This window comes from Nitrospirillum guaranorum (genome assembly GCF_034653275.1).
Taxonomy (GTDB): Bacteria; Pseudomonadota; Alphaproteobacteria; order Azospirillales; family Azospirillaceae; genus Nitrospirillum.
Genome location: NZ_JAYEES010000003.1, coordinates 1373602 through 1428974 on the forward strand (window position 1 = coordinate 1373602; position 55373 = coordinate 1428974).

Annotated in this window: 56 protein-coding genes, 1 other RNA gene and 2 pseudogenes (1 of these 59 running past the window's edge); 39 read left to right on the forward strand and 20 right to left on the reverse strand. The window is 68.7% G+C overall.

Going from position 1 to position 55373, the window contains the following annotated elements:
• Positions 1 to 21: 21 nt before the first annotated feature.
• Positions 22 to 498 (reverse strand): Hsp20 family protein, encoded by a 477-nt coding sequence (locus tag UAJ10_RS15240; RefSeq protein WP_322916121.1) that lies wholly within the window; start codon positions 496 to 498, stop codon positions 22 to 24.
• Positions 499 to 902: 404 nt separating this feature from the next.
• On the opposite strand from UAJ10_RS15240, the gene UAJ10_RS15245 reads away from it, so the two are divergent.
• Positions 903 to 1304 (forward strand): DUF1465 family protein, encoded by a 402-nt coding sequence (locus tag UAJ10_RS15245; RefSeq protein WP_322916122.1) that lies wholly within the window; start codon positions 903 to 905, stop codon positions 1302 to 1304.
• A gap of 234 nt (positions 1305 to 1538) precedes the next feature.
• Here the strand turns inward: UAJ10_RS15245 and rpmE are convergent, their stop codons facing one another.
• Complete coding sequence (rpmE, locus tag UAJ10_RS15250) at positions 1539 to 1760, reverse strand: 50S ribosomal protein L31 (RefSeq protein WP_040848326.1); 222 nt, start codon at positions 1758 to 1760, stop codon at positions 1539 to 1541.
• A 285-nt stretch (positions 1761 to 2045) separates the two neighbouring features.
• On the opposite strand from rpmE, the gene UAJ10_RS15255 reads away from it, so the two are divergent.
• The 4 genes from UAJ10_RS15255 to UAJ10_RS15270 are packed head-to-tail and all read left to right on the forward strand — an operon-like array spanning position 2046 to position 4948.
• On the forward strand, positions 2046 to 3884 hold the full coding sequence (locus UAJ10_RS15255) for an ABC transporter transmembrane domain-containing protein (RefSeq protein ID WP_322916123.1): 1839 nt from the start codon (positions 2046 to 2048) through the stop codon (positions 3882 to 3884).
• Between the two features lie 5 nt (positions 3885 to 3889).
• Positions 3890 to 4324, forward strand: coding sequence for a hypothetical protein (locus UAJ10_RS15260; protein ID WP_322916124.1), 435 nt, complete (start codon positions 3890 to 3892; stop codon positions 4322 to 4324).
• Between the two features lie 32 nt (positions 4325 to 4356).
• Positions 4357 to 4629, forward strand: a complete 273-nt coding sequence (locus UAJ10_RS15265) for a BrnT family toxin (protein ID WP_322916125.1) — start codon at positions 4357 to 4359, stop codon at positions 4627 to 4629.
• Entirely contained in the window at positions 4595 to 4948 is a 354-nt protein-coding gene (locus UAJ10_RS15270; RefSeq protein ID WP_145729575.1) for a helix-turn-helix domain-containing protein, read from the forward strand. Before UAJ10_RS15265 ends, UAJ10_RS15270 begins: the two co-directional genes overlap by 35 nt.
• Before the next feature lie 2 nt (positions 4949 to 4950).
• Here the strand turns inward: UAJ10_RS15270 and UAJ10_RS15275 are convergent.
• The 6 genes and pseudogenes from UAJ10_RS15275 to UAJ10_RS15300 form a co-directional block, all read right to left on the reverse strand.
• A pseudogene (locus tag UAJ10_RS15275) lies at positions 4951 to 5663 on the reverse strand (ABC transporter ATP-binding protein).
• Positions 5664 to 5674: 11 nt separating this feature from the next.
• Positions 5675 to 6517 carry a high-affinity branched-chain amino acid ABC transporter ATP-binding protein LivG gene (gene livG, locus UAJ10_RS15280; protein ID WP_322916126.1) on the reverse strand — a complete coding sequence of 281 codons (843 nt, stop codon included), beginning with the start codon at positions 6515 to 6517 and terminating at the stop codon, positions 5675 to 5677.
• Position 6518: 1 nt separating this feature from the next.
• Positions 6519 to 7832, reverse strand: a complete 1314-nt coding sequence (gene livM, locus UAJ10_RS15285) for a high-affinity branched-chain amino acid ABC transporter permease LivM (RefSeq protein ID WP_322916127.1) — start codon at positions 7830 to 7832, stop codon at positions 6519 to 6521.
• 4 nt (positions 7833 to 7836) lie between these two features.
• Positions 7837 to 8769: an ABC transporter permease subunit gene (locus UAJ10_RS15290; RefSeq protein ID WP_004273582.1), complete on the reverse strand. Its 933-nt coding sequence runs from the start codon at positions 8767 to 8769 to the stop codon at positions 7837 to 7839.
• A gap of 227 nt (positions 8770 to 8996) precedes the next feature.
• Positions 8997 to 9521 carry a GNAT family N-acetyltransferase gene (locus UAJ10_RS15295; protein WP_322916128.1) on the reverse strand — a complete coding sequence of 175 codons (525 nt, stop codon included), beginning with the start codon at positions 9519 to 9521 and terminating at the stop codon, positions 8997 to 8999.
• Between the two features lie 21 nt (positions 9522 to 9542).
• Complete coding sequence (locus tag UAJ10_RS15300; RefSeq protein ID WP_322916129.1) at positions 9543 to 10112, reverse strand: helix-turn-helix domain-containing protein; 570 nt, start codon at positions 10110 to 10112, stop codon at positions 9543 to 9545.
• Between the two features lie 147 nt (positions 10113 to 10259).
• Between UAJ10_RS15300 and ggt the strand changes: the two genes are divergently transcribed.
• From ggt to UAJ10_RS15325, 5 genes are all read left to right on the forward strand, one after another.
• On the forward strand, positions 10260 to 12002 hold the full coding sequence (ggt, locus tag UAJ10_RS15305; RefSeq protein WP_322916130.1) for a gamma-glutamyltransferase: 1743 nt from the start codon (positions 10260 to 10262) through the stop codon (positions 12000 to 12002).
• 187 nt (positions 12003 to 12189) lie between these two features.
• Positions 12190 to 12504 (forward strand): hypothetical protein, encoded by a 315-nt coding sequence (locus tag UAJ10_RS15310; RefSeq protein ID WP_186457279.1) that lies wholly within the window; start codon positions 12190 to 12192, stop codon positions 12502 to 12504.
• Between the two features lie 119 nt (positions 12505 to 12623).
• On the forward strand, positions 12624 to 12836 hold the full coding sequence (locus UAJ10_RS15315) for a hypothetical protein (protein ID WP_145729569.1): 213 nt from the start codon (positions 12624 to 12626) through the stop codon (positions 12834 to 12836).
• Positions 12837 to 13106: 270 nt separating this feature from the next.
• Positions 13107 to 13676 carry an elongation factor P gene (gene efp, locus UAJ10_RS15320; RefSeq protein ID WP_322916131.1) on the forward strand — a complete coding sequence of 190 codons (570 nt, stop codon included), beginning with the start codon at positions 13107 to 13109 and terminating at the stop codon, positions 13674 to 13676.
• A gap of 140 nt (positions 13677 to 13816) precedes the next feature.
• Positions 13817 to 14629 (forward strand): inositol monophosphatase family protein, encoded by an 813-nt coding sequence (locus tag UAJ10_RS15325; protein ID WP_322916132.1) that lies wholly within the window; start codon positions 13817 to 13819, stop codon positions 14627 to 14629.
• Positions 14630 to 14694: 65 nt separating this feature from the next.
• On the opposite strand, the gene UAJ10_RS15330 is transcribed toward UAJ10_RS15325, so the two are convergent.
• Together UAJ10_RS15330 and UAJ10_RS15335 are read right to left on the reverse strand one after the other, a co-directional pair.
• Entirely contained in the window at positions 14695 to 16071 is a 1377-nt protein-coding gene (locus tag UAJ10_RS15330) for an ATP-binding protein (RefSeq protein ID WP_322916133.1), read from the reverse strand.
• On the reverse strand, positions 16068 to 16814 hold the full coding sequence (locus tag UAJ10_RS15335) for a response regulator (protein ID WP_322916134.1): 747 nt from the start codon (positions 16812 to 16814) through the stop codon (positions 16068 to 16070). The genes UAJ10_RS15330 and UAJ10_RS15335 overlap by 4 nt, the downstream gene beginning before the upstream one ends.
• A 210-nt stretch (positions 16815 to 17024) precedes the next feature.
• Between UAJ10_RS15335 and UAJ10_RS15340 the strand changes: the two genes are divergently transcribed.
• Positions 17025 to 17843 carry a MipA/OmpV family protein gene (locus UAJ10_RS15340; protein ID WP_322916135.1) on the forward strand — a complete coding sequence of 273 codons (819 nt, stop codon included), beginning with the start codon at positions 17025 to 17027 and terminating at the stop codon, positions 17841 to 17843.
• A 59-nt stretch (positions 17844 to 17902) separates the two neighbouring features.
• On the opposite strand, the gene UAJ10_RS15345 is transcribed toward UAJ10_RS15340, so the two are convergent.
• Complete coding sequence (locus UAJ10_RS15345; protein WP_322916136.1) at positions 17903 to 18409, reverse strand: glutathione peroxidase; 507 nt, start codon at positions 18407 to 18409, stop codon at positions 17903 to 17905.
• Between the two features lie 295 nt (positions 18410 to 18704).
• Between UAJ10_RS15345 and UAJ10_RS15350 the strand changes: the two genes are divergently transcribed.
• The 3 genes from UAJ10_RS15350 to UAJ10_RS15360 all read left to right on the forward strand — a co-directional run bounded on the left by UAJ10_RS15350 (position 18705) and on the right by UAJ10_RS15360 (position 21800).
• Entirely contained in the window at positions 18705 to 19505 is an 801-nt protein-coding gene (locus UAJ10_RS15350; protein ID WP_322916137.1) for an OmpA family protein, read from the forward strand.
• A 69-nt stretch (positions 19506 to 19574) separates the two neighbouring features.
• Positions 19575 to 20747, forward strand: coding sequence for a flagellar motor protein MotA (locus UAJ10_RS15355; protein WP_322916138.1), 1173 nt, complete (start codon positions 19575 to 19577; stop codon positions 20745 to 20747).
• A gap of 3 nt (positions 20748 to 20750) precedes the next feature.
• Positions 20751 to 21800, forward strand: coding sequence for a peptidoglycan -binding protein (locus tag UAJ10_RS15360; RefSeq protein ID WP_322916139.1), 1050 nt, complete (start codon positions 20751 to 20753; stop codon positions 21798 to 21800).
• A 37-nt stretch (positions 21801 to 21837) separates the two neighbouring features.
• Here UAJ10_RS15360 and UAJ10_RS15365 read toward each other — a convergent pair whose 3' ends face one another.
• On the reverse strand, positions 21838 to 22824 hold the full coding sequence (locus tag UAJ10_RS15365) for a lipid II:glycine glycyltransferase FemX (RefSeq protein ID WP_322916140.1): 987 nt from the start codon (positions 22822 to 22824) through the stop codon (positions 21838 to 21840).
• A 128-nt stretch (positions 22825 to 22952) separates the two neighbouring features.
• On the opposite strand from UAJ10_RS15365, the gene epmA reads away from it, so the two are divergent.
• From epmA to UAJ10_RS15380, 3 genes are all read left to right on the forward strand, one after another.
• On the forward strand, positions 22953 to 24008 hold the full coding sequence (epmA, locus tag UAJ10_RS15370) for an EF-P lysine aminoacylase EpmA (RefSeq protein WP_322916141.1): 1056 nt from the start codon (positions 22953 to 22955) through the stop codon (positions 24006 to 24008).
• A 75-nt stretch (positions 24009 to 24083) separates the two neighbouring features.
• Positions 24084 to 24392, forward strand: a complete 309-nt coding sequence (locus tag UAJ10_RS15375; RefSeq protein ID WP_322916142.1) for a hypothetical protein — start codon at positions 24084 to 24086, stop codon at positions 24390 to 24392.
• Complete coding sequence (locus UAJ10_RS15380; RefSeq protein WP_322916143.1) at positions 24389 to 24778, forward strand: type II toxin-antitoxin system VapC family toxin; 390 nt, start codon at positions 24389 to 24391, stop codon at positions 24776 to 24778. The genes UAJ10_RS15375 and UAJ10_RS15380 overlap by 4 nt, the downstream gene beginning before the upstream one ends.
• 30 nt (positions 24779 to 24808) lie before the next feature.
• Here the strand turns inward: UAJ10_RS15380 and thiE are convergent, their stop codons facing one another.
• The 6 genes from thiE to tkt form a co-directional block, all read right to left on the reverse strand.
• Positions 24809 to 25438, reverse strand: a complete 630-nt coding sequence (gene thiE / locus UAJ10_RS15385) for a thiamine phosphate synthase (RefSeq protein WP_322916144.1) — start codon at positions 25436 to 25438, stop codon at positions 24809 to 24811.
• A 4-nt stretch (positions 25439 to 25442) separates the two neighbouring features.
• Positions 25443 to 26372, reverse strand: coding sequence for a class I fructose-bisphosphate aldolase (locus tag UAJ10_RS15390; RefSeq protein WP_004271867.1), 930 nt, complete (start codon positions 26370 to 26372; stop codon positions 25443 to 25445).
• Between the two features lie 175 nt (positions 26373 to 26547).
• Positions 26548 to 29628 carry a ligand-binding sensor domain-containing diguanylate cyclase gene (locus UAJ10_RS15395; RefSeq protein ID WP_322916145.1) on the reverse strand — a complete coding sequence of 1027 codons (3081 nt, stop codon included), beginning with the start codon at positions 29626 to 29628 and terminating at the stop codon, positions 26548 to 26550.
• Positions 29629 to 29857: 229 nt separating this feature from the next.
• A complete protein-coding gene (locus UAJ10_RS15400) occupies positions 29858 to 30259 on the reverse strand; it encodes a hypothetical protein (protein WP_322916146.1) in 402 nt (133 codons plus the stop codon).
• A 77-nt stretch (positions 30260 to 30336) separates the two neighbouring features.
• Entirely contained in the window at positions 30337 to 31344 is a 1008-nt protein-coding gene (gap, locus tag UAJ10_RS15405; protein ID WP_322916147.1) for a type I glyceraldehyde-3-phosphate dehydrogenase, read from the reverse strand.
• Positions 31345 to 31718: 374 nt separating this feature from the next.
• Positions 31719 to 33746, reverse strand: a complete 2028-nt coding sequence (tkt, locus tag UAJ10_RS15410; RefSeq protein WP_322916148.1) for a transketolase — start codon at positions 33744 to 33746, stop codon at positions 31719 to 31721.
• A 485-nt stretch (positions 33747 to 34231) separates the two neighbouring features.
• Here tkt and UAJ10_RS15415 point away from each other — a divergent pair, with 485 nt between their 5' ends.
• From UAJ10_RS15415 to thiD, 21 genes are all read left to right on the forward strand, one after another.
• Complete coding sequence (locus UAJ10_RS15415) at positions 34232 to 34489, forward strand: hypothetical protein (protein ID WP_322916149.1); 258 nt, start codon at positions 34232 to 34234, stop codon at positions 34487 to 34489.
• Positions 34490 to 34496: 7 nt separating this feature from the next.
• Complete coding sequence (locus UAJ10_RS15420; RefSeq protein ID WP_004273341.1) at positions 34497 to 34847, forward strand: cell division protein ZapA; 351 nt, start codon at positions 34497 to 34499, stop codon at positions 34845 to 34847.
• A gap of 14 nt (positions 34848 to 34861) precedes the next feature.
• A non-coding RNA gene (gene ssrS / locus UAJ10_RS15425) (6S RNA) lies at positions 34862 to 35021 on the forward strand.
• A gap of 68 nt (positions 35022 to 35089) precedes the next feature.
• Positions 35090 to 35797: a 5-formyltetrahydrofolate cyclo-ligase gene (locus UAJ10_RS15430; protein ID WP_322916150.1), complete on the forward strand. Its 708-nt coding sequence runs from the start codon at positions 35090 to 35092 to the stop codon at positions 35795 to 35797.
• A 23-nt stretch (positions 35798 to 35820) separates the two neighbouring features.
• A complete protein-coding gene (locus tag UAJ10_RS15435) occupies positions 35821 to 36651 on the forward strand; it encodes a TIGR00282 family metallophosphoesterase (RefSeq protein ID WP_322916151.1) in 831 nt (276 codons plus the stop codon).
• 242 nt (positions 36652 to 36893) lie between these two features.
• The gene (locus UAJ10_RS15440; RefSeq protein ID WP_040846141.1) at positions 36894 to 37643 is read left to right on the forward strand and encodes a YebC/PmpR family DNA-binding transcriptional regulator; all 750 of its coding nucleotides are present in this window, start codon (positions 36894 to 36896) and stop codon (positions 37641 to 37643) included.
• Between the two features lie 26 nt (positions 37644 to 37669).
• A complete protein-coding gene (gene ruvC, locus UAJ10_RS15445) occupies positions 37670 to 38194 on the forward strand; it encodes a crossover junction endodeoxyribonuclease RuvC (RefSeq protein ID WP_088871799.1) in 525 nt (174 codons plus the stop codon).
• Positions 38191 to 38817: a Holliday junction branch migration protein RuvA gene (gene ruvA / locus UAJ10_RS15450; protein ID WP_145611628.1), complete on the forward strand. Its 627-nt coding sequence runs from the start codon at positions 38191 to 38193 to the stop codon at positions 38815 to 38817. Before ruvC ends, ruvA begins: the two co-directional genes overlap by 4 nt.
• Positions 38814 to 39902: a Holliday junction branch migration DNA helicase RuvB gene (ruvB, locus tag UAJ10_RS15455; RefSeq protein ID WP_322916152.1), complete on the forward strand. Its 1089-nt coding sequence runs from the start codon at positions 38814 to 38816 to the stop codon at positions 39900 to 39902. The genes ruvA and ruvB overlap by 4 nt, the downstream gene beginning before the upstream one ends.
• Entirely contained in the window at positions 39895 to 40500 is a 606-nt protein-coding gene (locus tag UAJ10_RS15460; RefSeq protein ID WP_322916153.1) for a YbgC/FadM family acyl-CoA thioesterase, read from the forward strand. The genes ruvB and UAJ10_RS15460 overlap by 8 nt, the downstream gene beginning before the upstream one ends.
• 8 nt (positions 40501 to 40508) lie before the next feature.
• Entirely contained in the window at positions 40509 to 41237 is a 729-nt protein-coding gene (gene tolQ / locus UAJ10_RS15465; RefSeq protein ID WP_050898128.1) for a protein TolQ, read from the forward strand.
• A gap of 1 nt (position 41238) precedes the next feature.
• Complete coding sequence (gene tolR, locus UAJ10_RS15470; protein ID WP_322916154.1) at positions 41239 to 41688, forward strand: protein TolR; 450 nt, start codon at positions 41239 to 41241, stop codon at positions 41686 to 41688.
• Between the two features lie 20 nt (positions 41689 to 41708).
• A complete protein-coding gene (locus UAJ10_RS15475) occupies positions 41709 to 42665 on the forward strand; it encodes a hypothetical protein (protein WP_322916155.1) in 957 nt (318 codons plus the stop codon).
• Positions 42665 to 43999: a Tol-Pal system beta propeller repeat protein TolB gene (gene tolB / locus UAJ10_RS15480; protein WP_322916156.1), complete on the forward strand. Its 1335-nt coding sequence runs from the start codon at positions 42665 to 42667 to the stop codon at positions 43997 to 43999. The genes UAJ10_RS15475 and tolB overlap by 1 nt, the downstream gene beginning before the upstream one ends.
• A 174-nt stretch (positions 44000 to 44173) precedes the next feature.
• Positions 44174 to 44677, forward strand: coding sequence for a peptidoglycan-associated lipoprotein Pal (gene pal / locus UAJ10_RS15485; protein ID WP_322916157.1), 504 nt, complete (start codon positions 44174 to 44176; stop codon positions 44675 to 44677).
• A 255-nt stretch (positions 44678 to 44932) separates the two neighbouring features.
• Positions 44933 to 45955, forward strand: coding sequence for a tol-pal system protein YbgF (gene ybgF / locus UAJ10_RS15490; protein WP_322916158.1), 1023 nt, complete (start codon positions 44933 to 44935; stop codon positions 45953 to 45955).
• Positions 45956 to 45973: 18 nt separating this feature from the next.
• The gene (gene tilS / locus UAJ10_RS15495; protein ID WP_322916159.1) at positions 45974 to 47431 is read left to right on the forward strand and encodes a tRNA lysidine(34) synthetase TilS; all 1458 of its coding nucleotides are present in this window, start codon (positions 45974 to 45976) and stop codon (positions 47429 to 47431) included.
• A 131-nt stretch (positions 47432 to 47562) separates the two neighbouring features.
• On the forward strand, positions 47563 to 49503 hold the full coding sequence (ftsH, locus tag UAJ10_RS15500) for an ATP-dependent zinc metalloprotease FtsH (protein WP_322916160.1): 1941 nt from the start codon (positions 47563 to 47565) through the stop codon (positions 49501 to 49503).
• A gap of 157 nt (positions 49504 to 49660) precedes the next feature.
• A complete protein-coding gene (gene folP / locus UAJ10_RS15505) occupies positions 49661 to 50767 on the forward strand; it encodes a dihydropteroate synthase (RefSeq protein WP_322916161.1) in 1107 nt (368 codons plus the stop codon).
• Positions 50768 to 50926: 159 nt separating this feature from the next.
• On the forward strand, positions 50927 to 52306 hold the full coding sequence (glmM, locus tag UAJ10_RS15510) for a phosphoglucosamine mutase (RefSeq protein ID WP_322916162.1): 1380 nt from the start codon (positions 50927 to 50929) through the stop codon (positions 52304 to 52306).
• Positions 52307 to 52310: 4 nt separating this feature from the next.
• The gene (gene thiD / locus UAJ10_RS15515; RefSeq protein ID WP_322916163.1) at positions 52311 to 53123 is read left to right on the forward strand and encodes a bifunctional hydroxymethylpyrimidine kinase/phosphomethylpyrimidine kinase; all 813 of its coding nucleotides are present in this window, start codon (positions 52311 to 52313) and stop codon (positions 53121 to 53123) included.
• Here thiD and UAJ10_RS15520 read toward each other — a convergent pair.
• Together UAJ10_RS15520 and UAJ10_RS29900 are read right to left on the reverse strand one after the other, a co-directional pair.
• Complete coding sequence (locus UAJ10_RS15520) at positions 53120 to 54259, reverse strand: aminotransferase-like domain-containing protein (RefSeq protein ID WP_322916164.1); 1140 nt, start codon at positions 54257 to 54259, stop codon at positions 53120 to 53122. The genes thiD and UAJ10_RS15520 overlap by 4 nt on opposite strands.
• Positions 54260 to 54282: 23 nt before the next feature.
• A pseudogene (locus tag UAJ10_RS29900) lies at positions 54283 to 54582 on the reverse strand (GntR family transcriptional regulator); the annotation flags it as partial.
• A 43-nt stretch (positions 54583 to 54625) separates the two neighbouring features.
• Between UAJ10_RS29900 and UAJ10_RS15525 the strand changes: the two are divergent.
• Positions 54626 to 55373: the 5' portion of a PhzF family phenazine biosynthesis protein gene (locus tag UAJ10_RS15525; RefSeq protein ID WP_322916165.1), read on the forward strand. The gene runs 59 nt beyond the window's last position; only the first 748 of its 807 coding nucleotides appear in the window; its start codon is at positions 54626 to 54628; its stop codon lies off the right edge, out of view.

A 55373-nucleotide genomic window follows, 5' to 3' on the forward strand; every position in this document is an offset into this window, starting at 1 on the left:
CCTTACCGGCCTTGCGAAAGCTTAGTTGGCCGCCTGCCCGGTGGGCAGGGCGGTCGAGCTCTGGCCCAGGTTGGCGATCGGGATGTGGCGCGGCTTGGCCGTCTCCGGCACCTCCCGCACCAGGTCGATGTGCAACAGGCCGTTTTCCAGCGCCGCGCCCGTCACCCGGATGTGCTCGGCCAGCTGGAAGCGCCGCTCGAAGGCCCGGCCGGCGATGCCCCGGTGCAGGTACTGCGTCTGCGGGGTGGCCTGATCATCCTTGCGGGACTTGCCGATGATCGTCAGCGTGTTCTCCTGCGTCACGATGTCGATTTCTTCCTGGCTGAAGCCCGCGACCGCCATGGTGATGCGATAGTCGTCGTCCCCGCGCTTCTCGATGTTGTAGGGCGGATAGGCGTTGCCCTGGTCCTCGGTCTTCAGCGCCGACTCCATCAGGCGGGTCAGGCGGTCGAAACCGACGGTGGAACGGAACAGCGGGGACAGGTCGTAACTGCGCATGATAATCCTCCGGTAGAGCGATCACCCCGCCCCCTTGGGCGCCATCCTGGCCGTCCCGTTGGGTGGGGTTTCATGCCGGCTCTAGGAACCCCTCCTGGGCATTCCCGCCGACGCAGTTTCATCTGTGAACGCCCTTCCCCGTTTTCAATAGGGGGCTGAGTCCGAAAAATGCGGGGACGAAGCGGCCAGAAAATCGGCCGCGCTATTTCCAAAGATTTAAGTCTTTCGCGGCACCCTGAAGCGTCATCGCCTGTGATCAGAAGGTGACCCCTAGCCGCCGCATATTGCGGGCTTGGGCATTTCGATCCTAAAGTTGTCGTCCGTGCCCGGGTTACCCCCGCCTGAGTTACGCCCCTGGGGCCATCCCATGCGGCATCGGGACCAGCCCGGAGAAAGGTTCCTCGTTGCTCGAGTCCAATGCCTTTTTCGACCGGACATACGAGGAGACGATGGCCCTCCTGGTTGAGGCGCGCAACTACGTGGCCTTCCAGGAGGCCAAGGACCAGCGGGGGCTGCCACCCCAGGTCCGATTGCAGATCAGCTACGAATCGCTGCGTGTCACCAGCCGGCTGACCCAGGTCATGGCCTGGCTTCTGGCCTTGAAGGCCGTGCATGCCCATGAGCTGACGGCCGACCAGGTGCTGGGCGATCAGTTCGCCCTGTCCGGTGGCACCATCTGCAGCGACCCATCCGGCCCCGACAATGGTGAGCTGCCGTCCGGCTTGCGCTCCCTGCTGCAACGCAGCCACAGCCTGTACATGCGCGCCGAACGCCTGGAAGACCAGTATCGCCGCAGCGTGGCCTGACGCATTCGCCTCAAGCGCTGGCAGGCGCCCCCGCGCCTTTGGCTGTCCTCGATTTCCAGTCCGCCTTCGGTTCCTCAGAAATCTCCGGGGCCTGCGGTCGCGGGCCTGGGCATCTGTCATCGGGCGGCGCAAGGCCGTGGCCCCTGGCATGATGCAGGCAGCAAAAAAGAGCGCCCCGGATGGGACGCCCTTTCTTGAAAGCGTGAGCGGCGTGCGGCGTGGGCCGCCCGCGGCTTACTTCAGGCCCAGGCCCGAGAAGCGGCGGTTGAACTTGGCGATCTGGCCGCCGGTGTCGACCAGCTTCTGCACGCCCGTCCAGGCCGGGTGCGACTTCGGGTCGATGTCCAGGCGCAGCGTGTCGCCGGCCTTGCCCATGGTGCTCCGGGTCTTGAACGAGGTGCCGTCGGTCATGACGACGGTGATCTCATGGTAGTCCGGGTGAATGTCAGCTTTCATGATCGCCCAAGTCCCAAAACAAAAATCTCGAAATGCGAAGCCGGGCTTATAGCCAAAACCGTCCCCGGGATCAACACCCGATCGTGCGCGTCCCGTGCGCACGACACCACAACCACGCATGGCTGACGCCCCGTGGCGATGAAGGAAAGGGTTGGCGATGGTTGCCCCACGGCCTTGGACGCATTACCTAAGCCATCACGCGCGTGGGGCCAAGCTGATTGTTCGGGGACGCTTGAATAATGGGACGGTTCCGCGCCCCGTTCAGACAGATTGGGAACATCGCCGGTGACCGACGCCACCCTGACACCCACCCCGGGCACGCCAGCCCCGGGGCGTAAGTCCCTGCGGCCCTTGGCCTTTCTGCTGCCGTTCGTGCGGCCTTACATCTGGCACTCGGTGGGGGCGGGCGTCGCGCTGCTGCTGGCGGCGGCCACCACCATCGGCATGGGTCGCGGCCTTCAGGCGGTGGTGGACCAGGGCTTCGTCACCAGCAATCCGCAGCTGCTGGACCACGCGCTGCTGGTCATGCTGGGCGTTATCCTGGTGCTGGCCGGGTCCACCTATGTGCGATTCTCCCTGGTCTCCTGGGTGGGCGAGCGGGTGGTGGCCGACATCCGCCGGGCGGTTTTCGACCATCTGGTGACCTTGTCGCCCGGATTCTTCGAATCGACCCGCACGGGTGAGGTGCTGTCGCGCCTGACCACCGACACGACCCTGCTGCAGACGGTGGTGGGCTCCACCGTTTCCATCGCCTTGCGCAATTCGCTGATGCTGATGGGCGGCCTGATCATGCTGGCCATCACCAGCGCCAAGCTGACGGGCCTGGTGCTGATCGTCGTGCCCCTGGTGGTGCTGCCCATCGTCATCCTGGGCCGTAGCTTGCGCAAGCTCAGCAAGGCCAGCCAGGACCGCGTGGCCGACGTGGGCGCCCAGGTGGATGAGACGCTGGGCGGCATCCGCATCGTCCAGGCCTTCGGGCACGAGGCGATCGAGACGGCACGCTTCGGTGACCGGGTGGAGGATGCCTTCACCACCGCCGTGCGCCGCATCCGCGTGCGGGCATTGATGGCCATGATCATCATATCGCTGGTCATGGGGGCCATCGGCGTCATCCTGTGGATCGGCGGGCACGACGTGCTGGCCGGCCGCATCTCCGCCGGCCAACTCTCCGCCTTCATCTTCTATTCCGTGCTGGTGGCCGGCGCCGTTGGCGCCATCTCCGAAGTCACCGGCGAACTGCAGCGCGCGGCCGGCGCCATGGAGCGGCTGGTGGACCTGCTGGAAACCAAGCCTGACATCGTCGCCCCGCCCAACCCGGTGGCGCTGCCCACCCCCGCCATCGGCACCGTGGCGTTCGAGGGCGTGCGCTTCCACTACCCGGCGCGGCCCGACCATGCCGCGCTGGAAGGCCTGGACCTGACGGTGGCGCCAGGCGAGACCGTGGCCATCGTCGGCCCCAGCGGCGCCGGCAAGACCACCCTGTTCCAGCTGCTGCTGCGCTTCTACGACCCGCGGGAGGGCCGCGTGCTGGTGGATGGCGTGGACGTGCGCACGGCCACCCCGGCCGACGTGCGCGCCCGCCTGGGCATCGTCCCGCAGGAGGCGGTGATCTTCTCCACCAACGCGTGGGAGAACATCCGCTATGGCCGCCCCGACGCCACGGATGAGGAGGTGCGCGCCGCCGCCCGCGCCGCCCACGCGCTGGACTTCCTGGAGGCCCTGCCCGAAGGCCTGGGCACCTATTTGGGGGAAAAGGGCGTGCGCCTCTCCGGCGGCCAGCGCCAGCGCATCGCCATCGCCCGCGCCATCCTGCGCAACCCGAAGATCCTGCTGCTGGACGAGGCGACCTCCGCCCTGGACGCGGAGAGTGAGCGCGGGGTGCAGCTGGCCCTGGAAACCCTGATGAAGGACCGCACCACCCTCATCATCGCCCACCGCCTGGCCACCGTGCTGAACGCCGACCGCATCATCGTCCTGGACAAGGGCAAGATCGTCGCCAGCGGCCGGCACGAGGAACTGATCCGCCAGGGCGGCCTCTACGCCCGCCTGGCGGCGTTGCAGTTCGACGCGGCCGGCGGGACGGCCAGTGGGGCGCCCAAGGGGGCGGGCGAGGCGGCGGAGTAGGGGAGATGGCGACGGATGGGGTGCAGGTTCGGGAAGATGGCCTGGTTGTGGGTTTCCGCTATCACGATGGGCAGCTTGCCGGCTTCGCAGCGGGCGAGGATGGGCTGCGCTTCGACATTCGTTCCGTTGACGGTGCGGAGCGCACGATCCTGAAAGCGGGCGGTGTGATCGACTTCGCCGTCCAGGACTATTGGCCCGGCACCATCCTCTCCACCATTCATCTCTGGCGCTTGGGGGAATCGGCACTGCCACCGTTGGCCGCACAAGCACTGGAGGATCTTTATCAGGGCCGCGCCACGGCGGGCGACCTGTCGACGCTGGTGGCCCGCCAGCGCAGGCACCATCCAGAAGCGTTGATCCTTCACCTTGATTCCAGCTACGGCGGCACCTTCACCTGCCTCTGTGAGCGGGTTCGGCACGTTGACGGAAATACGGCTTAGCCGTACTCTTGTGTCATAGAGCCGGAGACGCCATGTTCCAATGGGACAAACGCAAGGCTGCTGAAAACTTGGCCAAGCACGGCGTCCGATTTGAGGATGCCTGCGCCGTCTTCCGGGATCCGTTCGCCATCGAGTGGCCGGATGAGCGTGAGGATTATGGTGAGGAACGTTTCATCATCATCGGCATGGCGGAGGGGCGGTTGCTTTACCTCGCCTACGCCCTCCGGGGTGATGATATCCGTCTGATCTCCGCGAGAGGAGCTGAGCCCCATGAGCGCCGACGATACCACGATGAAAACGCTTGACCCCGACGCCACCCCTTTCGCGCGCTTTGATGCGATGTCGGAGGAAGAGCGTCACCAGGCTGCGTTGAGCGATCCGGACGCGCGACCGTTGACGCCTGAAGACATGTCCCGTATGCGCCGGGTGCCGCAGGTGCGGACGATGCGTCGAGCGCTAGGGTTGACGCAGGAAGAGTTCGCCGCGCGGTTCCATGTGCCCATCGGGACACTGCGCGACTGGGAACAGGGCCGGAAGGAACCGGACGCCACGGCGAAAGCCTATCTGAAGGTGATCGCCAAGAACCCCGACGTTGTCCAGGAAGCGCTCAAGCGGACCGCCTGAGGTTAATGCGCCCCGCCCTCCAGGTAGGCCGCGCGCACCTGCTCGTTGGCCAGCAACTCGCGGCCGGAGCCTGTCAGCACCACTTCGCCCGAGGCCAGGACATAGGCGCGGTGGGCCAGCTTCAGGGCGTGGTAGGCGTTCTGCTCCACCAGCAGGATGGTCATGCCGCGTTCCCGGTTCAGCTGCTCGATGACCTGGAAGATCTGGCGGATGATGAGGGGGGCGAGACCCAGCGAAGGTTCATCCAGCAACAGCACCCGCGGCCGGCTCATCAGCGCGCGGGAGATGGCCAGCATCTGCTGCTCCCCGCCCGACAGGGTGCCGGCGCGCTGGGCCTGGCGCTTCTCCAGGATGGGGAACAGGCCGTAGCAGATGGCCAGATCCTCGGCGAAATGGGCGGGGTCGGCCAGGGTGGCGCCCAGCTGCAGGTTCTCCAGCACCGTCATGCGCGGGAAGATGCGCCGCCCCTCCGGCACCTGGGCGATGCCCTGCCTGGCGATCAGGTGGGGGGCATGCCCACCAGGCTGCGATCCTGGAACAGGATCTGGCCCTGCGCCGGCTTGGGATTGCCGCAGATGGTCATCAGCAGGGTGGACTTGCCGGCGCCGTTGGCGCCGATGAGGGTGACGATCTCCCCCTCGTTCACCGTGACGTTGACGCCGCGCAGGGCGTGCACGGGGCCATAGCTGGCGTGGACGTCGGATAGTTGCAGCAGTGGGCCGGCCATCAGTGCGTGCCCCCGCCGGCGGTCGCGTCGTCCGCGTCGGGTTCGCCCAGATAGGCCTTGATCACCCGCTCGTCATTGCGGATTTCGGCTGGCGTGCCGGCGGCGATGCGGGCGCCATGGTCGACGACGAAGATGCGGTCGGAGATATCCATGACCAGGCCCATGTCATGTTCGATCAGCAGGATGCCGATACCGTGTTCGGCGCGGATGCCGGCCAGCAGCTCGGCCAGCGCCCGCGTCTCGCGGGGGTTCAGGCCGGCGGCCGGCTCATCCAGGCACAGCAGCAGCGGGTTGGTGCTCATGGCGCGGGCGATCTCCACCCGGCGCTGCATGCCGTAGGACAGGTTGCCCGCCGCCTCATCCGCCACCGCCAGCAGGTCCAGACGGCGCAGCCAGTCGCGGGCGGTGTCCACCGCCGACGCCTCCGCCGCGCGCCAGCCCTTCAGGTTCAGGAGGCCGGCGAAGGAGAAGACGGACTTGGGCATCAGCGCCTGGTGCTGGGCCACCAGCAGGTTTTCCAGCACCGTCATGCTGGGGAACAGGCGGATGTTCTGGAAGGTGCGCACCACGCCCGTGCGGGCGACGCCGTAGCCCTTCAGCTTCTGCAGCTCGATGGGTCCCCGGGTCGGATGGCGCAACAGCAGGCGGCCGGCCGTGGGTTTGTAGAAGCCGGTCAGGCAGTTGAAGATGGTGGTCTTGCCGGCACCGTTGGGGCCGATCAATGCTGTGATGCGGTTGCGCTCCGCCGTCAGGTCCACGCCGTCCACGGCCAGCAGGCCGCCGAAGCGCATGGTGAGGCCCCGGACATCCAAAAGGGGCGCATCCAGAAGGGGTTCGGTCATCTCAGGCGGCCTCCGCCACGGGCTTGGGCTTGGCGGTGGACAGCCGGATGGTCGGCAGGCGGCCGGATAGCAGGCCGCCCGGCTTCCAGATCATGATCAGGATCATGGCCAGGCCAAAGGCCAGCATGCGGTAGTCGGCGAAGCCGCGCGCCAGTTCCGGCAGCACGACGATGAACAGCGCGGCGATGATCACGCCCGCCTGACTGCCCATGCCGCCCAGCACGACGATGGCCAGGATGGTGGCCGATTCCATGAAGCCGAAGCTTTCCGGACTGACGAAGCCCTGGCGGGCGGCGAAGAAGCACCCGGCCAAGCCGCCCATCAGGGCGCCGGTGGCATAGGCGGAAACCTTCACCATGGTGGGGTTGATGCCCAGGGAGCGGCAGGCGATCTCATCCTCGCGCAACGCTTCCCAGGCGCGGCCGATGGGCAGGCGCCGCAGGCGGGCCACGGTGTAGGCCGCCAGCACGGTCAGCGCCAGGATGACCAGGTAGAGGAAGATCAGCCGGTGTTCGGGGGCGTAGGCGATGCCCGTCAGGTCGCTGAAAGTCTGGCCCCCGGCCGGCGCGCGCCGGTCGAAGGTCAGGCCGAACAGGGTGGGCCGGGCGATGCCCGACACGCCGTTGGGCCCGCCGGTCAGGCCCTGCCAGTTCAGGATGATGATGCGGGTGATCTCGCCAAAGCCCAGGGTGACGATGGCGAGGTAGTCGCCCCGCAGCCGCAGGATGGGCAGGGACAGCAGGACCGCGAACAGGCTGGACGCCAGGCCGCCCGCCGCCAGCGCCGGCCAGAAGCCCCAGTGCAGCTGCGTGGTGGTCAGGGCGCAGGTGTAGGCGCCGATGGCGTAGAAGGCGGCGAAGCCCAGGTCCAGCAGGCCGGCCAGGCCCACCGTGATGTTCAGGCCCGTCGCCAGCAGGATGTAGATCAGCGCCGTGGTGCCCAGGTCGATGACATAGCGGTTGGCGAAGGGCAGGAAGGGCAGGGCCACGGCGGCCAGCACCAGCAGCGGCCCGCCCCAGGGGCGCAGGCGCTGGGCGCTGACGGGCGGGCGCCACGCCGTCAGGGGCGCCGCCGCCTTGGCCAGGGGCGCCGCCAGCAGGCCCAGGACCAGGCGGCCCAGGAAGACGATGGCGCCGGCCAGGGGCACATAGGCCAGCTTGGCCTGCACCACCAGGCCCTGGTCCAGGTTGACGGTGCGCAGGCCCAGGAACGGGACGGCCAGCGCCATGGCGACCAGGCCGGCGATGACGGCGTCACGCAGGCGATGGGCCAAGGGAATCGGGGTGCCGGTGGACGGGGATGCGGGTGCGGCCATGACCTCACACCTTCTCGATGTCAGGGCGGCCCAGCAGGCCCGAGGGGCGGACCACCAGCACCAGGATCAGGATGGAAAACGCCGCAACGTCCTTGTAGGCGCTGGAGACGTAACCGGAAAAGAAGGCCTCGATCAGGCCGATCAGCAGACCGCCCAGCATGGCGCCCGGCAGGCTGCCGATGCCGCCCAGCACGGCGGCGGTGAAGGCCTTCATGCCGGCCAGGAAGCCGATGTAGAAGTCGATGACGCCGTAATAGAGCGTGACCATGACGCCGGCCACCGCCGCCAGCCCCGCCCCCAGCACGAAGGTGAGGGAGATGGTGCGGTCGACGTTGATGCCCAGCAGCGCCGCCATGGTCCGGTCCTGCTCACACGCCCGCTGGGCGCGGCCCAGCGCCGTGCGGTTGATGACCAGGGTGAACCCGGCCATCAGCGCCACGGTCAGCAGGATGATGAACATCTGGATGTTGGTCAGGCCCAGGCTGAAGTCGCCGTCGTGCCACAGGGTGACGCCGCCCGTCATGACCGGCGGCAGCGACTTCGACCGCGCGCCCTGGGTCAGCATGACGAAGTTCTGCAGCAGGATGGACATGCCGATGGCGGAGATGAAGGGCGCCAGCTTGGGCGCCGTGCGCAGCGGGCGATAGGCCACGCGCTCGATGGTCCAGCCATAGGCGGCGGTGAAGGTGCAGGAGATGGCCAGCACGATGACCAGGGCCAGCGGCACCGAGGTGACACCGGCCCCCAGCAGCAGGGTGAAGGTGGTGACCGCGATGAAGGCGCCGATCATGTAAATCTCGCCATGGGCGAAATTGATCATGCGGATGATGCCGTACACCATGGTGTAGCCGATGGCGATCAGTCCATAGATGGCGCCCAGGGTCAGGCCGTTGATCAAATGCTGTAGAAACGTGCCGACTGCCAGCGTGAAACCCATTGCCGCCTTAACCGCCCCCATCGATGGCCATCCGGCGCGCTTCGGGCCGGTTCCCGCGCCGGCTTTGGCGCGGGTCCGCCATGCCGGGACCGGCTGCGACCTTAACCTCAGCGCGCGGGGGCGGCAAGGCGGCGGGGGTGAAAACACGGGCGCCGCAACATTTTTTACTGATGGCGACGGGTAATTGCGGGGCCTGACGCCGGCCAGGCGGCATAATTCTCCGATATTTATGCTGTTAAATGCTTGTACAGGATGGTCGTCGCCAGGGCCGAACCATCGACATGGATGGCATAGCCCGGGATGTCGCCCACGGTCTGGAAGCCGGCGGCACGGTACAGCGCCCGGCCCTCATCACTGCCGGTGTCCAGCAGCAGCAGGGTGCGGCCTTCCGTCCGGGCCAGCGCCTCGACGGCGGTCATCAAGGCCCGGCCGATGCCGCGCTGGCGGGCGTCGGGGTGGACCAGCATCTTGGCCACCTCCGCCCGGTGGCGGCCGTTGGGCGGGCCGGCCAGCAGCAGCTGCACCGTGCCCACCAGGCGGTCGCCCAGCCACGCGCCCAGCAGGCGCCGCCCACCCGTTTCCAGGCCAGGCCGCAGCCCTTGCCAGAAGGCGGTGGCCTCGTCCTCGGCGAAGGGCAGGATGAAGCCGACGCTGGCCCCGGCCAGGACGCAGGCGTGCAGAATGCGGCTCAGGGCGGGCGTGTGGGCGTCCAGCTCGGCGGCCGGGATTTCGCGGATGGTCGGCGTGGTCATGGGTTTCCCAAGGGCGGGGTCTCAGGGGCGGGTGATGGCGATGACGTAATGCGCGGCCTCGGGGCCGGGGCAGTGGAAGCGGCTGCCGCCGGTCAGGCGGTAGCGCAGCGTGTCCCCCGCCGACAGGGCGTGGTGCGTGCCGTCCAAGGTCAGCTCCAGCCGGCCGGCCAGCATCCACAAATGATGCTCCAGCCCCGCCACCGATGGCGCCTGATAGGCGATGACGGCACCTGCGGGCAGGGCGCCCTCCACCATCTCCGTCATATAGCCGCCGGCGGGTGGGGAGACGCCCCGGCGGCGGAAGCCGGTTTCGGGGTCGGTCCAGGTGGGCTGGGATTCACGGGGGATAAATTGCTGCGGGTCGGCCTCCACCTCCGCCAGCAGGCGGGACATGGGGCGTTCGTAGGCGGTGCACAGCCGTCCCAGCAAGGCGGCGGTGGGGCTGGTCTCCCCCCGCTCCAGTCGGGACAGGGTGGCGCGGCTGATGCCGCTGCGCTCCGCCAGCACTTCCAGGGTCCAGCCGCGCTCCAGGCGCAGGCTGGAGAGACGGGCGGCCAGGCGTTGGTCGAAAGGGTCGGCTGTCTGTTCCATATCGGGAATATTTCCCAAATATGGGAAATTCGTCAAGATCCGCTTATCATGCCGCAGCGCAAAATCATCTTATCTTTCACGGGCGACCTGGGCATGCTGGTCCCTTCCGCTCACCGGCGGCAACGATGGAAACAAGAGGGGTGACCGATGCGGGCCTGGCAGAGTGGCAATCGGCAATCGGGTAAGGGCGTCACGCGTCGTTGGATCAACGCGGCCGCCGCGCTGGCGCTGGGCGTGGCACTGGTCGGGCCCATCAGTGGGCCGCACGCCAAGGAGACGGCGGCCGCGCCGGCCGCCTTGCTGTCGGGTGGCGCCGTGGCCTCGGCCGACACCTTCGGCACGGGCGCCGGGGCGGAGATCCTGAAGGCCGGCGGCAACGCCGTGGACGCCGCCGTGGCCACCGCCTTCGCCCTGGCCGTCACCTATCCCGAGGCCGGCAACATCGGCGGCGGCGGCTTCATGACCCTGTTCGTGGACGGCAAGCCCTACTTCATCGACTACCGCGAGGTGGCGCCCAAGGCCGCGACCCGCACCATGTACCTGGACGCCCAGGGCAACGTCATCCCCAAGCTCAGCCTGGTGGGGGCCAAGGCCGCCGGCGTGCCCGGCACCGTCATGGGCCTGTGGGAGGCGCATCACCGCTTCGGCAAGCTGCCGTGGGCGCGGGTCATCCAGCCCGCCATCACCCTGGCGGAAAAGGGCTTCCTACCGTCCGACAAGATCATCGCCTACCGCACCGACATGATGGCGCAGTTCGCGGGCACCAACTTCGCCCAGTACTTCGGCAGGATGGAGCCGGGCAAGACCTTCACCCAGCCGGAACTGGCCGAGACGCTGAAGCGCATCGCCAAGGACGGGCCCAAGGAGTTTTACACCGGCAAGACCGCCCAGCTGCTGGTTGCCCAGATGAAGAAGGACGGCGGGCTGATCACCGCGCAGGACCTGGCGGACTACAAGGCCAAGTGGCGGGAGCCCATTCGCTTCACCTGGCAGGGCAATGTCGTCTACACCGCGCCGCCGCCCAGCTCGGGCGGGGAGGCGCTGGCCCAGTTGCTGAAGATGAAGGAACTGCGCGCCGCCGACTTCAAGGACGTGCCGCTGAACTCCGCCAAGTACATCCACCTGCTGGCGGAGATCGAGAAGCGCGTGTTCGCCGACCGCGCGGAATACCTGGGCGACCCGGACTTCTACAAGGTGCCGGTGGACAAGCTGATCAGCGACGATTACCTGGCCAAGCGGGCGGCGGAGATCAACCCCAACGCCATCTCGCCCACGCCGGACATCAAGCCCGGCCTGGATCCGCATCAGACCACCCATTTCTCCGTGGTCGACAAGTGGGGCAACGCCGTCGCCAACACCTTCACCCTGAATTTCGAGTTCGGGAATGGCGAGGTGGTCAGCGGCGCCGGCTTCCTGTTGAATGACGAGATGGATGACTTCAGCGCCAAGCCGGGCGTTCCCAACGGCTTCGGCGTGGTGGGCAAGGACGCCAACGCCATCCAGCCGGGCAAGCGCATGCTGTCCTCCATGACCCCCACCATCGTCACCCGCGACGGCAAGGTCAGCCTGGTGCTGGGCACGCCCGGCGGCTCGCGCATCTTCACTGGCGTCTTCCAGGTGATGAGCGACGTCTACGACTTCCACATGCCGCTGCAGGCGGCGGTGGCGGCCCAGCGCGTGCACCACCAGCTGCTGCCCAAGGACACCATCTACTACGATCCTTACGCTCCCCTGAAAGGGCCGGAAGCCGACGCGCTGAAGGTCATGGGCTACACCCTGGTCGACCAGGGCTGGAACATGGGGGATGTGGAGGCCGTGCAGGTGACCGGAACCGAGCTGCAAACCGCGTCCGATCCGCGCGGGCGCGGGGCGGGGCAGGTGGTCCGCTGAGCATAATCGTTTGTTTTTGTTGATGAATTGGCTGGGCATATAAAGTTCCCGGCCAATTCATAATTACGGTCGCATTAAGGCAAACATCGCCCTTAAATCGTCAACATCCGCCTCCAGGATACGACCCATGGGAAGCCGATGACGGCACGAGCCGACAAGCGAGCATCCCCTTTTTGGAGGTAAGATCATGACGAGCGATTTCCTGCGTCTGGCGAAGGTGAAGCGCTTTGCCGCGGTTGCCGCACTGGTCGTGGTCGGGGTCGCCGCATCATCCGGTCTGACCGCGACCAAAGCCAAGGCTGACGAGTATTGGCGCCACCATCACCACGACTACTACCGCTACCACGACTATTATCGTGGCCCGCGGGTCTACGTAGCCCCGCCGTACTACTACGGTCCGCCGCGTCCGGTGTACGTCCCGCCCCCGGCCTACTACGCCCCGCCGCCGCCCCCGGTCTACTATCCGTCGGCTGGCCTGAACGTGGTCATTCCCATCCGCTAACGCCAACCAACCCTTTAACGCCCCAACCCCTAACGCCAATGATTTAGCCGGCGTGAAGCCCGGCCCCGGGGCGGAGCCCTGCCTGGTTCCGCCCCGGCCTTGGAAGCAGTGAGGCCATCATGTTGAAGAAAGCTGTCATCGTCGTCGTGGCCGGATCCCTGTTGGCCGGCTGTTCCGGCCTGAACGCCCGCCAGCAGCGCGCCCTGTCCGGTGGCGCCATCGGCGCCGCGGGTGGTGCCGCCCTGACGGCCATCGTCGGCGGCCCGGTTCTGGCGGGTGCGGCCATCGGCGCCGCCGGTGGTGCCGCCGTGGGCGCCCTGATCAAGCCCTAAGGGATCACGCCCTGAGGCTGTTTCCAGTTCGTTTCCCTATGGTTCTTCTCATTCCCTGTTTCCCGTCCCATACCCTTCCAAGCCCGGCCGGTCTCGACCCGCCGGGCTTTTTCTACGGCGGTTTGCAGGAGCTGGGGCATTCCACAGGATTGTTGGGGGATAACGCCGAAGGGGCATGCGCCCTGGGAATTCCGGCTGATCTTGTCCGGTCGGCAACAAGCTGCTAGGGTCCCCGCCGCTCGCAAACACCCAGGTTAAAGTTGAAGCACCATGAAGGTTAACGCCAACACCATGCGCCCCGGCCACGTTATGGAGAATAACGGCAAGCTGTGGGTGGTCGTGAAGACGCAGATCGTGCAGCCCGGCAAGGGCGGCGCTTTCATCCAGATCGAGATGAAGGACGTGCGCACGGGCACCAAGACGATCGAGCGCTTCCGTACCCAGGAAAGCGTGGAGCGTGCCCGCCTGGACGAACATGAGATGACCTTCCTGTTCGCCGAAGAGGGCGACAGCTACACCTTCATGGACAAGGAAACCTTCGAGCAGGTCTCCATCCCCGGCGATGTCGTCGGCGACGGCAAGGTCTTCCTGACCGATGGCATGGAAGTGACGGTGCAGACCTTCGAAGGCGCGCCCCTGTCGGTCGAGCTGCCGCAGACCGTGACCCTGATGATCACCGAGGCCGACCCGGTGGTGAAGGGCCAGACGGCTTCTTCCTCGTACAAGCCGGCCCTGCTGGAGAACGGCGTGCGCATCCTGGTTCCGCCGCACATCGAAGCCGGCACCCGCGTGGTCGTCAGCACCGCCGAGGGCGAATACATGGAACGCGCGAAGGACTAATCCCCCTTCCGCCGTCGCCCCCGGGGCGACAGGTTCGTAGCCAGAGCGAATTCCGCCTTCCGGTGGAATTCGCTCTCGGCTTTTATGGTAGGGCCGTCCCCCGGGGACGCGCCCGGTGATGAGATCAAAGGGGACACCCCATGGCCGCCCGTTCCGCCATCCTCAACGTCATGACCAAAGCCGCCGAGAAGGCGGGCCGCGCCCTGGTGCGCGACTTCGGTGAGGTGGAGCAGCTGCAGGTTTCCCGCAAGGGCCCGGCGGACTTCGTGTCCGCCGCCGACCGCAAGTCGGAAAACATCATCCGCGAGGAACTGTCCAAGGCCCGCCCCAGCTTCGGCTTCCTGCTGGAGGAAACGGGCAGCGTGGCCGGCAGCGACCCGTCGCACCGCTGGATCGTCGATCCGTTGGACGGCACCACCAATTTCCTGCATGGCCTGCCGCACTGGGCCATCACCATCGCGCTGGAGAAGGACGGCGAGATCGTCGCCGGCGTGGTGTATGAGCCGGTGCATGACGAGATGTTCTGGACGGAGAAGGGGGCCGGCGCCTTCCTCAACCACACCCGCCTGCGCGTCTCCGCCCGCCGCAACCTGCCCGACGCGCTGATCGCCACCGGCATTCCCTTCAAGGGCCATGGCGACCATGCCGCCTACCTGCCGCAGCTGCAGGCGGTGATGGGCGAGGTGGCCGGCATCCGCCGCCTGGGCGCCGCCGCCCTGGACCTGGCCTATGTCGCCGCCGGCCGCTTCGACGGCTTCTTCGAGACCAACCTGAAGCCCTGGGACGTGGCCGCGGGCCTGCTGATGGTGACCGAGGCCGGCGGCTTCGCCACCGAGATCGGTGGCGGCAAGGTGCCGCAGAGCGGCGCCAGCGTGCTGGCCGCCAATTCCCACCTGCACCTGCCGTTGGGCACCCTGCTGCGCAACGCCGGCAAGAAGAAGGCCGCCGGCTGACAGCCACGGTTATTGCCTGGTTCCCGCAAACGGCCCGGACATCAGCGTCCGGGCCGTTTGTCATTTCAGCCGGTCGGCAACGTCACCCGCGCCTCCAGCCCGCCTGGGGACCGGTTGCTCAGGACGATGTCGCCACCGTGGCCGCGCACGATGGCCAGCGCCGCCGTCAGGCCCAGGCCCACGCCGCCGGACACCCGGTTGCGCGACCGGTCCAGGCGGAAAAAGGGGCTGAACACCTGCTCCAGCGCGTCCTCCGGAATACCGGGGCCATCATCCCGCACGACGATGGCCACCGTTCCCGGCAGCTGCTCCAGCGTCACCGCCGGGGGGGTGGCGTGCTTCACCGCGTTCTCGATCAGGTTGGTGACGGCCCGTTTCAGCGCGAAGGGCCGGCCGCGATAGACGGCATGGCTAGGCCCCCCGTAGGCGACGGCCACGCCCTGGTCGGCATATTCGTCGGCGATGGTGGTCAGCAAGCCGCCCAGGTCGAAGGCTGTCACCGCCTCCTCATCCGCGTCGTCGCGGAAAAAGGCCAGGGCACCATCGACCATGGCCTGCATCTCGTCCACGTCGCGGAACAGCCGTGCCTGCTGGTCCGCGTCCTCCACGAACTCGCCCCGCAGGCGCATGCGGGTCAGCGGCGTGCGCAGGTCGTGGGAGATGGCGGCCAGCATGGCGGTGCGATAGCCCACGAACTTCTGGATTTGCCCCTGCATGGCGTTGAAGGCGCGGATGACGCCGCGCAGTTCGCGCGGGCCAGACTCGGCGATGGGCGGGGCCTTGGGATTGGTGCCGAAGTGCCGGGCGGCATCGGCGATGCGCTCGATGGGGCGGGACAGTTGCCGCGCGGCGATCAGCGACACCGCGGCGGCCGACAGCAGCAGCAGGATCAGCGCGATGCCGATGCGGAAGGCGCGGATGGCTTCGCGGCTGCGGCCCAGGGGAAGGTAGATCAGCCAGCTGTCGTCCTTCAGCCGCACAGCCAGGAACTTGTCTGGGAAGCGGGCTGGGAACTGGGCATGTGAGCCGGATGAAAGGTCGTGCCACAGCAACGCCGCTGCCGGGTCGGTCCCGGTGGCTTGGAAGAGGCTCTGCCACCCGCCCTCCAACGGATGGAAGTCACCCAAGCTGCTCTCCTGGCGAAGCAGCGCCGCTATGGGATCATCGGCCGGGTGCCATTCAATGCTGTAGAGCCGCGCGCTGGCGGCGGTGGCCAATGAGGGTCGCAAGGGCGGCGGGGCGGCCTCGATGGCGTGGGTGACGCTGGCCACGACCTGCACCAGGCCGGCGTCGTTGGCCGGTGTCGCCAGCCACGCGCCGGCCAGGCTGACGACCAGGGCGCTCAGGATGGCGGCCACCGTCACGGCCGCCATGATGGTCAGGGCGAATCGCCGCGCGATGGTGTCCTGGGACCAGGTCGGTACGCACCGGCGCGGTATCATTGGCGGCGGACCTCGGGCGTGAAGATATAGCCGCCGTTGCGCACGGTGCGGATCAGCGCCGGACTCTTGGGATCATCCTCCAGCTTGTGGCGCAGGCGGCTGACCTGGACGTCGATGCTGCGATCGTAAGCCGCGTGGCTCAGGCCGCGCGCCAGGTCCAGCAGCTGGTCGCGGGTCAGCACGCGCTGGGGATGCTCCACGAAGGCCAGCAGCAGGTCGAACTCCCCGCCCGACAGCAGCACCAGGGTGCCATCCTCCGACCGCAGTTCCCGCCGCGCCACGTCCAGCCGCCAGCCGGCGAAGCTGAGGCAGGGCCGGGTTTCCGCCGGCCGGCCGGCGGCCTCGCCCGTCCGGCGCAGCACGGCCTTGACCCGGGCCAGCAGTTCACGCGCGTCGAAGGGCTTGGTCAGGTAGTCATCGGCGCCGATCTCCAGCCCCACGACGCGGTCGGTGTGGTCGGCCATGGCGGTCAGCATGATGACCGGCACGCGCGACGCCGCGCGCAAGGTGCGGCAGAGGCTGAACCCGTCCTCCCCGCGCAGCATGACGTCCAGGATCACCAAGTCGACGGGGCCCGCCGCCAGGGCCGCCCGCATGCCCACGCCATCCTCCGCCACCCGCACGGCATAGCCGTGCCGTTGGAAGAACAGCGTCAGCAGGGACAGGATGTCCTCGTCGTCATCGACGATCAGCAGGGTCGGCTGCTGGGCAGGGGCGGACAGTGGGGCGGGCGGTGGCGTCATGGGGCGGCATGCTAGCACGCGCGGCCGCCGCCCTTTGTGTCGGTTGTCCCAGGCGATTGTTTCAGGCTGGACATATTGTGCCCATCCGGCAGCAAAGGCGACATCAGCCATCAAAAATCGGGGCTTAGGGTCCAGCCTCGTTCCGGGGCCGATGGGTTGGGGCCTGGCCGCCGGGCGTCGTTTCCCCAAAGCCGAGAGGCCACGCGCCCCATGCTTTCCCGCACATCCGTTTCCGCTTTTGGCGCCGCGCTGCTGGCCGGCGCCGCCCTTTCCGCCGGCCAGGCCCTGGCCGATGATTCGGTCACTTCCCAGACCCGGCAGCCGCCGGTCTGGGACATCACTGTCGGCGGCGGCGTCGCCGTGCGCCCGACCTACGAGGGCAGCGACCGCTACCGGGCGGCACCGCTGCCGCTGGTCACCATCCGCTATGACGACATGCTGGCCCTGGGGCCGGAGGGGCTCAGCGCCTATTGGCACCAGGGCAATGTGCGTGTCGGTGCCGCCCTGACCTTCGATCCCGGCCGGAATGACAGCAATACCAACAGCCTTTTCAGCAACGGCGACGACCGTCTCAGGGGCCTGGGCGACATCGACACGTCGCTGGGCGTCAAGCTCTTCGGCGCCTATCAGCTGGGCCGCATCAGCCTGGACGCTTCCGTCACCAAGTACACGGGCGACCAGAATGACGGCGTGGTGCTGACGGCCGGTGCGGGCCTGCCGTTCAAGCTGGCCGACCATCTGATCCTGACGCCGCACGTGGGCACCACCTGGGCCAACGACAATTACATGCAAACCTACTTCGGCGTCACGCCGGTGCAGGCCGCCCATTCCCGCTTCGCGGCCTACAGCGCGGGCTCCGGCTTCAAGGACGTCAGCGCCGGCGTCGGCGCGCTGTACCGCTTCAATGAACACTGGTTCGTCACGGGCGACGTGTCGGTGAAGCGCCTGTTGGGCGACGCCGCCGACAGCCCCATCACCTACGACGCCACCAGCGCCCGCGCCTTCGCGACGGTGGGCTACCGCTTCTGAAAAGGAAACGCCCCCGGGCCGCTGGCGCCGGGGGCGTTCTGATCAAGCAGCGCCGGCGTTTAAGCCAGCTGCGCCTCCACGGCCTGGATGATGGCCTCGTTGGACGGACGGAAGACCGAGGACCAGTAGCGCACCAGGCGGCCGTCCTTGCCCAGCAGATACTTGTGGAAGTTCCAGCGGGGGGCGGCGTCCTCGCCGGCCACGTCGACCAGCCAGTTGAAGAAGGGGTGCGCCTCGGTGCCGACCACCACTTCCTTGTCGGCCATGGTGAATTCCACGCCGTAGTTGCGCTGGCAGAAGGCGCCGATTTCGGAGGCCGAGCCCGGCTCTTGCTTACCGAAATCATTGGACGGCACGCCCAGCACCACCAGGCCGCGGGGGCCGTACTTGGCGTGTAGGGCCTGCAGATCCTCATACTGGTTGGTGAAGCGGCAGTTGCTGGCGGTGTTGACCACCAGCACCGGCTGGCCGGCGTAGGCGGCCAGCGGGACGGCGCCCTTGCCGCCCAGGCGCTGGAAGGAGAAGGCATGGGCGGAAGCGGCGGCGGTCTGCGACTGGGGCAGCATGGGGTGGGCTCCTGGCCGGGGGTCCGGCGTGGGCTGGCCTTCAGGATAGGCGTCAGCGTTAATCGATAATTTAGAACTATTCTAAATTGAGCGCCCCCGTCAAGCCTCGTTTGGCATGGCGGGGAACGGGTATGGGCAGGGTTGCGAAACAGCGCATACGGGACCAAGGGGTGATAAAAAGGTTGCGCCGAACATGGATCGGCCACATTTCCAAGGTCTAGTCAGCCTGCTGAAAGTCGTCACCCGCATGCGTCGTTTCCAGATGTATTCCTTACCCGTTGTGGTTGCTATGGCCGTGACAGTGCTGGCGATGCCGGTCGGCGCCCAAACCACCGCGCCCCAAAGCGACGCCACCCCGTCCGTGGTTCCCCAGCCTGGGACCCAGCAGGACGCTCCGAAGCCGTCCGCCAAGCCCAAGGCGACCAAGCAGAAGGCGGCCAAGCCGCCGCCGGCGCCGGCCGTGCCCGGCCAATCCACGGACAGCCAGTCGGGCAAGGCGACCACGCCGCCCGCCTCCGGCGAGCTGGGGGTGCCCACCGTCGGCCGGGCGCCGGCGGCGCCCACGCCCAGGGTGGTGCCGGTGCCGGACATGCCCAAGCCCTTGACCAAGCCTGAGGCCACCCCCATCCCCGGCCACGCGGCGGAGCCGGAGGGGGCCGCCCCTCCCGTCACCACGGACATCCGCCCGCGCGGCGCCACCCATGTGGAAAAGGGCACGCCCGCCACCCAGGCCGACCACCAGACGGTGCCGTTCGCCGCCGGCTCCTCCACCCTCGACAAGAAGCAGGAAGCGGCCCTGGTGGCCATCGCCGGACGCCTGGGGCAGGACCCCAACCGCCGGCTGGAGATTCGGGGATTCGCACCCCTGCCGGCCCTGGACAGGGAGGCCGCCGCCCGGCGCCTGTCCCTATTCCGGGCCATGGCGGTGCGGGACCGCTTGATGGCCCTGGGCGTGGCCAAGGAACGCCTGGTGATCTACGCCATGGGGTCCGTCAACGGCGACCAGGACGACAAGAACGCCGTGCGGGGCGCCAACAGGGGATCGGACCTGCCGGCGGAAGCCTTCGACCGGGTGGAGCTGACCTTCATCCACTGAGCATTCCCCAAGCGGTCCGGGACGGTGGCAGCCGCCCGGGTAAGCCGCGATAGCGATAAAGGAAAAAACGTGTCGCGCCCCACCCCCTATCTTTTCCGCATGTGTGTGTTCCTGGCGGCCATCGCCGCGGTGATGGGGGTGCTCTACCCACAGGTGGAACGGTTCTTCATGGCCAACCCGGCCTTGAACGGCCTGATCCTGGGCGCGCTGGCCATCGGCATCCTTTACATTTTCCGCCAGGCCCTGATGCTGCGGCCGGAGGTGGAGTGGCTGGAGACCTTCCGCAGCGGCGGCGCCACCTCCACCCAGCCGCGGTTGCTGGCCCCCATGGCGCACATGCTGGGGGATCGCGGCCGGGGCGGCACGGCGGGCATGAACGGCAGCCGCCTGACCCTGTCGGCCATCGCCACCCGGTCCCTGCTGGACGGCGTCAGCGCCCGCCTGGACGAAAGCCGGGAGATCAGCCGCTATCTGATCGGGCTCATGATCTTCCTGGGCCTGCTGGGCACCTTCTGGGGCCTGCTACAGACCGTCTCCACCATCGGCGGCGTCATCTCCGGCCTCAAGATGGGCAACGGCGACGCGGTCGCCATCTTCTCCGAGTTGCAGCAAGGCCTGGCGGCGCCCTTGGCCGGCATGGGCACGGCCTTCAGCGCCAGCCTGTTCGGCCTGGCCGGGTCCCTGGTGCTGGGCTTCCTGGAGCTGCAGGCCGGGCAGGCGCAGAATCGCTTCTACATGGATCTGGAGGATTGGCTGGCGGGGTCCACCCGCATCGGTGGCGGCGGCATGGTGGAGGTGGGCGATCAGCCCGTGCCGGCTTATATCCAGGCGCTGCTGGAGACCACCGCCGAGAACATCGAGAAGCTGCAATACACGATGGCGCAGGGGGAGGATAACCGCCGTTCCGCCAACAACCACCTGGTGGCGTTGGCGGAACGGCTGGCCACCCTGTCGGACCAGATGAAGGCGGAACAGCAGCTGATGGTGCGCCTGGCGGAAGGCCAGATGGAGATGCGGCCCGTGCTGCAGCGCCTGGCCGACCAGCTGGGACAGGCGGGGAGCCTGGGCGGTGGCGGCCTGGACGATGCCAGCCGCGCCCACCTGCGCAACCTGGACCTATATCTGGCCCGCCTGGTGGAGGAGGTGGCCACCGGCCGCGTCCAATCCACCCAGGAAATCCGTACCGAGATCAAGATTCTGACCCGCACCATCGCGGCGCTGGGCGAAGGGGCGGAGCGCTAAGCCATGGCGGGCATCGGCCGGCGGGCCTCGCGTCGCCATCTCGACATCTGGCCTGGTTGGGTGGATGCGCTGTCCTCCCTGGTCATGGTCATCGTCTTCCTGCTGATGGTGTTCGTGCTGTCGCAGTTCGCGCTCACGTCCCTGCTGCACGGCAAGGACGAGGCGCTGGCCCAGCTGAACAGCCGCATCGCGCTGCTGGCCGACCAGCTGGCCATGGAACAGGCGGACAAGGCCAAGCTGGCCGCGGACATGGCGGCGCTGACGGAGCAGCTGCAGGCCTCCCTGGCCAAGAACACGCAGCTGCAGGCGGACCTGGACGCGGCGGGCAAGGCCAAGGACGACCTGGCGGCCCAGGTGCAGGCCCTGACCGATGCCGCCGGCGCCAAGCAGGCGGAGCTGGACAACGAGAAGACCGTCAGCGCCCAGGCCAAGGCCCAGGTCGACCTCTTGAACCAGCAGCTGGCGGCGCTGCGCCAGCAATTGGCGCAGCTGAACGCCGCGCTGGCGGCGTCTGAGCAGAAGGACAAGGAACAGCAGGTCCAGATCGTGGATCTGGGCAAGCGCCTGAATGCCGCCCTGGCCGGCAAGGTCGCGGAACTGGCCCGCTACCGCTCCGAGTTCTTCGGCAAACTGCGCGAGGTGCTGGGCGACCGGCCGGACATCCGCATCGTGGGCGACCGCTTCGTCTTCCAGTCCGAGGTGCTGTTCGACAGCGGCAGCGCCGAACTGGGCGACCGGGGCCGCAAGCAGCTGGCCAGCCTGGCCAAGACCTTGCTGGACATCTCCAAGAAGTTCCCCAAGGACCTGAACTGGATCCTGCGGGTGGATGGTCACACCGACGCCGTGCCCATCCACACCCCCGCCTTCGCCAGCAACTGGGAACTGTCGTCGGCCCGCGCCACCGCGGTGGTGAAGTTCCTCATCCAGCAGGGCGTGGCGCCGGAACGCCTGGCCTCCACCGGCTTCGGTGAGTTCCAGCCGCTGGAGCCGGGCGACACCCCCGACGTTCGCGCCCGCAACCGCCGCATCGAGCTGAAGCTGGACCAGCGGTGAGGGGGGCCGCGCCTGGCGGTTGAGGGGCGGCGAAAAGCTAGTTCCACACGCCGGCCAGTTCCACCTCTTCCCCGCCCAGGCCGCGCTTGAAGGTGTTGATGCCCTCCACATCCGGTGTCAGGCCGCCCAGGTCGAAGGCGACGCGGCCTTGGGCCTTCAGCTCCAGACAGGCGCGCCACAGCAGCAGGTGGTGGGCGCGGGTGCGGCGGCCGTCCGGGCCGCTCCATCCCACCTGGTAGGTCGCGGCCACGCCGTGGCCGAGGATCAGCATGCCGGCCACAGGCTCACCATCCAACAGGGCGCGCAGGACCAGCACGTCGCCGTCCTTGTGCATGGCGGTGCGCAGGCGGGTCAGCAGCTTGGTGCCGGCGGCGCGGTACTTGCGCTCCTTGCGGTCCGCCTCATGCTTTTCCAGCAGCCAGGGCAGGGTGGCGCCGTCGCGGTCCACCTCCACCACCAGGCCCGACTTCTCGCCCTGGCGCAGCTTGTTGCGCCACTTGGGGTCCAGCCGCGCGCGCAAGGTCGCCTCGTCATGCGTCAGGTCCAGCCAGACGGTGCGGTAGCCGGGTCCGGGCTGATGGCGCCAACCCGCCCATTTCAGGGCCGTCGTGGCCAAGGGGCCGGCCGGCAGCTCAGCGATGACGCTGGGCCAGCGCAGCAGGCCGGTGGGATAGGCCTGGCGCAACAGGCGGTAGGCCACACCCACGGTGCCCCAGTCCTGCGCCTCCGGTACCAGCAGGGGACCCCTGTGGACCTTGGCGACGCGCACGGCGCGGACCAGGCGTTTCTCCAGCACCAGCACCAGGCCGATGGGTTGGCCGTCCCGCTCGAAGATGCCCAGGCGCGGCTTCCATCCCTCTACCGTCATCATGGCGGTGGCGTAGCCGAAGCACTGCGTCAGGCTGCTGCGCGGCACCCGTCGCAACAGGGCGTTCCATTCGCTGATGCGGGCGCCGTCCCAGCGCAGGGTGACGTTGGGCGCCGCGCCTGTCGCCTTGGGTTCCGGCTGGGGCGCGGGCTTCACCGGGGGCGGGGCCTTGGATTTGGCAGGGAGCGATTTGGCGGGGGTGGGTTTGGCCACGGGACTCGACAGCGGCAGGTTGGAACGGTATGCCGCCCAGCATATCGCTTGTCGTGGAAGGACCACCAGCCATGAAGACCCCCATCCAGCCCTGGTGGCACCCCGACCGCATGGCCCGGCGCGCCGCCAACCTGAAGGCGCGCGGCGCCATGGCCCGCGCGCTGCGCCGCTGGTTCGAGGATGGCGGGTTTGAAGAGGTGGAGACGCCGGCCCTGCAGGTGTCCCCGGGGCTGGAACCGCACCTGATGGCCTTCGCCACCGAACTGGTGGGTAGCCACCCGGACGACCGTCTGACCCTGCGCCTGCACACCAGCCCGGAATTCACCATGAAGAAGCTGCTGGTGGCCGGACTGCCGCGCATCTTCCAGCTGGCCCATGTCTATAGGAACGGCGAGCGCTCCCCCACCCACAGCCCGGAATTCACCATGCTGGAGTGGTACCGGGCGGGTGCCGGGTATCGCGACCTGATGGACGATTGCATCGGCCTGACCCGGGCGTTGTGCGCGGCCGCCGGTGTCGACATCCTGCGCCGGGGTGACCTCATCTGTGATCCGCTGGCGGAGTGGGAGGTGCTGACGGTGCAGGAGGCGTTCCAGCGCCATGTCGGCATCGACCTGCTGGCGACGGCGCCCGACCCCACCCGGCCCGACGTGACCTTGCTGGCCCAGGCGGCGGAGGCCGTGGGCATCCACGCCCATGCCGGCGACAGCTGGGAGGACCTGTTCTTCCGCATCAGCCTGGATCGGATCGAGCCGCACCTGGGCATGGGGCGCCCGACCTTCCTGACCGACTACCCCGTCTCCATGGCCGCCCTGTCGCGGCCCAAGCCGGAGGATGGCCGCGTGGCGGAGCGGTTTGAGCTGTACGCCTGCGGCGTGGAGCTGGCCAACGCCTTCGGTGAGCTGACGGATGCGGCCGTGCAGAAGGCTCGTTTCGAATCCGATATGGATTTGAAACAGGCGCTGTATGGCGAGCGTTACCCCATCGACGCCGATTTCCTGGCGGCCCTGGAATTCGGCCTGCCCGACTGCGCCGGCATCGCGCTGGGCTTCGACCGCCTGGTCATGCTGGCCACCAACGCCGCCGCCATCGACGACGTGCTGTGGGCGCCGGTGGCCCTGCCCTGAGGTGATTCGACTTGGGGGCAGGGCGGGCGTATAGTGGAGTTGCTTCATGGGCAACGATGGCGACAGGAGGCGGATATGGCGCGTAACGCGACACTGGTTGTCGAGCTTCCTTCCGATGTCACGGCGAGCTTGAGCCGTCTTGCGACCGTGACACGGCGAGGGCAGTCTGCTTTAGCTGCGGATGCGATTACCGACTATGTCGCGCGGGTAGAAGCTGACACCGCCGCCCAATTGTCGGAAGCGGAGTGGCGGGTGGAAAAGGAGCGGCGTAACGCTTTCTTGCGCGAGATATTGAAAGAGGCTCGGCGCCGTTCAACCGGAGAGGCATTCGACGCGGCCCGGAGTCAGGATTTTCTCTATGATGAGGATGGCCTGCCCGGATGATATCCATCGTGGTGGATAGTTCAGCGTTGATCGAAATCGTCCGGGATGGTCCTCGGGCTGATGAATGCGAAGCGTGCCTGGAGCGTGCGGATCAAATGTTCATCAGCGCTGGAACTCTGGCGGAAGCGTTGATCGTCGCGCGGCGTAAAGGGCTTGGGGATCTTTTGGAACTTTTGGCCGGCCGCCAGGCGATGACTGTGGTTCCGATCAGCGCGAACGAAGCGCGCCGTGTTGCCGATGCCTATGATCGCTGGGGAAAAGGCGTGCACCCGGCGGGGCTGAACATGGGCGACTGTTACGCCTATGCCTTGGCGTGGGAGCGCAATCTGCCTCTCCTCTTCGTCGGCGACGACTTTTCCAAGACGGACGTGATCCCGGCGCTGTGAGGCGCCGGGTGTTCATCACGCCCCCAGCTCTCACGCTTCGGCGATGGCCTTGTTGAAGGCCTTTACCGCCGCGCCCGGTCCTTCCGGGTGATGCCAGACGGCCGAGACCACGGCCAGGAAGTCGGCGCCGGCGCGCACCAGGTCGCCGCAGTTGTCCGGCGTGATGCCGCCGATGGCGACGCAGGGGATTTCCATCATCTCCTGCCACCAGGTCAACAGGTCGGGCGTGGCCCGGTGCTCCGTCTCCTTGGTGCCGGTGGGGAAGAAGGCGCCAAAGGCGACGTAGTCCGCCCCGTCCTCGCCCGCCACCATGGCCAGGTGACGGCTGTCGTGGCAGGTGACGCCGACGATGGCCTCGGCGCCCATGATCTTGCGCGCCTCGCGATAGGGCGTGTCGGTCTGGCCGACGTGCACGCCGTCGCAGCCCGTCTCGCGGGCCAGGCGGGGATGGTCGTTCAGGATGAAGGCCACCTCGCGGCTTTGCGCCACGGGACGCAGCACGTCGATGGCGCGACGCACGGTGTCGTCGTCCACATCCTTCAGGCGCAGCTGGACGCAGGCGACATCGCCCGCGTCCAGGGCCGCGGCCAGTTCAACGGCGAACGCCGCCGGCTCCAGGGCCGGCGGCGTCACCAGGTATAGACGGCAATCAGCCTTCAAAAACTTATTCCTTGCCCTGGTAGATGCGAACGATCCGGTCCAGCAAGGCCAACGCGTCCTCGCGGCTGCGCTGGAAGCTGTTGCGGCCGATGATGGAACCGTTGCCGCCGCCGTCACGGATGGCGCGGGCGTCATCGAACACCGCGTCCTCGCCCTTGGCGGCCCCGCCGGAGAAGACCACCAGGCGCTTGCCGTTGAAGGCGGAGCGCATGACGTCGGCCACGCGCTCTGCCTGGGTGGACCGGGCTATGCCCTTGGCCTCGTAGACCTTCTTGGACTCCTTGTTGCCCAGATGGTCGGTGGCCAGCTTCACCTTGATGATGTGGGCGCCCAACAGTGCGGCCATGTGGGCGGCATAGGTGCTGATGTCGATCGCCAGCTCGGCGTCCTTGTCCAGGTCGCCGCCGCGCGGGTAGGACCACAGCACGGTGGCCAGGCCGCAGGCCTTGGCCTCGGCGGACAGTTCGCGGAACTCCTCGAACTGGTCGAACATGGCGTCGGAGCCGGGGTAGATGGTGAAGCCGATGGCGGAGCAGCCCAGGCGCAGGGCATCGGCCACGGTGGCGGTCACCGCCTGGTCCGGCGCATCGCCGCCGCGCGACAGGCTGTTGGAGCTGTTCATCTTCAGGATGGTGGGGATGGCGCCCGCGAAGGTGGCGGCACCCTGCTCCAGCATGCCCAGGGGGGCGGCGTAGGCGTTCAGGCCGGCGTCGATGGCCAGCTGGAAATGATAGTGCGGGTCGTAGGCCGGCGGGTTGGGCGCGAAGCTGCGCGCGGGGCCATGCTCAAAGCCCTGGTCGACGGGCAGGATGACCATCTTGCCGGTGCCGCCCAGGCGGCCTTCCATCAGGATGCGGGCCAGGTTGGCCTTGGTGCCGGGATTGTCGCTCTCGTACCAGGAAAGGATTTCCTTAACGCGGCGGGTCAGCTTCATGGTTACGGTATCCCCGAGTCTGTTTTGAGTGTTTGTGTTTATTGTACGCGTGATGCCGGGTTGATATCCCAGCATCGGGTGCTTGGCAATCTGCCCCAGGGTCGGGGCGAGATCATGGCAGATTTCCGCCAAAAGCGGCGGGCGACTAGTGATCTTCCTGGGGCCGCGCGCCGCGTTATTGCGGGTTGCCATCCGCCCCCTTGTTCTTCGCCTTGCCGGCGGCCACCCGGTCGCGACCGGCCCGCTTGGCGGCGTACAGGCCATGGTCCGCCCGGTCCAGCAGCTCTTTCAGCGGCAGGGTGGGCGGGCCGGCGGCCACGCCGATGCTGACCGTCACGGCGACGACGCCCGCCCCCGCGATGTCATAGGGCGCACCACCCACGGCCTGGCGCAAACGCTCCGCCACGGCCAGGGCCGCCGCCTCGTCCGCGTCGGGCATGAACAGGGCCAGTTCCTCTCCGCCCAACCGGGCGAAGACGTCGGTCTTGCGCAGCAGGGCGCGGATGCGGGCCACCACGGCCAGCAGCACCTCGTCCCCCGCGCTGTGGCCCAGCGTGTCGTTCACCTGTTTGAAGTGGTCGATGTCCATCATCAACAGCGCGGCCGGCGTGCCCATCGGCCGGGCCAGGGCCAGCGCCGCCTCCGCCAGTTCCATGAAATGGCGGCGGTTGTGGATTTCCGTCAGCGGGTCGCGGTTGGCCAAGTCCTTCAGCCGCTCGTTCGCGGCCAGCAGATCCCGGGTCTGGCGGGCGACCTGCTGCTCCAACACGGCGCGGCGGCGCCGCAGGTAGGCGGTGCGGATCTGCACCAGGGCCACGACCCCGCCCAGCGCCACCGCGGCGGCGGCCAGCTTGGCCCACAGCGTCTGCCACCAGGCGGGTTGCACCTTGATGGACACCGCGACGGGGGTGGACCAGTCGCCCGTCCGGTCGCCCGCCTTGATCAGCAGCTTGTAGCGGCCCGGCGGCAGGTTGGTATAGGCGGCCATGCGCTGGGTGGCGTCGGCTTCCGTCCAATTCTCGTCGAAGCCGCTCAGCGTGTAGGCATAGCGCATGTCCTCCGGCGCCGCGTAGTCCAGGGCGGCGAAGGAGATCTCCACGCTGCGGTCGCCGGGGGCCAGACGGATGGGCGCCGGCGCCGCCATGGTGCCGACTGGCACGGCCCGGCCGGCGACGCGCACGGCGGTGACCACCACCGGGGGCCGCTCGGTTCTCGGCTTGAAACGGTCAGGATGCACCACTGTCGCGCCGCCGCCGCCACCGAAGATCAGGCTGCCGTCGGGCAGGGTGGCGCCGGAATGAATCCAATAAGCGGGGATGGCGACGCCGTCGGCCCGTCCCAACGACCGGGTGGCCCAGGTGTCGGGATCGATGACGGCCAGGCCGTCGGCCGTGCTGGCCCACACCCGGCCGCCGCCGTCCATGAGAAGGGTCCCGATGTTGTCGTTGGGCAGGCCGTCGGCCATGGTCAGGCGCCGGAAGACGCCCCGGGGATGGTCCGGGCCCGCCGGCCGCTCCAGCACGCCGATGCCACCGCCCAGGGTCCCCAGCCATAGCCGGCCATGGCGATCCGTCATCAGGGTGGTGATCAGATCGGCTGGCAGGGAGTGGGGATCGGCCGGGTCATGCATATAATGGCTGAAGGCGCGGGTGCCCCCATCCATGCGGTCCAGGCCTCGCCGGGTGCCCACCCACAGGCCGCCGGCGCCATCCGACAGGATGACGTTGACGCTGTCATCGACCAGCGAGGCCGGGTCGTCGGGGCTATGCCGGAACACCGTGGCCTCGCCCGTCGCGGGGGTGTAGCGCACCAAGGGGCCGGCGGCGAACCAAAGGACGTCGCCCTCCGGCAGGCCGTAGATCATCGGGCTGACCACCTGGCCGGGAAAAGCGTGCTGCACCAGCTCGCCCGTGCGGGGGTCATGGCGGAACAGGGCGCGCCCCGTGCCGGCCCCCAGCCAGACCCCGCCATCCGGCGCACCGGTGATGCTGACCACGCCACCCGGGGGCAGGTCGGCCACGTGGGGCAGCGGCGTGACCACACCGGCGGCCGGATCCAGCAGGGCGGCGCCGTGATCCTTGAAGCCCATCCAGGCCCGGCCGTCCGGGGTGGTGGTGATACCCAGGACGTTCGCATCGGGCAGGCCGCCCGCGCTTGAGTCGGGCAGCAGAGTGTCGACGGCGTCGGCGCGCAGGTCGGTGCGGCTGACGCCCACGTTGGTGGCCGCCCACAGCAAACCCGTGCGGTCGCGCATCAACGCGTGGACGCTGTCGTCCCCCAGGCTGGTGGGGGTCAGGGGATTATGGCGCAGGGTACGCAGCGCGCCGGTGGCGGCATCGATGATGGTGATGCCGCCAGCCACCCGGCCCACCCAGATTTCGCCCGGCCGCCCCTCGGTCAGGCAGAACACCAGCGGACCGCCCAGGGCTTGGGGGCTGGCCTCCGGCACGAGGCGGGCGGGACCCCAGGCAGAGGCGGAGACGGGCAGGACCCGGCCCAGGCCGGAGCGCACGGTGGCGAACCACACCCGTCCGGCGCTGTCCTGGGTCAGGGCGACGACCTCGTCCGTCACCGTCTGGTCATGGGCGTCCATCAGGGGGATGGGGGTGAAGGCGGCGGCGCCGGGGTCCCGGCGCATCAGGCCGGTGACGGTGCTGACCCACAGGCTGCCGTCATTGGTGCGCAGCAGGGCGCGAATGCGGTCGCCGGGGGCGGAGGTGGCGTCCCCGTCGCGGTGCGCCTCCCGCGTCACCGTGCCGGCGGCGTCCACATGTTCCAGCCCCGAGTTGGTGCCCGCCCACACGCCGTCGCCGCCGTCACCGACCATGCTCAGCACGCCGCCGCGCGCGGGCAGGCCCGCCGGCTCCGGGAATTCCTGGAACTGCCCGGTGGCGGGATCGTAGCGCGCGATGGTGCCGGTGGCGGTGGATACCCACAGCCGGCCGGCGGCGGCGGGAACCAGGGCGGTGATGACGTTGCCCGGCAGGCTGCCGGCAACGCCGTCCTGGTGCTGGAAGGTGCGGAAGCGGTAGCCGTCGTAGCGGGACAGACCACCCTGGGTGCCCACCCAGACGAAGCCGTCGCTGTCCTGCGCCAGGGCCATGGCGATGGGGTGGGGCAGGCCGGACTCCCGGCCGACATTGCTGAAGAGGGTGGCGTGCAGCCGTTCCCACCCTGCCGGTGCCGCGCCGGCGCCGGTGGCAAGGATCAGGGGCGCCGCCGCGAGAATGATCAGGATTTGTCGTAATTGCCGCACAACGGTTCCCTAAATCCCGACATCATCCGCCACGTCGCTAGATGTACACGCGGCCAAGCCTTCCGGATAGGTCGATTGCGGGTGAATCGCCAGGCTGATGACTAGGCGCGTGCTGATATGGGGACTGGGGCTGCTGTCTTCATGTTTAAATGAGCGACACTTAACAGAACGTGAACTCGCTCAATATTGGGGAACCACAATAATAGCGTCTGGTTCTGAAAGCTGAGTGTTAGGGTCCCGCCAGCCACGCGCGGCTGGCCGCCACCGGATCGCGCCGGCCCCGTAGGTCCAGGGCGTCGGTTGCTTCCGCCGGGTGCAGGCGTGCGCCCCGGGGCCGGGCGATGTCGGCCAGGCGCGCGGCCGCGGCCTCGTCGCCGGAAAAGGCGATGTCGGGGATGTCCAGCGCCAGGGCGGCCAGGGCGTGGCCGGCGGCGTCGCCGCAATCCAGCACGGCCGTCAGGGGGGCCTCCGGGAACTCCGCCGCGATGGCATCCAGCAGGGCGCGCCAGCCGCCGGCGCCCAGCGCCCCGCCGGCATCCGGCGCGCTGACCAGGCGCACGGGGGCGCCCGCCGCCGCCGTCAGCGCGGCGCGGGCGTCATCCAGGCACAGGACGCGGATGGGGCGGCTCACCACGGTTCAAATCCCGAAAGAAAAGGGCGCCGCGGCATGGCCGTGGCGCCCTTCATCCTACTCAATCCCGGTCGGGATCAGCCAACCTTGTGCAGGGCGACGGCCGTGTCGCTCATGCGGTTGGAGAAGCCCCACTCGTTATCGTACCAGGTCATGATGCGCACGAAGGTGCCGTCGATGACCTTGGTCTCGTTCAGCGCGAAGATGGACGAGTGCGGGTCGTGGTTGAAGTCGGTGGACACCAGCGGCTCGGCGTAGACGCCCAGGATGCCCTTCAGCGGGCCCTCGGCGGCGGCCTTGATGGCGGCCGAGACTTCCTCGACCGTGGTGGCCTTCTTGGCCACGAACTTGAAGTCCACGACCGAGACGTTGGGGGTGGGGACGCGCAGCGAGGTGCCGTCCAGCTTGCCCTTCAGCTCCGGCAGCACCTTGCCCACGGCCTTGGCGGCGCCGGTGGAGGTCGGGATGATGTTCAGGGCGGCGGCGCGGGCGCGATGCAGGTCCTTGTGCATCGTGTCGACCGTGTTCTGGTCGCCGGTGTAGCTGTGGATGGTGGTCATGAAGCCGTGCTCGATGCCGATGGCATTGTTCAGCACGTAGGCCACCGGGGCCAGGCAGTTGGTGGTGCAGCTGGCGTTGGAGACGATCTTGTGCTCCGCCGTCAGCTTGCCGTGGTTCACGCCGTAGACGACGGTGATGTCCTCATCCGTGCCGGGGGCGGAGATCAGCACCTTCTTGGCGCCGGCGGTCAGATGCTTGGAGGCGCCTTCGCGCGAGGTGAAGATGCCCGAGCACTCCATGGCCACATCGATGTCCAGGTCGCCCCACGGCAGCTTGGTCGGGTCGCGTTCCTGCACGACCTTGATCGTGTGGCCGTTGACCACCAGGTTGCCGTCGACCACCTCGACCGTGCCGGGGAAGCGGCCGTGCACGCTGTCGTACTTCAGCAGGTGGGCGTTGGTCTTGGCGTCGGCCAGGTCGTTGATGGCGACCACCTCGACGTCCTTGCGGCCGCTCTCGTAAATGGCGCGCAGCACCAGACGGCCAATGCGCCCGAACCCGTTGATGGCAACACGAACAGCCATGTGTCTTCCTCCGACATCGTTGAACCGGCCGTGGGATCGGGCCGGCTATGCTGAAACCTTGAAGATGGTAAACGCCACGCCATCGTTTTAGGCGCTATGGGGCTTGCATGGCAGGCCTACCATAGTGGGACGTCTCATCCGGACGCTCGTGTCAAAGCGGGGACCCGGGATTGGTTCCCGGTTGGGTTCCGGGGGCCCCGCCTTGGGTACTCAATACTAACGGCATTTGATCGTGACCGCTCAAATGCCGCCCTCAGGTGCCGGGCGCCAGCATCCGCTGGCTTGGCTTCCTCGCTCCGCCCTGCGGTGCTCGCTCCGGCGGCCGCAGTCGCGGCCTAAGCGGCATGAGTCATACCTCATGCCGCCGGTATCACTCAGAGGCGGGCCTTGGCGGCCGCGACCACGCCGTCGACGGTGATACCGAAGTGGGCGTACAGCTCCTTGTACGGGCCCGACTCGCCAAAGCCCGGCATGCCGACGAAACCGCCCTTGGGGCCGATCCAGCGATCCCAGCCCATGCGGACCATGGCTTCGACGCCGACGCGGACCGCGTCGTCACCGCCCAACACCTGGGCCTGGTAGGCCTCGCCCTGCTCCACGAACAGCTCCCAGCTGGGCATGGAGACGACGCGGGTGGGCACGCCCTCGGCCTGCAGCACGTCGCGCGCCTGCACGGCGATCTCCACTTCCGAGCCGGTGGCCAGCAGGACCACCTTCGCGGCAACCGTCTCCCCGTTGGTCTCAGCCTCGCGCAGGACATAGGCGCCCTTGGCGGCCAGGTTCTCGTCCGTGTGCTCGACCCGCAGGGTGGCCAGGTTCTGGCGGGTCAGCGCCAGCACCGATGGACGGGTCTTGGACCGCAGCGCCAGCTGCCAGCACTCCGCCGTCTCCACCTGGTCGGCGGGGCGGAAGACCAGCAGGTTGGGGATGGCGCGCAATGCCGCCATGTGCTCCACCGGCTGGTGGGTGGGGCCGTCCTCGCCCAGGCCGATGCTGTCATGGGTCATGACATGCACGACGCGCTGCTTCATCAGCGCGCCCAGGCGGATGGCTGGGCGGCTGTAGTCGGCGAAGCACAGGAAGGTGCCGCTCAGCGGGATCACGCCGCCGTGCAGGGCCATGCCGTTCATGGCGGCGGCCATGGCGTGCTCACGCACGCCGTAGTGGATGTAGCGGCCCTCGTACTTGTCGCGCTGCAGGCTGACGACGCCCTTGGTGCGGGTGTTGTTGGACCCGGTCAGGTCGGCGGAACCGCTCATCAGCTCCGGCACCACGTCGAAGATGGCGTCCAGCACGTTGCCCGAGGCCTGGCGGGTGGCCACGCTGGGGCGGGCCTCCGTCGTGGCGCGCTTGAAGGCGGTGATGACGGCGTCCAGCTCGGCCGGCGCGTCACCCGACTGGGCGGCCTTGAAGGCGGTGCCCAGGCTGTTGTCGGCGGCGGCCAGGCGCTGGTCCCAGGCGCCGGCGGCGGCGGCGCCCCGGGCGCCGTACTGGCGCCAGGCGTCCAGGATCGGGGCCGGGATCTCGAACGGGCCATGCTCCCAGCCGTAGGCGGCGCGGGCGCCGGCGATATCGGCGGCACCCAGGGGCGAGCCGTGGCTGGAGTTCTTGCCGGCCTTGGTCGGGGCGCCCAGGCCGATGGTGGTGCGGCAGGCGATCAGCGACGGGGTGCTGGTGGTCTTGGCCTGGGCGATGGCCGCGGCCACGGCCGCCGGGTCATGACCATCCACGGCCTGCACGTCCCAGCCATAGGCGACGAAGCGGGCCTTCACGTCCTCGGACAGAGACAGGTTGGTGGGGCCGTCGATGGAGATGCTGTTGTCGTCCCACAGGACAATCAGACGATCCAGGCCCAGGTGGCCGGCCAGCGAGGCGGCCTCGTGGCTGACACCTTCCTGCAGGCAGCCGTCACCGGCGATGACATAGGTGTGGTGGTCCACCAGGGCGTCGCCGAAGCGGGCGTTCAGGTGACGCTCCGCCAGGGCCATGCCCACGGCGGTGGCGATGCCCTGGCCCAGCGGACCCGTGGTCATCTCGATGCCGCGGGCCATGCCGTATTCGGGGTGGCCGGCGGTGCGGGCGCCCAGCTGGCGGAACTTCTTGATCTGCTCCAGGTCGATGTCCTCATACCCCGTGAGGTAGAGCAGCGCGTAGATCAGCATGGAGCCGTGGCCGGCCGACAGCACGAAGCGGTCGCGGTCGGCCCAGTCGGGGCGCTTGGGATCGAACTTCAGGAACTGGGTGAACAGCACGGTGGCGACATCGGCCATGCCCATGGGCATGCCGGGATGGCCCGACTTGGCCGCTTCCACGGCGTCCATGGCCAGGACGCGGATGGCGGTGGCGAGATCCTTGTGGGGAACGCCCCCGACGACATCTCCGGTTGCGGGCTGGGACGACATGGGCAGAGGGCCTTTCATCAAGCGGATGCGCTGTGCTCAGAAGGCCGGAAGACCGCCCGTGGGGCGCCTGTTCCGGCGGATTCGACCAGGAAAGCCGCCACGGGAAGGGCATTCCCGGGACACGATCCAGGGCCCCATGCTCCCGATGAGTTGCGCCACCGTACCGCCCCTGTTCAGGGCGTCGTGCGCGCACAGTCCAGGCGCGAGGGGCGGGCGGCACCATGACCGCCACCGCCTGCCGCGTCAAGGTCCGGGGCCCTCCGAAAACTGCAGGCGCGGCCAGCGTTAACGCCTGTATCCGGCGGGCCTTTCCCGCCGGGCTTCCCCATTCGTGGTCCGGTCGCCCGCGCGCCGTCGCCTAATCGCCTGTCCGCATGGATTTTTCGCTGGTCCCGACCGCTTTCTTTCTTTATTCGACGCCAGAGCTTATCCATCTTATTTGCATCCGACCTCCTTTCCATTGGCTATCGGACCCGTCTCGTCCCATGGAACGACTGAAGACCGCGCTGGAACGTCTGGATGCCGCCGTCCTTGTGTTGGACGGGGCGCTCGAACGACGGCTGGCGCGGCCCGCGACCGTTGCCGGTGACGTGGATGAGGCCGCCAAGGCCCGCATCGCCCAGTTGGAGCGGGCGCTGGCGGCGGCGGAAGGGCGGGAGCAGGGTGCCAAGGCCGCGACCGCGGCCTTGTCGGAGCGGCTGGACCGGACCATCGGCCAGTTGCGTGCGGTGCTGGAGGACTGATTAGAAGATGGCCCGCGTGGACATCATCCTGAATGGACGCCCCTATGGCCTGGCCTGCGACGATGGCCAGGAACAGCGCCTGCGCGAGCTTGGCTCTTATGTCGACGCCCGCCTGCGCGAGGTGGCGCATGACGCCTCCGGCGGCAGCGAGACACAGCTGCTGGTGCTGACCGCCCTCATGCTGGCGGACGAGATTTTCGACCTGCGCGCCGAGCTGGGGGGGCCGCGCCGCCCCGTGCCGGCCCCGGCGCCGGAGGCGACCCCTGCGCCCCGCGCAGAGGACGATAGCGTCATCGCGGCGGTCGACAGCCTGGCCAAACGCATCGAAGACATTGCGGCGCGGCTTGATCGCTCCTAAATTAGCTTTCTGGAACGGGGCTGCGCGGTTCGACAGGATGCTTTATCCCCAGGGCCGATACCCAATCCTCTAGGGGGCTGTCCCTGCCGACGCCGTGGTGTCGGACATATGGCTCCCACCTGCCTTGGCAGGCCGTGGAGGATACGCTTGTCCATCGGCCGTCGCGGCTCCTTCCAGACCCTTTCCTCCCCTCCCGCCCCGCGTGATGCCGGGGCCCGTCCTTCGAGGGACCTTATCCGCCCGTGACCGCCGCACCCTCCCGTACCCACGACGCCTCCACGGTCCCTGGTACCGCTACATCGGCCACGGGCCCGGCGGCCCTGCTGACGGAGGAGGCGGCGCGCGCCGCCAAGAAGGCGGTGCGGGTCTCGGCCCGCCGGGTGCGCGCGGAGCTGGAGCTGGATCGCGCCGCGGCCTCCAAGGCGCTGGCCGACAATTTCCTGGGCGCGCTGCCCCGCATCACCGACGGCTTGGCCCCCGTGGGCCTCACCATCGCCTTCTATTGGCCGGTGGGGGATGAGATCGATCCCCGCCCGCTCATGCACCGGGTGGTCGCGGCCGGGGTGAAGGCGGCGCTGCCCGTGTGCCAGGCCAAGGGCCAACCCCTGCTGTTCCGCCGCTGGCTGCCCGGCACGCTGCTGTCGCCCGACGTGATGGGCGTGCCGGCCCCGATGGAGGAGGCCGTGCCCGGCGGCGGCGTCGTGGTGCCCGACGTGGTGCTGGTGCCCTTGCTGGCCTTCGACCGCCGGGGGCGGCGCCTGGGCTATGGTGCCGGCTTCTACGACCGTACCCTGGCGCTGTTGCGGCGCGAGCATGCCATCCAGGCGGTGGGCATCGCCTTCGCCGACCAGGAACTGGACAAGGTGCCCTGCGACGCGCATGACCAGGGTTTGGATTGGATCGTCACCGAGCGCTACGCCGTTCGGGCCGGGCAGCGGCGCAAGCGCTGACCGTTTTCGGGGTTGAGGAAGTCATGCGTCTGTTGTTCCTGGGTGACGTGGTGGGTCGCAGCGGCCGTGACGGCGTGTTGCGGCACCTGCCGGAGCTGCGCAAGGCGCTGTCGCTGGACTTCGTCATCGTGAACGGGGAGAACGCGGCCGGTGGCTTCGGCATCACCGAGAAGATCGCGCAGGAGTTCTTCGCCGCCGGCGTCGACTGCCTGACCACCGGCAACCACGTCTGGGACCAGAAGGAACTGGTGGGACAGATCGACCGCTTGCCCAACGTGCTGCGCCCCCTGAACTATCCCGAGGGCACGCCCGGTCGCGGCGCCTCGCTGCTGCCCACGCGCGACGGGCGGCGCAAGGTGCTGGTGGTCAACGTCATGGCCCGCCTGTTCATGGACGCCCTGGACGACCCCTTCGCCGCGGTGGAGAAGGTGCTGCGCACCTATCGCCTGGGCCCCAACGCGGCGGACGCCATCGTCATCGACGTGCATGGCGAGGCGTCGTCCGAGAAGATGGCCATGGGCCATTTCTGCGACGGCCGCGTCACCCTGGTGGTGGGCACCCACACCCACACGCCCACGGCCGACACCCAGATCCTGAACGGACGCACCGCCTATCAGACCGACGCCGGCATGTGCGGCGACTATGACAGCGTCATCGGCATGAAGAAGGAGGCGGCGGTGCTGCGCCTGACGCGCAAGCTGCCGACCGACCGCCTGACCCCGGCGGAGAACGACGCCACCGTCAGCGTCTGCGGCGTGTTCGTGGAAACGGACGACCGTACCGGCTTGGCCGTGCGGGCCGAGGCGGTGCGCGTGGGCGGCCGCCTGTCGCAGTCTTTGCCCAAGCTGAGCTGAGTTGCCCGCCTTTCGCCCTATCGGCCGGCGCCTTTCCGGTTAGCAATGCAGAAACCTCCTTGGCGGCGTTGCCGGAATTCCGCCATAAAGCGGCCGTAACTCGGACGGAAAGCACGGTCCTGTGACAAGCCTGTGGCAAGCTTCGCCCCCAGGCCTGTCCCTGGGCGTGCCTGGTGCCACAACATGTGGTACAAGCTGCCCGGATATACCCCGCTCAACCCCCATATAGAGTTCAGGGTCCCATGGCTGGACATTCACAGTTCAAGAACATCATGCACCGCAAGGGCGCCCAGGACGTCAAGCGGTCCAAGCTGTTCAACAAGCTCGCGCGTGAAATCACCGTGGCCGCCAAGGCGGGCCTGCCCGACCCGGGGCACAACCCGCGCCTGCGCGCCGCCATCCAGGCCGCCCGCGTGCAGAACATGCCGCGAGACCGCATCGACCGCGCCATCAAGCAGGGCACGCCCGGCGCCGGCGACGACACCAATTATGATGAGGTGCGGTATGAGGGCTATGGCCCCGGCGGCGTCGCCCTGATCGTCGAGGCGCTGACCGACAACCGCAACCGCACCGCCTCGGAAGTGCGCTCCGCCTTCTCCAAGCACGGTGGCACGCTGGGCGAGACCAATTCGGTCAGCTTCATGTTCAACCGCATCGGCCTGATCACCTATCCGGCCGCCGTGGCGGATGCCGACACCGTGCTGGAGGCCGCCATCGAGGCTGGCGCCGACGATGTCAGCAGTGATGAGGAGAGTCACTCCATCATCACCGGCGTCGACAGCCTGGGCGAGGTGCGCGACGCGCTGGAAGCCAAGTTCGGCGCGCCCGAAGGCGCCAAGCTGACCTGGCAGCCGCTGAACACCGTGGCCCCGTCGGAAGACGCGGCGCAGAGCTTGCTGAAGCTGTTGGACGTGCTGGATGACAGCGACGACGTGCAGAACGTCATCGGCAACTTCGAACTGTCGCCGGAGCTTCTGGAGAAGCTGGGCTAAGCCGGACGGAAAGGGGGACGGCGGCCATGGGGGATCGGTCGATCCGCGTGCTGGGCCTTGATCCAGGCTTGCGCAACATGGGCTGGGGCGTCATCGACGTCTCGGGCAACCGGTTGACGCATGTCGCCGACGGGGTCGTGCATTCCGATGACCGGGACGATCTGGCCCGCCGTCTCGTCACCCTGTACGACGGCCTGCAGGACGTCATCCGGACCTGGACGCCGGACGAGGCGGCGGTGGAAGAGACCTTCGTGAACAAGAACCCCGTCTCCACCCTGAAGCTGGGGCAGGCGCGGGGCATCGCCCTGCTGGCCCCGGCGCGAGAAGGGCTGCCCGTGTCGGAATACCCGCCCAACCTGGTGAAGAAGTCGGTGGTGGGCGCCGGCCACGCCGACAAGACGCAGGTGCAGGCCATGGTGCGCATGCTGTTGCCGGGCTTCCAGTTGTCCAAGGCGGACGCCGCCGACGCCCTGGCCGTCGCCATCTGCCATGCCCACCACAGCCAGACGCGGCGCCTGGTGGGCGGCATCATGGCGGGGGCGGCCCGATGATCGCGAAACTCAAGGGCCTGCTGGACAGCACCGGCCTGGACTGGGCCATCATCGACGTGGGTGGGGTGGGCTATCTGGTCTCCGCTTCCTCCCGCACTTTGCGCCGCCTGGGCGGGGTGGGGGAGGCCGTCTCGGTCCTGACCGAGATGTGGGTGTCGGAAGACAAGATGCAGCTGTTCGCCTTCGCCGACGTGGCGGAGCGGGACTGGTTCCGCCTGCTGACCACGGTGCAGGGGGTGGGCGCCCGCGTGGCCCTGGCCGTGCTGTCCGTGCTGTCGCCGGAGCAGATCGCCCAGGCGCTGATGGCCCAGGACAAGACGGCGCTGACCCAGGCCGATGGCGTGGGACCGAAGCTCGCCACCCGCATGATCAGCGAACTGAAGGACAAGGTGCCCTCGCTGGCGCTGGCCCCCACCTTGGCCGGCACGCCGGCCGGTAAGACGGACGCGGCCGCCGCGCCCGCCGCCAACGGCGCCGTGGCCGACGCGGTCTCCGCCCTGGTCAACCTGGGCTACAAGCGGCTGGAGGCCTTCGCCGCCGTCACCACCTGCGCCGCGCGCCTGGGGCCTGAGGCCGGCGTTTCCGAACTGATCCGCGCCGGGCTCAAGGAACTGAGCGCATGAGCGGCGGCCCGGAATCGGATCGCCTGGTGAGTCGCGAGCGCGCCGCCGGCGATGGCATGGACGTGTCGCTGCGCCCGCTGTCCCTGGCCGACTTCACCGGCCAACGCCAAGTGCGCGAGAACCTGTCCATCTTCATCCAGGCCGCCCGGTCGCGCGGCGAATCGCTGGACCATGTGCTGCTGTTCGGCCCCCCGGGCCTGGGCAAGACCACCCTGGCCCAGATCGTGGCGAAGGAAATGGGAGCGGGGTTCCGCGCCACCTCCGGCCCGGTCATCGCCAAGGCCGGCGACCTGGCGGCCCTGCTGACCAATTTGCAGCCGCACGACGTGCTGTTCATCGACGAGATCCATCGCCTGTCCCCGGCGGTGGAGGAGATCCTCTATCCGGCCATGGAGGATTTCCACCTGGACCTCATCATCGGTGAGGGGCCGGCCGCGCGGTCGGTCCGCATCGATTTGCCGCCCTTCACCCTGGTGGGCGCCACCACCCGGTCGGGCCTGATCACCCGGCCCTTGCGGGAGCGCTTCGGCATTCCGCTGCGCATGCAGTTCTATGAGCCGGAGGAGTTGCAGCTGATCGTCAGCCGTGCCGCCCGCCTGCTGGACATGCCGCTGCTACCCGAGGGGGCGCTGGAAATCGCGCGCCGGTCGCGCGGCACGCCGCGCGTTGCGGGCCGGCTGCTGCGCCGGGTGCGGGACTTCGCCGCCGTGGCGGGGGCGGAGGTCATAGACGCCCGCGCGGCCGACATCGCCCTGACCCGGCTGGAGGTCGACCGCCTGGGCTTCGACGCCATGGACCGGCGCTACCTCAACTGCATCGCCAACAATTACGGCGGCGGCCCGGTGGGGGTGGAGACGCTGGCGGCCGCCTTGTCGGAACAGCGCGACGTGCTGGAAGAGGTGATCGAGCCCTATCTGATCCAGCAGGGCCTGCTGCAGCGCACGCCGCGCGGCCGCCTGCTGACCGACATGGGCTATCGCTACCTGGGCCTGCCCGCCCCCGTCGCCACCCCGGCGCGTCAGCTGGACCTGCTGGGCCCTGTCGACGTCGAGGGGTCGGACGCGGAGGAGGGGCCCGATGTCTGAGGCGCCCAACCGCTCTGTTGGCCATCTGTCCGGCCACATGGTGGACGACGTCCACCACTTCCCCGTCCGCGTCTACTACGAGGACACGGACGCCGGCGGCATCGTCTACCACGCCAACTACCTGCGCTATGCCGAGCGGGCGCGGACGGAAATGCTGCGGACCTTGGGCGTGCCGCATGCGAAGCAGGTGGCGGCGACGGGCGTCGCCTTCGCCGTGCGCCGCTGCACCATGGACTTCCTGGCGCCGGCCCGGCTGGAGGACACACTTTTGGTGCGCAGCCGCATCACCAGTGTCACGGGCGCCACGGTTCTGGCGGAACAGACCATATACCGGCCACAAAGTGGTGGCATCGTTGCGCCCGGCATGGCGACCCCGGACATGGGGAAGGGGGAAGACCAGGTCCTGGTCCGGCTGAGCCTGAAACTGGCCTGCATCAACGCCCAAGGGCGGGCGGTGCGGGTCCCGACGCCGGTGGCGGAGGCCTTCGCCCGTTTGGGGGTGGCCCGCGACTCCGGTGACGACGCACGCCGCGGCGACGGCGGAAAGATCAATTCGAAGGGTGACGGCGCGTCGACGGGCGCCCCGTCCGAAGAGTGAGAGTGGCGATGCAGCATCAGATCATGAATTTCGTGGCCCTGGGCGCCAATCCGGCGGCGGACCTGTCGGCCCTCAGCCTGTTCATGACGGCCAACTGGCTGGTCAAGGCCATCATGCTGGGGCTGCTGGCGGCCTCGGTCTGGGTGTGGGCCATCATCTTCGACAAGTCGATCAAGCTGCGCCGCATGAAGGCCGCCGCCGCCGATTTCGAGGAGCAGTTCTGGTCCGGTGGTTCGCTGGACCAGTTGTATGAAGAGGTGGGCAAGGCCCCCAGCGACCCGCTGTCCGCCACCTTCGCCGCCGGCATGCGCGAATGGCGCCACGCCAATGAACGCGGGCTGACCTCCTCCGGCGCCATGCGCGCCAATCTGGCCCAGCGCATCGAGCGCGTGATGTCCGTGACCGTCAGCCGCGAGATGGCCCAGACCGAGCGCTACATCACCGTGCTGGCCACCGTCGGGTCCAACGCCCCCTTCGTCGGCCTGCTGGGCACGGTGTGGGGCATCATGCACAGCTTCACCAGCATCGCGGCGGCCGGCAACACCAGCCTGGCGGTCGTGGCCCCCTCCATCGCCGAGGCGCTGTTCGCCACGGCCCTGGGCCTGGTGGCGGCCATCCCGGCCAGCATCGCCTACAACAAGTTCTCGTCCGACATCGCCCGCTTCGGCGACCGGCTGGACTCATTCGTGACAGAATTCAGCGCCATCCTGCAACGCCACCTGGAAGAGCGGGGCTGACATGGGCGCGTCGCTATCGGGAAAGCAGTCCACCGGCCGGGGGCGGCGCCGCGCGCGCCCCATGGCCGACATCAACGTGACGCCCATGGTGGACGTCATGCTGGTGCTGCTCATCATCTTCATGGTGACCGCGCCCTTGCTGACCGTGGGCGTGCCGGTCGACCTGCCCAAGACCAACGCCAAGGCCATCCCGGGCCAGGATGAACCGCTGGTCGTGTCCATCCGCGACAACGGCGACGTCTACCTCAACGAGACCAAGACGGACCTGATCGACCTGGTGCCGCGCCTTGAGGCCATCAGCCAGAACAACGCCGACGCGCGCATCTTCGTGCGCGGCGACAAGTCCCTGGCCTATGGCCGCATCGTCGAGGTCATGGGGGCGATCAGCAGCGCCGGCTACAAGAAGGTGTCGCTGATCGCGCAATTGCCTGACACCCCGGCCCGTCGCTAGCAGGAAGCCAGACCGATCCCATGCGTCCGGCCATCATCTTTTCAGTCGTCCTGCATGTCGCGCTGCTGCTGCTGGCGATCCTTGGCCTGCCTTTGCTGAAAAGCGAACCACTGGTCATGTCGGAGCCCGTGGCGGTGGAGATGGACATCAGCGAGCTGACCAACACGTCGGTCAAGCCGCCGGAAACCCCGCAGCCGCCGGCGCCCAAGGCGCCGGAGCCGCAGCCCGACCCGACCCCGCCCACCCCGCCGCAACAGCAGGCCGAGGCCGAACCGGCCCCGCCACCGCCGGAAAAGGTGCCGGAGAAGCCGACCCCGCCCGAACCGCCGAAGCCGGAGCCGCCCAAGCCCGCGCCCACCCCGCCGCCCCCGCCGGAGCCCGAGGCCCTGCCCATCAAGAAGATGGAGGTGCCCAAGGTGGAAGAGCAGAAGACGGTGGAGCTGGAACAGCCCAAGCCCGTGCCGAAGCCGGAACCGAAGCCCGAGCCCCCCAAGCCTGAACCCAAGAAGCCTGAGCCGCCGAAGAAGGATACGCCGTCCTTGGACAGCATCCTGAAGAACGTGGACAAGCTGAAGGAAGACAAGCCCAAGGACACGGCGAAGGACACTCCGGCGAAGGACACGCCTAAGTCGCCGCAGACCTCGGTGGCTCAGCCTCAATCCGACCATCTTTCGGCGTCAGAACAGGATGCTTTGCGCTCGCAATTGGCGGGTTGCTGGGCGGTGCCGGCTGGCGGCAAGGATGTGGACAAGATGAGCGCCGACATTCGCGTCACCTTCGACAGTTCCATGCACGTCACCAAGGTGGACTACGTGTCCGGCAACGGCTCGCTGTCCAATCCCACGTACCGCAGCTTCGTGGAAAGCACCCTCCGCGCGCTGCAGAAGGATCAGTGTTCGACCTTGCGCCTGCCCAAGGAAAAGTACGGCGGGGCCGGGTCCATCGTGTTCACGTTCAGCCCGAAGGACATGTTCTGATGACCACGCGACAGACGCTAACCGCCCTACGGCGCGCCATCGCCCTGGCTGCCGTGATGATCATGGCGGTCGCGGTTCAGGCCAAGGCCGAGCTGCATCTCGATATCACCTCGGGCACGGTCCAGCCGCTGCCCATCGCCGTCACCCAGTTCTATGGGGAAGCGGTGGGCGCGCAGATCGCCAATGTGGTCGAGGCCGACCTGGAACGCTCCGGCCTGTTCCGCCCGCTGGACCACCGCGCCTTCATCCAGACGCCGGACCAGCTGGCCAACGGCCTGCCGCGCTACGGCGACTGGAAGGTCATCAACGCCCAGGCCCTGGTCAGCGGCACCGCCAGCATCCAGCCTGATGGCCGGTTGAAGGTGGAGTTCCGACTGTTCGACGTGCTGGCGCAGCAGCAGCTTACGGGGCTGGCGTACTTCACCCAGCCCGACGGCTGGCGCCGCATCGCCCACATCATCGCCGACGCCATCTATAAGCGCATCACGGGCGAGGACGGCTACTTCGACACCCGCATCGTCTACATCGCCGAATCAGGTCCGGCGACGGCGCGGCAGAAGCGGCTGGCCATCATGGACCAGGATGGCGAGAACAACCTGTATCTGACCGACGGCCGGGTGCTCGTGTTAACGCCGCGTTTCTCTCCCACGGCTCAGGAAATTACATACCTGAGTTACTTCAACAACAGGCCTAGGGTGTACATCTTCAACGTGGACACCGGCCGGCAGGAAGTTTTGGGTGACTTCCCGGGCATGACCTTCGCCCCGCGCTTCTCGCCCGATGGCAACAAGGTCATCATGAGCTTGGCCCAGAACGGCAACACCGACATCTACCTGCTGGACCTGCGCACCCGTCGTCAGACCCGCCTGACCGACAATCCGGCCATTGATACGGCCCCATCCTTCTCGCCCGACGGAAGTAAAATTACTTTCGAATCCGATAGAGGTGGAAGTCAGCAGATCTATACGATGAATGCTGATGGCACGAATGTTCAGCGCATTACTTTCGGCGCCGGTAAGTATGGCACGCCGGTGTGGTCGCCCCGCGGTGACCTCATCGCCTTCACACGGATCAACGGCGGCCGGTTCTCGATCGGCGTGATCCGCCCCGACGGTTCCGGTGAACGCGAATTGAGCACCGGTTACTTGGTTGAGGGCCCGACCTGGGCGCCCAACGGCCGTGTCCTCATGTATTTTAAGGAAAAGCCTACGGGTGAGGGCGGTCGCCAGCGCCAGGTCCGCCTCTACTCCATCGACCTCACCGGTCGCAACGAACGGCAGATGCTGACCCCCACGGACGCCTCCGACCCCGCTTGGTCGCCCTTGATTCCGTGATAAGCCCACAGTACTTTCGCAGCGCAAGAGCGACGTAAGACTTGTCGGTCTACAGAGACGGGAATAAGTGGCGGTGGTGGCTTGACAGCCGCCGCCGCCACCTCACTTCAATCGAGATCGCGGTCGCGATAATAGCAATCCCACTTTAAAGTTGTCCGTAGGGGGTCTCAAACTATGCGCATGAAATACCTGAGCCTGTGTGCTGCTCTGGCCCTGGTGGCCGCTTGCTCCTCCACCCCGGAGAAGAAGGCTGAAGTCGCCACCGGCGGTACCGCCACCACCACCACCACGCCGCCGGCCCAGAAGCCGACCGGCCCGGTCCCGGGTTCCAAGGAAGACTTCGTGGTCAACGTTGGTGACCGCGTGTTCTTCGGCTACGACAAGTTCGACCTGACCCCGGAAGCCACCGCGACCCTGGATAAGCAGGCCGCCTGGCTGAAGAAGTGGGGTTCGGTCACCATCACGATCGAAGGCCACGCCGACGAGCGCGGCACCCGCGAGTACAACCTCGCCCTGGGTGAGCGCCGCGCCAACGCCGTGAAGAACTACCTGACCGCCACCGGTGTCGACCTGGCCCGCGTGCAGGTGATCAGCTACGGCAAGGAGCGTCCCGCCGTCCTCGGTTCCAACGAGGCCGCCTGGGCGCAGAACCGTCGCGGCGTGACGGTCATCAACTAAGCTGCCCCACCGGGTGGTTGGTAAAAAGGGCGCCGTTCGACCCCGCGGGGATCGGACGGCGCCTTTTTCTTGGTCCGCGTTTTACTTGGCGGATATTACTTTCGGGCATCAGTAATACTGCTTATGAGGTAACAGGGCCCGCGGACGCCCCTTCCGGGCGGGCGGGTCCCGCGCTAAGGTCGCGCTTGGCGGGCCGCTTGGCCCTTGCCAAGCTTGTCTTCCGTTCCCCCGCTGATCCTTCCCCGGAACCGATCCATGACGCCGTCGCTGCCGTCCCCGACCCTTTCCCCTTCCCACACCCTTGGCGGCCGCCGCTGGTGGCGGGGCGCGTCCCGTTGGATGGCGCGATGCGGCATTGCCGCCCTGGTCGCCGCGCCGCTGCTGGCCCCGGCGCCGGCCGCGGCGCAAAGCCGGGACATGCAGGACCTGCTGAACCGCCTGTCCCGGCTGGAGACGGACGTGCAGACCCTGTCGCGCGACGTCTACCGCAATGGCGTCAAGCCCTCCGGCCCCATGACCGGCGCGCCGGGCGGCGGCGGCTCGAACGCGGCGGCGGAGATCGAGGTGCTGAAGCTGCAGATGGAAACCCAGACGCAGCAGCAGACCGGGAAGTATGAGGAGCTGGCCTACCAGGTCAGCCAGATCAAGGAGCGGCTGGACAAACTGTCGGCCGACATCGACCTGCGCCTGCAGAAGCTGGAGGACAAGGCCGGTATCGGGCTTGGGGCCTCCACCGGCGGCGGCGATGCCGGCGCCCCTCCGTCTCCTGACCTCAAGGGCGGCGGCAAGCCGCCGCTGCCCGGCACCGACACCGGCGCGGTCCCGCCCCCGGGTGGGGCCAAGGGCGGCGCGCCGGCCCCGGCGACCGCCGACTCCGCCGGCACCCTGCCGGCCGGCCCGGCGCAGGAGCAGTACGACTACGCCTTCAACCTGCTGCGCCAGGGCGACGCCCCCAACGCGGAGAAGGCCTTCACCCAGTTCCTGAAGCAGAACCCCGACAGCCCGTTGGCCTCCAACGCCCAGTACTGGCTGGGGGAAACCTTCTATATGCGCGGCAACTACAAGTCCGCCGCCGTGGCCTTCGGTGACGGCTACAAGAAATACCCGAAGAGCAACAAGGGCGCGGACTACCTGCTGAAGCTGGCGCTGTCGCTGGACGGCCTGGGCGACAAGGCCAGCGCCTGCGTGGTGCTGAAGCAGCTGGACGCCGACAAGGACGCGGCCCCCACGCTGAAGCGCCGGGGCGAGGACCAGAAGAACCGCCTGGGCTGCAAGTAAGAGGGGAAGGGGGGTGCCATGGGCGACGGCCGGCCGCCCCCCGCGTCCTTCGCGAACCCAGGCATGGAGCCGGGCGAGTCGCGGGGTGTGGCGATCGACGACGCCTGGTTCGCGCGTCTTTTGGCCCCCCTGGGCCCGTTTGAGAGCGCCCCCGCCCTGGCTATCGGCGTCTCGGGCGGCCGCGACAGTTTGGCGCTGACCCTGCTGGCCGACCGCTGGGCGCGCGCCCGGGGCGGCCGGGTCGAGGCCCTGACTGTCGACCATGCCCTGCGGCCGGAGTCGGCGGCGGAGGCGGCACAGGTCGGCCGCTGGCTGGCGGCACGGGGCATTTCCCACACCATCCTGACCTGGGCGGGACCCAAGCCCGCCACCGGACTGCAGGCGGCGGCGCGCCAGGCCCGCTATGACCTGCTGGCCGCCGCCTGCCGGGCGCGCGGCATCCTGCACCTGTGCCTGGCCCACCACCGGGAAGACCAGGCCGAGACCGTGGCCCTGCGCCGGGCCGGCGGCAGCGGGGTGGAAGGCCTGGCCGGCATGGCCGCCGTCCGCGCCCTGGCCGATGCCCGCCTGCTGCGCCCCCTGCTGACCGTCAGCCGGGCCGACCTGGGCGCCACCTGCCGGGCTTTCGGCCAGCCCTGGATCGACGATCCGTCCAACCTCATGGAGCGTTATGCCCGGGGCCGGCTGCGGCGCCAGGGTGTGCCGCTGGACGAGCTGTTGGCCCAGGCGGCGGAGGCCGGCCGCGCGCGGTCGCTACTGGAGGCCGACTTGGCCGATGCCGTGGCCCGCCATGTGCTGCTGGCGCCCGAGGGCTATGCCGTCGTTGAGGCGGATGCCCTGGGGGCCTTGCCCCGGCCCGTGGCCCTGCGCCTGCTGGCCGGCCTGGCGGCGGCCGTGGGCGGCCAACCCTACCTCCCGCCGCCGCAGGGGACGCAGCGTCTGCTGGCGGCCTTGCCCGGCTTGTGGGCGCCCGAGGCCGGCGCCTTGGCCCTAACCCTGGCCGGTGCCCAGGCGCGGCGGCTGGCGGGTGGTGGGGACGGACGGCGCCTGTTGTTGTTGCGTCAGGCGGGACGCATGGCGCCGCCGGTGCCGCTGACCCCGGCGGGCGACCGCTGGGACGGGCGCTTCCACGCGCCCGGGTACGCCGGGGAAGGGGTACTGACGCTGGGCGCCCTGGGCACGGCCGACGCGCGCCGACTGGCGGCGCTGGACCTGCCGGCGCTCGTCCGGATTCCCAAGGCGGTTTGGCCCACCCTGCCCGCCCTGCGCCGGGACGGGTGGCTGGTGGCGGTGCCACATCTGGCCTGGGCGGTGGAGCCGCTTTCGACGGGTGAGGGGGCGCCGGTGGCGGCGGGAACCGTGCCCCGGCTGGCGTTCCGCCCGCTGTCGCCCCTGGCCCCTCCCCCGTTTTTGCCGCCTATGGAGGCCGGCCTAGACGTGATGGCAGTTGTCTCTGACGCCCGCGTCATTATCTAATGGAAACGGTCCCGGTGGATATCCCGCGTGGAATGCGCGAAATCCGCCGGGTGGGCTGCGACCCCCGCCATTGAAACCGGCCATGCGGGCCGGGTGGCAGGGCGCGGTTGGTCGAGGAAAGGCTGAGAGACGTGAACAACTTCGGTAAAAATTTGGCGCTGTGGGCTTTTATCGGCGTCTTGCTGTTCGTTCTGTTCAACCTTTTCCAGACTTCCTCCAATCGGACGACGCAAGCCAGCATCCCCTTCAGCGAACTGTTGGAAGAGGTCGATCGCGGCACCGTCGCCGACGTGACGATCAAGGGGCCGCAGGTCACCGGCCATTACCGCGACAACCGCACCTTCTCGACCTACGTGCCGCCGGAAAGCAATCTGGTGACCCGTCTGGCCGACAAGAACGTGAAGATCACCGCGGTGCCGGACGACAGCGGCAACCCGACCCTGTTCAGCATCATCATTTCCTGGCTGCCCATGCTGGTCCTGATCGGCGTGTGGATCTTCTTCATGCGCCAGATGCAGTCCGGCGGCGGCAAGGCCATGGGCTTCGGCAAGAGCCGCGCCCGCCTGCTGACCGAGAAGGTGGGCCGCGTCACCTTCGACGACGTGGCCGGCATCGACGAGGCCAAGCAGGAACTGGAAGAGATCGTGGAGTTCCTGAAGGACCCGCAGAAGTTCCAGCGCCTGGGCGGCAAAATCCCGAAGGGTGTGCTGCTGGTGGGCCCGCCGGGCACGGGTAAGACGCTGACGGCCCGCGCCGTGGCGGGTGAGGCCAACGTGCCCTTCTTCACCATCTCCGGCTCCGACTTCGTGGAAATGTTCGTCGGCGTGGGCGCGTCCCGTGTGCGCGACATGTTCGAGCAAGGCAAGAAGAACGCCCCCTGCATCATCTTCATCGACGAGATCGACGCCGTCGGCCGCCATCGTGGCGCCGGCCTGGGCGGCGGCAACGACGAGCGTGAGCAGACCCTGAACCAGCTGCTGGTCGAGATGGACGGTTTCGAGGCGAACGAGGGCGTCATCCTCATCGCCGCCACCAACCGCCCCGACGTGCTGGACCCGGCCCTGCTGCGCCCCGGCCGCTTCGACCGCCAGGTGGTGGTGCCCAACCCCGACGTTTCGGGCCGTGAGAAGATCCTGAAGGTCCACATGCGCAAGGTGCCGCTGGCCCCCGACGTGGATGCCCGCACCATCGCCCGTGGCACCCCCGGTTTCTCCGGCGCCGACCTGTCCAACCTGGTGAACGAGGCCGCCCTGCTGGCCGCCCGCGCCGGCCGCCGTGTGGTCGGCATGGGTGAGTTCGAGGCCGCCAAGGACAAGGTCATGATGGGCGCCGAGCGCCGATCCATGGTCATGACCGACCGGGAAAAGAAGCTGACCGCCTATCACGAGGCCGGTCACGCCTTGGTCGGCCTGTTCATGCCGGAAAGCGACCCGCTGCACAAGGTCACCATCGTGCCGCGCGGCCGCGCCCTGGGCGTGACCATGAGCCTGCCGGAGCGGGACAAGTACGCCTATTCCAAGATCGAACTGGAATCCAAGCTGGCCATGATGTTCGGCGGCCGCGTGGCGGAAGAGCTGATCTTCGGGGCGGAGCAGGTGACCACCGGCGCCGGCAACGACATCCAGCAGGCCACCAACATGGCCCGGCGCATGGTGACGGAGTTCGGCATGAGCGCGCGGCTGGGCCGGGTGCGCTACAACGCCAACGAGCAGGAGGTGTTCCTGGGCCATTCCGTGACCCAGCAGCAGAACATCTCCGAAGCCACCTCTCAGCTGATCGACGAGGAAATCCGCCGCATCATCGAGGAGGCCGAGGGCCACGCCCGCCGTATCCTGACGGAGCATATGGACGACCTGCACAACGTCTCCAACGCCTTGCTGGAATACGAGACGCTGTCGGGTGACGAGGTCCGCGCCCTGCTGCGGGGTGAGAGCATCGTGCGTCCCGAATCGACGGAGCCGCCGAAGGTGCCGCCGCGCGGCGTCGGCCGCCGCACCTCGGTGCCCACCACCAGCGGCACCACCAGCGCGGAACCCGGCCCCTTCACGCCGGAGCCGCAGCCCGGAACCTGATACCGGCATCCCCGTCTTCCCAGAACCCCCGGTCGCCCTGGCGCCCGGGGGTTTTATTTTTTGCTCCGGGCATGCGGTGGGGCAGGGCTGCCGCCGGGGCGGATGACGTCGGCGCCCCCGGGAGACTAGGATCGCGGCATCGCGTGAGAGGACGCCCATGCCATCCGACCTGCCTTCCGTTCCCTTGGATCCCTGGGGCCCCGGTGAAGCCGTCGCCGCCGAAGACGTGTACCTGACCCCCGTTGGCCTGTTGTCCGGCCCGCATGCCCCGGATGGCCATCCGCTGGCGGGCTCGGCCCTGTCCTTCACCCAGGTGGAGGTGGCGGTGCGCCGCCCTGATGCAGTCGCCCGCAAGGTGATGGACCTGTACGACCTGGCGGCTTGGGCGATGGCGGCAGGCGTGGTGCCGGCGGTTGAGCAGCGCCTGGCCGCCCTGTCGGCGCCCCGCCGGACCTTCGCCGGCCTGGATCTTTCCCGGCCCCTGGTGATGGGCATCGTCAACGTCACGCCCGACAGCTTTTCCGACGGCGGGGACTACGCCGCCGCCGATGCCGCCATCGCCCATGGCCTGGCCCTGATGGCGGCCGGCGCCGATATCCTGGACGTCGGCGGCGAGAGCACGCGGCCGGGCGCCGCCCCGGTGTCGCCGGAGGAGGAGGCCGCGCGCGTGGTGCCCGTCATCCGCGCGTTGGCGGCGGCGGGGGCGGTGATCTCCGTCGATACCCGCCACGCCCCGGTCATGGCGGCGGCCCTGGATGCCGGCGCCCGCATCATAAACGATATCAGCGCGCTGGAGGGCGATCCCGACAGTTTGGCCCTGGTGGCGGCGCGCGGCTGTCCGGTCGTGCTCATGCACATGCAGGGCGATCCCCGCACCATGCAGCTGGAGCCGCGCTACGCCGACTCCGCCCTGGATGTCATGGACTATCTGTTGGCGCGGGTGGAGGCGTGCGTGGCCGCCGGCATCCCCCGTGAGCGCATCGCCGTCGATCCCGGCATCGGCTTCGGCAAGACGGTGGCGCATAATCTGGACATTCTGCGCCACACGGCGCTCTATCATGGCACCGGCTGCGCCCTGCTGGTGGGCCTGTCGCGCAAGCGCTTCCTGGCGGCCCTGTCGCGGGGGGAGGCGCCGAAGGACAGGGTGGCCGGGTCACTGGCCGGCGGCCTTGCGTGCCTGGACCGGGGCGCGCATATCCTGCGGGTGCACGATGTGGCGGAGACGGTGCAGGCGCGGGCCCTGTGGCAGGCGCTGCATGGGTGATGAGGGGATTGAAGGCCGGCGACGGCCGGCCCCGGAGCGAGTACCGCGGGGCGGAGCGAGGAAGCCAAGCCGCCGGATGGCGGCGCCCGGCGTTTGAGGGGTCTTTTGGCGGTTACGGCAAAAGGCCATGTGAGACAAGAATTGATGGCGTGAAAGACGATGGCGCGTAAACTCTTTGGTACCGACGGCATCCGGGGCACGGCCAATACCGAGCCCATGACGGCGGAGACGGCCCTGAAGGTGGCCATGGCCGCCGCCCTGCAGTTCCGCCGCGGCAATCACCGCCACCTGGTGGTCATCGGCAAGGACACGCGCCTGTCGGGCTATATGCTGGAACCGGCGCTGGTGGCCGGCTTCGTCTCCATGGGCATGGACGTGACCCTGGTGGGCCCCATGCCCACGCCGGCGGTGGCCATGCTGACGCGATCGCTGCGCGCCGACATGGGCGTCATGATCTCCGCCTCGCACAATCCCTATTACGACAACGGCATCAAGCTGTTCGGACCGGACGGCTACAAGCTGTCCGACGAGGTCGAGGCCGCCATCGAGGCGCGCATGATGGAGGGCTTCGCCGGTGACCTGGCCGGCGCCAAGGACCTGGGCCGCGCCCAGCGCCTGGATGACGCCATCGGCCGCTATATCGAGCAGGCCAAGGCCACCTTCCCGCGCGGCCTGCGCCTGGACGGGCTGAAGATCGTGGTCGATTGCGCCAACGGCGCCGCCTACAAGGTGGCGCCCAAGGTGTTGTGGGAACTGGGGGCCGAGGTCATCCCGGTGGCGGTGGCGCCCGACGGCTTCAACATCAACAAGGACTGCGGCGCCACGGCGCCCAAGGCCATGCGCGACGCCGTGGTGGCCCACGGCGCCCACCTGGGCATCGCCCTGGATGGCGATGCCGACCGCCTGATCCTGGCGGACGAGACCGGAACCCAGATCGACGGCGACCAGGTCATGGCTCTGATCGGCTGCGCCTGCGCCGACGCCGGCACCCTGCGCGGCGGCGGCGTGGTGGCCACGGTCATGTCCAACCTGGGCCTGGAACTGCACCTCAAGGGCCGGGGCCTGAGCCTGGCGCGGACGCCGGTGGGCGATCGCTATGTCGTGGAGCATATGCGCGAGCATGGCTTCAACGTCGGTGGCGAACAGTCCGGCCATATCGTCCTGTCCGACCATGGCACGACGGGCGATGGCCTGGTGGCGGCCTTGCAGGTGCTGGCCGTCATCCAGCAGTCGGGCAGGCCGGCGTCGGAAGTCCTGCGAGTCTTCCAGGCCCTGCCGCAGGTGCTGAAGAACGTGCGGTTCGAGCCGGCGGGCGGCACCACGCCCCTGGCCGCCGCCAGCGTGCAGGATGCCATCCGCGCTGGCGAATCCCGCCTGGGCGGCACCGGCCGCGTCCTGATCCGCAAGTCGGGCACCGAGCCGCTGATCCGCGTCATGGCGGAGGGCGACGACCAGGGCTTGGTGACGGCGGTGGTGGATGACATCGTCGCCGCCATCAAGGACGCCGCCCCGGTGCCGGCCTCCAAGGTCGCGGAATAAGGGCATGCGTGGCCGTGTCCTGATCGTCGCCGGGTCCGACAGCGGTGGCGGCGCCGGCATCCAGGCGGACATCAAGGCGGTGACGGCGCTGGGCGGCTACGCCATGACGGCGGTGACGGCCCTGACGGCGCAGGACACCCATGGCGTCCAGGCGGTGATGCCTGTTCCGCCGGAGTTCATCGCCCTGCAGATGCGGCTGTGCCTGGCTGACATCGGCGCCGACGCGGTCAAGACGGGCATGCTGGCCTCCGCCGAGGTCATCGAGACGGTGGCCGAGGTGCTGAGCGAGGTGGGCGTGCCCGCCCTGGTGGTCGATCCGGTCATGGCGGCCAAGGGCGGTCAGCGCCTGCTGGAGGATCGCGCCGTGTCGGTGGCGATCGCACGGTTGCTGCCCATCACCACGCTGCTGACCCCCAACACGGTGGAGGCGGCGGCCCTGACCGGCCTACCCCCGGAAAGTTTCGAGGGCGACAGCCTGGACGGGATGCGCCGCGCCGCCGACCGCCTCTTGGAGTTCGGCGCCCACGCCGTGCTGGTCAAGGGCGGGCACCGCGCCGGCCCGGTTTTGACCGACCTGCTGGTCACCCGGGGTGGGGAGCACAGCTACAGCGCCCCCCGCTTCGACAGTGTGCACACCCACGGCACCGGCTGCACCCTGGCGTCGGCCATCGCCTGCGGTCTGGCCCAGGGGCTGGCCGCGCCTCAGGCGGTGGAACGGGCGCACGCCTATGTGCAGGAGGCCATCCGCACCGCGCCTGGCCTGGGCGGCGGCCACGGGCCTTTGAACCACATGCACACGGTCAGGCCGTTCCCCTAAACCAACACCTCACTCATCGCGGGCTCGGCCAGCAGGGCGGCGATCGTACGCAGGCCGTGTTCCAGCACCTCCATCCGCTCCACCCCGCCGATGCAGACGCGCACGGCGTGGGGCGTGTCGCCCCGGGCCACGGCGAAGGCGTCGGCCGGCGTGACGCGTACGCCGCGGCTCAGCAGCGCGCGGGCGAAGTCTTCGCGCCGCCAGGGCTCGGGCAGGGTCAGCCACAGGTGCGGGCAGGCGGGGTCGGACGTGGCGCCGGGCAGCAGGCTGCGGGCCTGGGCCTGGCGGTCCGCCACCAGGGCGCGGCGTTGGGTGGCGCTCTCCAGCGCGGCGCCGGACAGGATGAATTCCGCCGACAGCTCCGCCCCCAGCGGGTTGACGCCCAGCAGGGTGGCGCGCAGCAGGGTGCGCACCCGGTCCATCAGGGCCGGCGGGCACAGCAGGAAGCCGGTGCGCAGCCCGGGCATCAGGTTCTTGGACAGGCTGGTCAGGAACAGCACCCGCTCTGGATCCAGCGCCGCCAAGGGCGGTGGGCCGGGATCGTCGGCCAGGAAGCCGTAGACGTCATCCTCCACCACCCGGATGCCGGCCTGCCGGCAGACGGCCATCACCGCCTCGCGGCGGTAGGGCCCCTGCGTTACCGTGGTGGGGTTGTGCAGGCGCGGCATGCAGTAGAGGGCGTGAGCGCCGTGGGCGCGGGCCGCCTGCTCCAGCGCGTCGGGCAGCAGCCCCCCGCCATCCATGGCCACCGGCACCAGCCGCAGGTCCAGCAGCCCCGCCAGCGGCTTCACCGCCGGGTAGGACAGCTGCTCCACCAGCAGGCTGTCGCCGGGCCGGGTGATGGCGGCCAGGGCCAGGTGCATGGCGTTCTGGCCCCCAGCCGTGGGCAGCACCAGGGCCGGGTCCACCGCCAGGCCCGTGGTCTGGGCGATCCACGCCGCCCCCGCCTGGCGGTGGCGGGCGCTGCCGTTCACGGGGGGATAATGCATGAGGCCCGACAGGTCGTTACGCGACGCCAGGCCCAGCAGCGCGTGGCGCAGCCGTTCCTCGTTGGGGTGCTGCGCCAGGGCGTTGACCGACAGGTCGATGATGCCGGTGTTGTCCACTGGCGCCTCGGCTGGCCGGGGATCGCGCACGAAGGTGCCGCGCCCGACCTCCCCCCGATCAGGCCGCTGCGTTCGGCTTCCGCGTAGGCGCGGGTCACCGTGCCCACGGTGACGCCCAGGCGCCAAGCCAGATCCCGGTGGGTGGGCAGCTTGGCGCCGATGGGCAGGGCGCCGCTGCCGATGTCGTCCTGCAGGGCGGCGGCGATGGCGCGATAGCGCGGGCCTGGGCGGCGGGTGATGTCGGGCAGCCAATGCGGCTGCTTTTCGGTCATTGTCATGGCGACAATATCGGCATTGATGGAGATATGTCTCTGTTTTATTCCGGAATTGTCCCCATTGTCATCCGCCTTCATGCGCCGACAATGTCATTGCCGCCCTACCTGAGGAGGTTCCGCCATGCGCCTGCCCATCTATCAGATCGACGCCTTCACCAGCGCGGCGTTCGGCGGCAACCCCGCCGCCGTGGTGCCGCTGGACGCCTGGCTGCCGGACGGGACGCTGCAAGCCATCGCCATGGAGAACAACCTGTCGGAGACGGCCTTCTTCGTGCCGCCGGGGCCGCAGGATGACGGCGCCTGGGGCCTGCGCTGGTTCACCCCGGCCGTGGAGGTGGATTTGTGCGGCCATGCCACCCTGGCCACCGCCCACCTGATGATGAACATCCTGCACCCGGGCACGGAGCGTGTGGTGTTCCGCACCCAGAAGGCCGGCTTGCTGACCGTGGCGCGGGAGGAGGGGCGGTTGACCCTGGACTTCCCCGCCCGCCCGCCGCGGACACCGGACCGGGTGCATGAGGGTCTGGCCGCGGCCCTGGGCGGGCTGGCGCCCGCCGCCGTCCTGGCCGCGCGGGATTACCTGGTGGTCTATGACGATGCCGCCGCCGTGCGCGCCTTGACCCCCGACATGGCGGGCTTGCTGGGCATCGACCGTTTCGCCGTCATCGTCACCGCGCCGGGGGATGAGCCGGGCGTGGATTTCGTCTCCCGCTTCTTCGCGCCGGCCAAGGGCGTGCCCGAGGATCCGGTGACCGGGTCGGCCCATTGCACCCTCATTCCCTATTGGGCGCATCGCCTGGGTGCCGACCGGCTGTCCGCCCGCCAGGTATCGCGGCGGGGCGGAACGCTTAGCTGCCGGCTGGACGGCG

Excerpts from the sequence above, each read along its gene's own strand:
- UAJ10_RS15240 (WP_322916121.1), bottom strand. The coding sequence starts at position 498 with ATGCGCAGTTACGACCTGTCCCCGCTGTTCCGTTCCACCGTCGGTTTC.
- rpmE (WP_040848326.1), bottom strand. The coding sequence starts at position 1,760 with ATGAAAGCTGACATTCACCCGGACTACCATGAGATCACCGTCGTCATG.
- UAJ10_RS15260 (WP_322916124.1), top strand. The coding sequence starts at position 3,890 with ATGGCGACGGATGGGGTGCAGGTTCGGGAAGATGGCCTGGTTGTGGGT.
- UAJ10_RS15265 (WP_322916125.1), top strand. The coding sequence starts at position 4,357 with ATGTTCCAATGGGACAAACGCAAGGCTGCTGAAAACTTGGCCAAGCAC.
- UAJ10_RS15270 (WP_145729575.1), top strand. The coding sequence starts at position 4,595 with ATGAGCGCCGACGATACCACGATGAAAACGCTTGACCCCGACGCCACC.
- livG (WP_322916126.1), bottom strand. The coding sequence starts at position 6,517 with ATGACCGAACCCCTTCTGGATGCGCCCCTTTTGGATGTCCGGGGCCTC.
- livM (WP_322916127.1), bottom strand. The coding sequence starts at position 7,832 with ATGGCCGCACCCGCATCCCCGTCCACCGGCACCCCGATTCCCTTGGCC.
- UAJ10_RS15290 (WP_004273582.1), bottom strand. The coding sequence starts at position 8,769 with ATGGGTTTCACGCTGGCAGTCGGCACGTTTCTACAGCATTTGATCAAC.
- UAJ10_RS15295 (WP_322916128.1), bottom strand. The coding sequence starts at position 9,521 with ATGACCACGCCGACCATCCGCGAAATCCCGGCCGCCGAGCTGGACGCC.
- UAJ10_RS15300 (WP_322916129.1), bottom strand. The coding sequence starts at position 10,112 with ATGGAACAGACAGCCGACCCTTTCGACCAACGCCTGGCCGCCCGTCTC.
- ggt (WP_322916130.1), top strand. The coding sequence starts at position 10,260 with ATGCGGGCCTGGCAGAGTGGCAATCGGCAATCGGGTAAGGGCGTCACG.
- UAJ10_RS15310 (WP_186457279.1), top strand. The coding sequence starts at position 12,190 with ATGACGAGCGATTTCCTGCGTCTGGCGAAGGTGAAGCGCTTTGCCGCG.
- UAJ10_RS15315 (WP_145729569.1), top strand. The coding sequence starts at position 12,624 with ATGTTGAAGAAAGCTGTCATCGTCGTCGTGGCCGGATCCCTGTTGGCC.
- efp (WP_322916131.1), top strand. The coding sequence starts at position 13,107 with ATGAAGGTTAACGCCAACACCATGCGCCCCGGCCACGTTATGGAGAAT.
- UAJ10_RS15325 (WP_322916132.1), top strand. The coding sequence starts at position 13,817 with ATGGCCGCCCGTTCCGCCATCCTCAACGTCATGACCAAAGCCGCCGAG.
- UAJ10_RS15330 (WP_322916133.1), bottom strand. The coding sequence starts at position 16,071 with ATGATACCGCGCCGGTGCGTACCGACCTGGTCCCAGGACACCATCGCG.
- UAJ10_RS15335 (WP_322916134.1), bottom strand. The coding sequence starts at position 16,814 with ATGACGCCACCGCCCGCCCCACTGTCCGCCCCTGCCCAGCAGCCGACC.
- UAJ10_RS15340 (WP_322916135.1), top strand. The coding sequence starts at position 17,025 with ATGCTTTCCCGCACATCCGTTTCCGCTTTTGGCGCCGCGCTGCTGGCC.
- UAJ10_RS15345 (WP_322916136.1), bottom strand. The coding sequence starts at position 18,409 with ATGCTGCCCCAGTCGCAGACCGCCGCCGCTTCCGCCCATGCCTTCTCC.
- UAJ10_RS15360 (WP_322916139.1), top strand. The coding sequence starts at position 20,751 with ATGGCGGGCATCGGCCGGCGGGCCTCGCGTCGCCATCTCGACATCTGG.
- epmA (WP_322916141.1), top strand. The coding sequence starts at position 22,953 with ATGAAGACCCCCATCCAGCCCTGGTGGCACCCCGACCGCATGGCCCGG.
- UAJ10_RS15375 (WP_322916142.1), top strand. The coding sequence starts at position 24,084 with ATGGCGCGTAACGCGACACTGGTTGTCGAGCTTCCTTCCGATGTCACG.
- UAJ10_RS15380 (WP_322916143.1), top strand. The coding sequence starts at position 24,389 with ATGATATCCATCGTGGTGGATAGTTCAGCGTTGATCGAAATCGTCCGG.
- UAJ10_RS15390 (WP_004271867.1), bottom strand. The coding sequence starts at position 26,372 with ATGAAGCTGACCCGCCGCGTTAAGGAAATCCTTTCCTGGTACGAGAGC.
- gap (WP_322916147.1), bottom strand. The coding sequence starts at position 31,344 with ATGGCTGTTCGTGTTGCCATCAACGGGTTCGGGCGCATTGGCCGTCTG.
- tkt (WP_322916148.1), bottom strand. The coding sequence starts at position 33,746 with ATGTCGTCCCAGCCCGCAACCGGAGATGTCGTCGGGGGCGTTCCCCAC.
- UAJ10_RS15415 (WP_322916149.1), top strand. The coding sequence starts at position 34,232 with ATGGAACGACTGAAGACCGCGCTGGAACGTCTGGATGCCGCCGTCCTT.
- UAJ10_RS15420 (WP_004273341.1), top strand. The coding sequence starts at position 34,497 with ATGGCCCGCGTGGACATCATCCTGAATGGACGCCCCTATGGCCTGGCC.
- UAJ10_RS15435 (WP_322916151.1), top strand. The coding sequence starts at position 35,821 with ATGCGTCTGTTGTTCCTGGGTGACGTGGTGGGTCGCAGCGGCCGTGAC.
- UAJ10_RS15440 (WP_040846141.1), top strand. The coding sequence starts at position 36,894 with ATGGCTGGACATTCACAGTTCAAGAACATCATGCACCGCAAGGGCGCC.
- ruvC (WP_088871799.1), top strand. The coding sequence starts at position 37,670 with ATGGGGGATCGGTCGATCCGCGTGCTGGGCCTTGATCCAGGCTTGCGC.
- ruvA (WP_145611628.1), top strand. The coding sequence starts at position 38,191 with ATGATCGCGAAACTCAAGGGCCTGCTGGACAGCACCGGCCTGGACTGG.
- ruvB (WP_322916152.1), top strand. The coding sequence starts at position 38,814 with ATGAGCGGCGGCCCGGAATCGGATCGCCTGGTGAGTCGCGAGCGCGCC.
- UAJ10_RS15460 (WP_322916153.1), top strand. The coding sequence starts at position 39,895 with ATGTCTGAGGCGCCCAACCGCTCTGTTGGCCATCTGTCCGGCCACATG.
- tolQ (WP_050898128.1), top strand. The coding sequence starts at position 40,509 with ATGCAGCATCAGATCATGAATTTCGTGGCCCTGGGCGCCAATCCGGCG.
- tolR (WP_322916154.1), top strand. The coding sequence starts at position 41,239 with ATGGGCGCGTCGCTATCGGGAAAGCAGTCCACCGGCCGGGGGCGGCGC.
- UAJ10_RS15475 (WP_322916155.1), top strand. The coding sequence starts at position 41,709 with ATGCGTCCGGCCATCATCTTTTCAGTCGTCCTGCATGTCGCGCTGCTG.
- tolB (WP_322916156.1), top strand. The coding sequence starts at position 42,665 with ATGACCACGCGACAGACGCTAACCGCCCTACGGCGCGCCATCGCCCTG.
- pal (WP_322916157.1), top strand. The coding sequence starts at position 44,174 with ATGCGCATGAAATACCTGAGCCTGTGTGCTGCTCTGGCCCTGGTGGCC.
- ybgF (WP_322916158.1), top strand. The coding sequence starts at position 44,933 with ATGACGCCGTCGCTGCCGTCCCCGACCCTTTCCCCTTCCCACACCCTT.
- tilS (WP_322916159.1), top strand. The coding sequence starts at position 45,974 with ATGGGCGACGGCCGGCCGCCCCCCGCGTCCTTCGCGAACCCAGGCATG.
- folP (WP_322916161.1), top strand. The coding sequence starts at position 49,661 with ATGCCATCCGACCTGCCTTCCGTTCCCTTGGATCCCTGGGGCCCCGGT.
- glmM (WP_322916162.1), top strand. The coding sequence starts at position 50,927 with ATGGCGCGTAAACTCTTTGGTACCGACGGCATCCGGGGCACGGCCAAT.
- thiD (WP_322916163.1), top strand. The coding sequence starts at position 52,311 with ATGCGTGGCCGTGTCCTGATCGTCGCCGGGTCCGACAGCGGTGGCGGC.